This window comes from Collinsella sp. AF15-51, assembly GCF_003462845.1.
Lineage (GTDB): Bacteria > Actinomycetota > Coriobacteriia > Coriobacteriales > Coriobacteriaceae > Collinsella.
In genome coordinates this window covers 1-46713 of the sequence record NZ_QRYG01000018.1, presented here as the reverse complement: position 1 = coordinate 46713, position 46713 = coordinate 1, and the positions used below count along the sequence as shown (strand labels likewise).

Genomic DNA, 46713 nt, shown 5'->3' with positions numbered 1-46713 from the left:
CGCCGAATGCTCGCCATCGAAATTTATCGATGGCCTATTTCAGACTGTAATGGGTCTTCGACGCCGCATTAGCAAGGTTGCCGGACCTTATGCGTTCTGGAGCGTTATCTATCTTGCGGCGTTTCCCCGCCCTTCATGGGCGTCTGGGTTTCTGGCGTTCGCCGTGGGCTCCGTATCGGCTCAGATGTACTATCTATTGGTCTATTCACAGCTTGTGCTGCTTACTCCGGTACTGTTCAGGCTCCTTTCACGGTATAGGTTCTTTGTCTATTGTGTGACACCGGCTTGCTTGCTTCTAAGGGAGCTCGCTGCCGTTGCCGGTATCGCATTGCCTCTAATACAGGTTTTCTGCCCCATGTGGCTCATCTTTTATGTTTTCGGTCTCGACTGGAGGCGTTGGGCTGCGCTCATTGAAGGACGAACCACTCAGCTTGTTGCAGTGCTCTTTATATTTTTAATAATTCAGGAGGTCGCAGGCTTCTGGTGGTATTTGACTGGCGATTTCAATATGGCCACAACTCAGCTTAAGCTCGGTTTTGCCGCGACCTCTTTAGCTGTGATCGCGCTTCTTATGGCGGTTCCGGGATCATTCAAGTCGCGATTATCTTCTACTTTGCTTGTTGACCTTGGGAACGCCTCTTTTGGAATCTACCTCTGCCATATACTTGTTCTCAAGGCCGTTTGGAAACTGCTTGGATTATTCGTCATTCCACTTGGTGTTTCGACATTTGCTGTTTGGGCGCTAACTCTTGCCGGATCTTATTCGCTTGTATCACTTTGCGGTCGTTATTTGCCCGAACGAATTCACATCATTGTGGGATTATAAATTGATTTTCGATACTGGCGCTTTTCATAGCGTTGAAGCAAAGTGAGTCCATTACCAACATTTGGCACGCGATCATCGGTGAAGATACCGGACTTCCTGTTTTCGAACGAGAAGATGACTTTTTACTCAAAATGGCTGATTGGATTAACCAACCTGAAATAACCGGAATCAATCTCCCTTGGTCGAGCATTGAAAAATGGAAGGGGCAATTCAGGTAGCCATATTCCGCAGTCATTACCTTGCCTATTTCGTTAAGAATGAGGGGGTTTAGCAAAATAGGATACCCAAGTCTTATTTATCACTCGATCTAAAGCGCATTTCGATTGTAGAGGACAGATTAAATGAAAGGCATCATTCTCGCGGGCGGGTCCGGAACACGCCTGTACCCGCTCACGCTCGTGACCTCCAAGCAGCTGCTGCCGGTCTACGACAAGCCCATGATCTACTACCCGCTGTCCACCCTCATGCTGGCGGGCATCCGGGACATCCTGGTCATCTCCACGCCGACCGACCTGCCCAACTTCGAGCGCCTGCTCGGGGACGGCTCGCGCTACGGCGTGAACCTGTCCTACGCCGAGCAGCCGAGCCCGGACGGCCTGGCGCAGGCCTTCACCATCGGCGAGGACTTCATCGCCGGCGAGCCGTGCGCGCTGGTGCTCGGCGACAACATCTTCTACGGCAACGGCCTTTCCCGCCACCTGACGCGCGCCGTCCAGAACGCCGAGTCGGGCCGCGCCACGGTCTTCGGCTACCACGTGGACGACCCCGAGCGCTTCGGCGTCGTGGAGTTCGACGCGCTGGGGAGGGCCGTCTCCATCGAGGAGAAGCCCGCCGAGCCCAAGAGCTCCTACGCCGTCACCGGCCTGTACTTCTACCCGGGCGACGTGGCCGCCAAGGCTCATGAGGTCAGGCCCTCGGCCCGCGGCGAGCTGGAGATCACCACGCTCAACCAGATGTACCTGGAGGAGGGGACGCTGTCCGTCGTCACCCTGGGCCGCGGCTACGCATGGCTGGAAACCGGCACCATGGAGAGCCTCCACGAGGCCGCGGAGTTCGTCCGCGCCGTGGAACACTCACAGGACCTGCCCGTGTCCGTGCCCGAGGAGATCGCCTGGGAGAACGGCTGGATCACGACCGAGGGGCTCACGGAGGCCGCGAAGGCCTACGGCAAGTCGGTCTACGGCCAGCACCTGAAGAAGGTCGCCGCCGGCGAGATCGTCAACAGCCCGCGCGAGTACTAAACGATTCAATGGGAGATACAGATATGTCTGAAGAGCTCTTAGAGCCCAGGAACATCATCGTCACGGGCGGCTGCGGCTTCATCGGCAGCAACTTCGTGCACCACGTCGTGAACAACCACCCCGACGTGCACGTCACCGTCCTGGACAAGCTGACCTACGCCGGCAACCCCGAGAACATCGCGGGCCTTCCCGCCGACCGCGTCGAGCTCGTGGTGGGCGACATCTGCGACTCCGAGCTGCTGGATAGGCTCGTCCCCGGCCACGACGCGATCGTGCACTACGCCGCCGAGAGCCACAACGACAACTCCATCGCCGACCCGGAGCCCTTCCTGCGCACCAACGTCGAGGGCACCTTCCGCCTGCTGGAGGCCGTGAGGAAATACGGCGTCCGCTACCACCACGTCTCCACCGACGAGGTCTTACGGCGACCTGGCGCTCGACGACCCCGCGAAGTTCACCGAGGAGACGCCCTACAGGCCGAGCTCGCCGTACTCGAGCACCAAGGCGTCCTCCGACATGCTCGTGCGCGCCTGGACCCGCACCTACGGCCTGCGCACCACGATCTCCAACTGCTCCAACAACTACGGCCCCTACCAGCACGTGGAGAAGTTCATCCCCAGGCAGATCACCAACATCATCGACGGCGTGCGCCCCAAGCTCTACGGCCGCGGCGAGAACGTCCGCGACTGGATCCACACCGAGGACCACAGCTCGGCCGTCTGGGACATCCTCACCAGGGGACGCATGGGGGAGACCTACTTCATCGGCGCCGACGGGGAGAGGGACAACATCACCGTGCTGCGCATGATCCTTGCGGCCATGGGGCGCGACCCCGAGGACTTCGACTGGGTCGCCGACCGCCCCGGCCACGACCGCCGCTACGCCATCGACAGCTCCAAGCTCCAGCGGGAGCTGGGCTGGAGGCCGGCGCACACCGACTTCGCCGAGGGCCTCAGGGCCACCATCGACTGGTACGTCGCCAACGAGGCCTGGTGCCGCCCGGCCAAGGAGGCCACCGAGGCCCGCTACCGCGCGCAGGGGCAGTAGGGAGAGCAGAGACATGGCAGACATCGCATTCGAGAAGGACCTCTCCGTCACCGAGACGGGCATCGGGGGCCTGAAGGTCGTCGACCTGGCCGTCCACGGCGACAACCGCGGCTGGTTCAAGGAGAACTGGCAGCGCGCCAAGATGTGCGCGCTGGGCATCCCCGACTTCCGCATCGTCCAGAACAACATCTCCTACAACGACAGCCGCGGCGTCACCCGCGGCATCCACGCGGAGCCCTGGGACAAGTTCATCTCCGTGGCCCGCGGCTCGGTCTTCGGTGCCTGGGTGGACCTGCGCGAGGGCAGCGCCACCTACGGGAAGGTGTTCACCTGCACGCTCGACCCGTCCAGGGCCATCTACGTCCCGCGCGGCGTGGGCAACTCCTTCCAGGCGCTGGAGGACGGCACCGCCTACACCTACCTGGTGGACGCCCACTGGTCCCTCGAGCTGAAGAAGACCTACACCTTCGTGAACCTCGCCGACCCCGAGCTCGCCATCGAGTGGCCGATCCCGCTCGACCGGGCCACCGTCTCCGAGGCCGACCTCAGCCACCCGATGCTGAAGGACGTCGTCCCGATGGCGCCGAAGCGCACCCTCGTCACCGGCTGCAACGGCCAGCTGGGGCATGCGGTGCGCAAACTCGCCGAGGAGCGCGGCGTGGCGAAGGACTTCGACTTCTGCGACATCGACACCTTCGACATGTCCGACCCGGACGCCTACGCACAGTACGACTGGTCGCTCTACGGCACCGTCATCAACTGCGGCGCCTACACGGCGGTGGACAGGGCCGAGACCCCCGAGGGCCGCGCGACCGCATGGAAGGCCAACGCAACCGGCCCGGCGCTTCTCGCCCGCACCTGCGCCGGGCACGGCATCACCCTGGTCCACGTGTCCTCCGACTACGTCTTCGACGGCACGGCCGAGGTCCACACCGAGGAGGAGCCCTTCAGCCCGCTGTCCGTCTACGGCCAGACCAAGGCCGCCGGAGACATCGCCGTGGCCGGCTGCCCGCGCCACTACATCATGCGCAGCTCCTGGGTCATCGGCGAGGGGCACAACTTCGTCAAGACGATGAAGGCGCTGTCCGACCGAGTCGCCGACCCCGAAGACGGGCTCGAGCAGGTCACCGTGGTCGACGACCAGCTGGGCCGCCTGACCTTCACGCGCGACATGGCAGCGGCCATCTTCCACGTGCTGGACGCGAAGGCCCCCTACGGCACCTACGGCTGCACCGGCTCCGGCGCCGTCAAGTCCTGGGCCGACATCGCCCGCGCCGTCTTCGAGGCCGCCAACGGCAACGGGGACAAGGTGGTCCCCGTCAGCACCACCGACTACTACGCAAATGCCGCCGGCCCCATCGCCCCGCGCCCGGTCCACTCCGCGCTCGACCGGTCCAGGCTCGAGTCGGTCGGCTTCCGCATGCCCGACTGGGAGGAGGAGCTGGGGGAGTACCTCAAGACACTCTAGCCGCTCTTAAATATGCGAGAGTCAAAGCCGCCGTTTCTTAACGGCGGCTTTTCTTTTGCCTGGCATAAAGTCCAGCCGCGACAAAAACGGCGGCGGTCGCCAAGCTTATTGCGAGCCCTGCAGATCACTGCGGGCGGCAGAGTTGGCGTAGAGCTCGGTTCTCGAGGGTGGCTGCAGGCTGCCCGAGAAACCGAGATTCACCTGGAATGCCGTCATTCTGATCAATGTCAAGCCGCCTTCTTGCCGAGAATCGGGTTTTCGGCCACGCCGAGCGCGATGATTCCGACCGCGTGCTCCGCGGCGGTGCCCTCGCAGGCGGGCTCGGGCGCGTTGGCCTTGGCGCCCTCTTCGGCCCTGCCGATGGAGTCGTCGACGGACCGGCGGCGGCCGGCCCATTCCTCGTTCGTCTCGGCGTACACGGCGCCTATCATCCCGATGGGCGACTTCCCCCGCCAAGGAACGCCTGCACCGCGCGGCTGCGGCGCTTGAGCCCGCGGTTGGCGCGCTCCTGCAGGTTCGAGCGGAAGGAGGTGGAGTGAAGGGGAAGACGCGAAATGGGCGTTGGGCATTGCGGTCACGACGCTTGCACTTGCGGCGTTCCTGCCGCTCGTGTCGGTCGTCCTGGTGCTGAGGCCGTTGAAGACTAGTGGCGCGTCCGAGACAGAAGTCACCGCTGGAGGGGCCGTCCGTTTATTGTCCGGACGAGCTGAGATGCTTTTATCACGATAAGCGCAGATAGGAAGTAAATCACTGGTATGATTTGAAAAAGGAGGAAACAGATGAAAGTCCAAATTGGGACAGTGTACAGCGCGATGGAAATCGCCGAGTATGCTGTCAACAGGCGATATCGCCACGGCACGCCCATCAGCAATCTTCAGCTCCAGAAGATCCTCTACTTCCTGCAAGTCATATACGCGAGCGAGACCGGTGAGCTGCTATTCGCCGACCAGTTTGAGGCATGGCCCTACGGCCCTGTCATCAGAGATGTCTACGTTGAGTTCTCTGACTGCGGCGGCTTCCCGATAAAACGCGAGTTCGACACCGAGATAAATGATTCCATCCGCCCGTTCCTGGATGCGGGGGTGGACACGCTCGCCGAGAAATCCCCATGGGAGCTCGTCAGGATCTCACACGCCGAGGGGTCCCCGTGGGACATCATCTTCAATCGGAAGCGCCTACACAAAGGAATCATCCCAAATGAGCTGATCATGCAGTGCGCTAGCGAGGTCTCTGAGTGACCGAGCAAGACTATGCAAAGGCGGCCGAAAACTTCGGAAGGGTCCTCTCTCTGCTCACCAGCAAAATTGGGACTCTTTCGAAGCCGCCCCTGAAAGTTCCCCCAATAAACGCAGGCAGCGACGACGTAGAGAAACGCAAGGCTCTGCGCGACATGCTCGAATCCCTCGCCAGCACGGATGATGCCGCGGTGCTCTCTCAAGAGGACATCCGCCGAGCCTCGAACTTCTTCGCAAAGCTATATGGGGGGAGCGAGCCCTATCGCCATAGATATGCCGGCATCTGCGACCTGGTGTTCAACGCACTCGGGCATTCCTCTGGGGACCTGGACGAAGGGGTCCCCTATTCGGTCAATTGCCTCGCCGAGAACATTCGCATTATCCATGGGCACCTGACGAAGCAGGGACTTTGTAACCAGGCAAAAAGTGTCCTCAAACTCGCCGACCACATCGACCTGGAAAAGACGAGGCTGAGCCACGATATCGAACAGCAGCAGGCCATGCGCGCATTCAAAGCGGCAATCGCCGAAGTGAAAGCGGAAAGGGACGTGGCGGACCAGAAACGCGCGGAGCTGGAAAGGGAGTTCGACGAGCGCCTCGACAAGACGAGGATGGAGTACATCGCGATTCTCGGCGTCTTCGCCGCGGTCGTACTCGCGTTCAACGGCGGCGTCGGCTTCTCCACGTCTGCGATGGCCGCGTCGGCATCGACAGCGGCATGAAGGCCCTCGTGTTCCTGACCGCGCTGGTCGGATTCGTCCTCATCAACACAGTGTGCATCCTCCTCGTGTTCATCTGGAAGATGTCCTTCAACCATCGGAATGTCGAGCTGGGAAAATGGCCGAGGAACTGCCTGATCGCCGCAGACGTCATCCTCGTGGCCATCATGGCTGCGATGATGGCGCTCTCTCACCCTGGACTCAGGGCATTCATCGGGTTGTAGCCCAAACGTAGCGCCAAGGGCCGTCTCGGAGGACGGCCCTTCTCATGGCGACACATCTAGGAACATAGCCGTGCGGTCATCCTTCGCCGCATGGGGCACTGGGGAGCCGTCCTTCGAGGCGGCTTCCCGCTTTTCGCGGCGGGGCGCGATTGATTGAAGGTGGGCGCCTGTACGCTGACGAGCCACTGGCGAACCCGCACCACGAGAGATACTGCTCAGGAAGTTCGGCAGGTACGGCCTGCTCGTGATCGACGAGTGGCTGCTGAACAAGCCAGACAGCCTGTTCAGGGCGATGTTCCTCGAGCTCATGGAGCTGAGCTACGGTTCGTCCTCGACCGTCTTTTGTACACAGTACAGGCCGAAGAACAGGCACGCCAGGCTGGGCGGCGGGCTTCACGCCGAGGCGATCATGGACAGGATCGTGCACGGCACCGTCTGGCTGGAGACGGGGGACGTCAACATGCGCGACATATACGGCTGACGGTACTGAACGGACACCGGCGGTACCGATTCACGATACCGCCGGTACTGTCCCGCAATATTCACGGTACGGAAACGCGCAAATACTCATTACACTATTTTTCTCCCAGCAATCGCATTTTCACACGAGGAGAACAAGTCATGGAATTGAACGCCAGCAACCCCTCTAATACGATGGATAGACCATTAATTACATATTATTCTGAACTAGGAACAGTATCAAAAGGGACTTTGGACGATGAACCTGATGGCTTCTATGTGTACAGCCTGCCGTCGCAAGATCTTTTATACGATTCCTTTGACAGCATTCAGGAGCAAATCCATTCGAGATTGATCGACCTCGACAATCTCATCATCGAAAGATTGTTCGGAAACCAATCGACGTACTATTCCATCATCCACTTCTGTCCGATTGCAATATCAGAGGGCGGCTTCAGTCCCGAAATGACTTTCGATAGAGATTCGTTCGCTGGTTACGCCAAACGCTTCTCATTCGAGGAGGCGCGAAGGCTCATCTATTTAGACGATCTAAGGTATTTATCCGAAAGCTTTGGCAAAACGTACGATCAGGCCGTGGGCTCACTGAGGATGGCATTCTGCGCACTAGGGGAAATCGAGCCCATTGGAAACATCTCGGACGGAGTATTCAAGGTATCCTCTCCAAAGTCTCATTCAATGATGAGAGAAGTGGAGTCGTTCATAATTTGGCTGAATTCTTCATTGGATATTCTCAGCCATCTGCTATTTGAGCTGGACCGGATTCCCAATCGATTCGAATCCTTCAAGAAAATCCGATCAGACAAGTCGGCCCTATATTCCAAATTCAGGTCAAAGAGTCCGCACTCTGGCGACGAAGGCCATATATGCAACGACTTTCCCGAAGCCGTGTACTTAGAAGAACTGAGAAACGAGATCGTCCATAACAGAGCTTTCGAAAATTCAGCGACCTGCTACATTAGCCTCGAGAATGGCATCGTAAAAGAGCGCTTCTTCCTCCTGCCGGATTCAAATGAAAACGGCAGGTTGCCAAGGTGGAATGGAAGATGCCGATTCTACTCGCAAGAAAATAAAGGAACGGAGCGCCTTTCCTCGCTTTACCGAGAGATATCGATTCGAATATCGAATTCCCTGGATTACGCTATTGATGATCTTTCGGAAGAGATCAGCGAGATGCGCTCCAGCGGCGAGCTCAAGGTGATGAACCCCAATGCAATAGAGGAGGCCATCGAATCATTTCGTGTCGCAGCCATGCCAGCCACCAGCAAGTAATGGAAACCGCCGCATTGGGGTTCATCAGAGGAGGTTCATCTCGGCACATTCTGATATCAACGAAGACGATATCAGAAGCGTCTCGGAGAAATCGTAGAGGATGCTGGAGACTTCTCCCGTATCTATCCGTGCCAAAGATTGAAGAGATGTTCAACGCGGGATTCGGCTTCGCTGCCTGTGCATGCGCTGCCCCGCGTGGGATATCCGCCGCGCGACCGCCACGACTTCGACCCCGAGGTGCTTGGCCAGGTCAAGCGCGGGCACCGCGACGGCGCTCAGGAGGGGGTCGGATATTGTTAGTATACGCGGCTTGCCGACGTTTATGCGAGCAATATCAACCCGAAGAAGTCGGAGGGCTCTCTCCGGCAAATTTACTTGTTTGAGGCGCGGGACAGTGGCGCCCCGAGCTGCTGAAGCCATGCTTGATCCTTGTCCCCCTAGGGTCTTTTCAGGGGTTGTTCCTTTTTAACGGGAGCGTTGGAGGTAGCCGCTTTCATCAAGTACTTGTTCGTGGCACGCGAATTGCTGTGCGCTAGTCACTTCATACCGTCGTTCTTTTTTCGTTATTCGTACCGCTTGATGAACCGGTCGGTCTCGTCGTACGAGAGGTAATCGGGTTCGCCCGTTCCGATTCTCCAAGCGATCTCTCGGGCTTTCGCTATCATGGCCGCTGTTGCGGCATCGGCACCTTTCGGCATCTTTGCATGTTTGATTTCTATGCAGCCGCCCGTGACCTCGGGGACGCTCCTGTACATCCAAGTTTCGCCTATGGGTACATGGACGTCGAAGAAGTTCCACTCGAACTCGGTGTCCTCAACCGTCCTTGAGGGGAAGTTCGGATGCAAATCCCAATGCTCGGAGAGAGCCTTCTTGGCACGATTGAGGACGACACCCATTGCCCAATTGCCTGTTCTTTTGTAGGCAGGACCCTCCTCTGCGTGCTTTTCGGCAGTCGCCATCGCGTTCCAGATGAGCGAGGTGATCTGTGCGGGCGAGTATTCTAGGAGCATGGTGTCGAGCAGAGTTTCAAACTCTTCGCGCTTCGGCCCCTCATACTCGTAGCACGCATCGTCAAGCTGGACATCGAGGTAGGCTAGAACGAGACCTTTTGCGGTTCGCAGCCAGTACTCGCGCTCACCCTGACCAAGCGCGACGTATTCGCGATCACCTTCGACGATGATGGGGTTTCTCTCGTGGGCAGTGTAGCCTTTCAACTTGATTGCAAAGGGCACCTTGTACCAATAGAAGCTGAAGCCGTCTTCCTCTTCCTCAAACCCGCTCAACCATTTGTCGAATGCTGCGGTTGGTTGAATGTACCCCTCGCCCCTGAGCGCCTTACAGGCGTCGATGAAGCCAAACAAGAGCGGTTGGTCTGCGATGGGCCCAAGGTAGGTATTGCCACCCCCGCCTCTTACTTCGATCAGGACCTCGAATACTGTGCTCGTGAGGCTATCAGGATTGCGCTTGGCCCATTCGAACTCTTTCGGCTCAATTGAGAAAGCACGACGCAGCCTGTGCTTCCGCTCAAACTCTTCGAGCTCTCGCATTGCTTGCTGTCTAGTTTTACCGCAATTTGGGCAGAAGACCTGATCCTTATAGTACGAGTCCGCCGAGACGTCCTTGATGCCCCTGCTGATTCTAGGCGCAAAGAGCGCACCGCCGCAAAGGGGGCAGCCATCGTCCAGCTCGATCATAGGGAACAGCTCAACGATCTTCTTGTCTGTGAAGCTCTTCGGGAGGTCATAGAGCTCCCTCAGATCATTCAGTGAGAGGCCAGAGGTGTAGTAGGCGTCCATAAGCTCGTTGACGTTGTCCTCGCCCAGCTCTGCTCTAACTTCGTCAACTCTTGACATATGCTCGACTTTCTTTCGATCAACGGAGGTTTATACGTGCCATTTTATGATATAGCCATGCGTCTTACGGTGGCGCTTTGATAAGAGGAAGGTCTCGGGCAGCGTTAGATCGTCCGAGACCGGGATGTCGCCGCTAGGCTGTGGGCAGCTGCTCTGTATTTGTTGACACTAAGGCCTCAAGCATCTGATGCCAATGTAAGTTTCGATAACTCTCTTTCAGGTAGGCTATATTTCTGATCTGATGCGATCGCGTGATTCAAGATAGCATTTCGGGTACAAATAAATTGCTTTACGCATTGGCGTAAAGGTGCGTTATCGCCGTCAATAGCGCAAACGACGAAATTCCGACGTTCGCACTATTGATGCCGACGTTGCCTGCGCATAGCTGGGCAAGGGCGCTGATGATCATATCGGTTATCTCCGCATCTCCATCTAGTATGCCATAGGCAAGCATTGGAATGGGCGGCCGCATTGCGTTGGTGAACTCGCTTCACCTCATGTTAGCCTGCTCGGTTTGGGTGAGCCGCTCCTATATACCGAGCAGGTTGATTAAAGGCGGTGAGCCCGTGAACGATTTCGACCCGTCTCGTATTCCAGGGTATGCGACAAAGAAGAGCTACGCGCATTTCGATTACCGTGTTGCATTCAAGGATGTCGAGGCGAGGGTTTGTGATGCAGATTTTATTCAGCGTCACGCATTTCTTCCCTTAATTGCGAATAAGCTTTGCCATGTGAGATTCTGGGACGGCAAGAAAACCCTGAAGACGAGAGATATCGCATATGCATCTCACTTGGATCACAGGATTTTTCAGTATTATGCGCTGCAATGGGGCAAGTTATATGACCGTCGTGCCTTAGAAACGGGCATCGGCGGCGTTGCTGCAGCTTATCGAAGCGGATTTCACCTCACTAATTACTCTGTTGCTGCAGATGCAATCGATGCCATTCGCAGGCAGGGGGATTCGCTAGTTATCACGGGAGACTTCACCCATTTTTTCGATAACCTCGATCATAGTTACATACGCAAGGCCGTTAGAGGGTTCTTTAACGAGGGCATGCTTCCACCGGACCATTACCAAGTCCTGAAAAACAGTATTGCATTACTGCTATTGGCCTGTTGGCGATTTGGCGAGAAGGAACGGGCTTTGCTGGATTGATCTTCAGCCAGACGACCCGTTCACGTTTGGCAATTCTGCGTCCAAAGTTCGATTCAAGGCGTTAAGGAGCCTTAACAGGCTACCGCGCATCTTGACACCTGCGGAGTTTTCGGCTTGCAAGGATTCTTCGATTGTTGTGCCCTGGAAAGAAAGGCATGATGCGAGGGGCATTCCCCAAGGACTGGCAACAAGTGGCGTGTTGGCGAATATGTATATGTTTGATATCGATGCCCAGATTAACGCGTGTGTTGCCAGCGTAAATGGCAGGTATATACGATATTGCGATGATTTAATCATTGTCGTCCCAGCCAAGGATCTCAAAACAGCAAGCAAAGCTCTTGCTTTGGCACAGGGAGTTCCTGCAGTTGAACTACAAGATGAAAAAACCAAAATCCACCGTGTAAACGATGGGAAGGTCGAGCAACTTTCATTTGATGCATTGCTCGCAGGAGAAATGGAAGTTGTGCGAACCGCGCATCATGCTGGAAATCATGTTTCGTTTTTGGGATTTGATTTTGACGGTAAAGATGTCCGAATTCGCCAATCTACGGTCGGCAGGTTTTACAGCAGGTTTTATCGTGCTGCTAAATCAATCGGCAGGCTGGCTGACAATCCGGACAAGCATCCGAGTAAGAAACGCGTAAGCGCATTGTATGAGCATTACTCTCCGAAGGGGAGCAGATCGAGTGACAAGCGAGGTGCTTCGGACCCAAGCTGCTACGGAAACTATCTTTCATATGTGGCAAGAGCTCAGAAGGCATTTCCGAATGACCCCATTAGCGGCCATGTTTCCAAGATGTATAGGAAAATTAACAAGGCAACGGGTAGGGGCTGATGCTAGCTTAGGTGCCGTAAGTGACAGTAAAGCTGTAGCTAAATCAAGGACTTCGAAGCTGTCTTTGGAGTGGGCTGCATCTGATTTCATTTTATTGGATAGATTTAAGGATGAGCCAGTCGCGTCTTCTTCGCTGTGCTCACGGTCTTCAGTCCGTCTCGGCTGCATGGTGAGGCTCGACGGTGTAGAAGCGCGTGAACGAGATCCTGACCTTCACGCGCGACATGGCCGCGGCCATCTTCCACGTGCTGGACGCGAAGGCCCCCTACGGCACCTACGGCTGCACCGGCTCCGGCGCCGTCAAGTCCTGGGCCGACATCGCCCGCGCCGTCTTCGAGGCCGCCAACGGCAACGGGGACAAGGTGGTCCCCGTCAGCACCACCGACTACTACGCAAATGCCGCCGGCCCCATCGCCCCGCGTCCGGCCCACTCCGCGCTCGACCTGTCCAAGCTGAGTCCGTCGGCTTCCTCATGCCCGACTGGGAGGAAGAGCTGGGGGAGTACCTCAAGACGCTCTAGTCGCTCTTAAATATGCGAGAGTCAAAGCCGCCGTTCTTTAACGGCGGCTTTTCTTTTGCCTGGCATAAAGTCCAGCCGCGACAAAAGCGGCGGCGGTCGCCAAGCTTTTTGCGAGCCATGCAGATACTGTCGAGGGCAGCCTCACGTGGTGCTCGTGGGGGAAGTCGAGGTAGGCAGGGGGTCGGAATTCGACAACGCGACGCTCGACGAGCCCTTTAAGGTCTTCGGCAGAACCAGGCCGCGCTCGAAGATGGGCTGCCCTTTCGACAGCGCCGTCGACGAGTCTGCCAACAAGACGTTGAAAGCTGAGTTCCTGTGCCGGGAGCAGTTCGCGAGCCTGCGCGATCTCCAGTTGAAGTTGAACGACTACGTGTGGTGGCACAACAAGGAGCGGATGCACTCGACGCCGGGATACATGAGCCCGGTCGAGTTCCGGAAGGCAGGCCTTAGTCTCTGAGAAAAATGTCCTAAAAATGGTCGCCAATCCACCCTTTCACCTCGCGAGACATGGTGGAGACGTCGCGCGAGATCGTTCGCGCTATCTCGCGGAGCAAATCCGCCCGGTCGAGCCCCTCCTCGATCCTCTGCCTGTCCAAAAACGTCAATTGCCTGTATGGTTGCGCCATGGCCTTCCTTCCTTTCTTTTGCGGCTTGCAGGTGTGGCAATCGGCAACCATGGGGGAAGGAAGGCCGTTCGTGCAATCGTGCCGCATGCTCAAGCCAGAAGGCTTTCAAGTACGGCATTGGACGTACGAGGGACTTCAAGACCAAGCGCAACTGTTGCAGCAAGTCTTGTTGGTTGCAGTTAGTATTGCGGCTAGAATAAAAATTTAGGTTCAAGAAATGGGGTGCGGTTCACTCTTGGCTTCTGTGTGGTTTTCGGCGGGATTCGGAGTTTGTTGCATTTAATGCGACACCGGTGTATCGCGCCGACGTGGTATTTCAATGCAACGACAATGGCATAACATTTAGCAAGGAGGGCATGGTGGATTTAGCTGAGAAGCTCATGTATGTTACGGTGCAGGTGCGGTGCGAGCTTGAAGGCGGAGGTTTATCCCAGGGAACCGGTTTCATCTTTACGTATTCCAAAGGGAATCGTTCGCTTCCGGTACTTATTACCAACAAGCACGTTGTTTGCGGTGCCTCGAAGACGCGCCTTGCGATTCCTTACGTTCATACCGAGAACGGTATCGACGAGAGGCGATCGTTCTGCATCACCGTTGATGGTGGCGAAGCGGTCTGGGTCAAGCACCCGGATGACTCTATCGACTTATGCGCTCTTCCGCTCCAAAGCGTTTTCGACCTTATGTTGCGGCACGATTCTGAAGCGCACCATGTTGCGCTCGACGAAAGCATCATCCCGTCGCAGGCGCAGCTTGATAAGCTGAGTCCTTTTGAAAACGTAATTATGATTGGTTATCCAATCGGGTTGATTGACGAGGTTCACAATGCCCCACTTATGCGAAAAGGCATGACCGCAACGCATCCACGATACGATTACAATGGGCAGTCGATTTTTCTGATTGACTGTGCCTGCTTTCCGGGTTCGAGTGGCTCGCCTGTTTTTCTGCTTGACAATGGGCCTTATGTCGAGGATGGAGTCCTTACCTTCGGGATGCAAAGGTTCAAGTTCCTTGGTGTGATGTTCTCTGGGCCCGTGCAGCGTGCCACCGGTGAGGTTGACGTGATTGCTATTCCGACGACACAGCGCTTGATTGCAACTACGGGCATTCCCACAAATCTCGGAAACGTTATCAAGGCCAGAAAGCTCACCGAGCTTGGCGATGTTTTTTGGAAGATGGCCGAATCGGAGCTTGCGGAATGAGGTGTGGCCGGGAATATCCGGCCCTTGTTATCTCCGGTTTAACCTTCATCCTCCCATGGTTCTGGCGAGATTAGTGATTGTTTCGCAAAATGCTTCACCGCACGCCTTGGGAGACAATGAGCGAGTAGTTCCTTACTGTAACATCTCCCGTGTCGTGCCCATGCGCGTGCTGGTGGGTCGTACTGAACGTATTCGTGCAAGGCGCTGTTTAATTGTCTATTTCCGCGATAACGTTCTCGGGGAATGTCAAGGTTCGCAGCGTCTTCTTGTCGAGCGAACCCCATATACTAAGTATCTCTCTGCTTCGTTTAAGCCTCGGGTCATCATAGTTGTCGAGGAAGATTTCCGCGCATAAGTCTTCGATGTATGATTTTCGAATGCCATCAGTCGGCTCAGCACCTTTCTCGATGTATTTGCGCTCTCCTTGTATGGCGCGGTCTAGATACTCCATGAATTTGTCGTTCTCTTTTGCGAACTCAAATACACGATCGAAGCATTTTCCGGTTTTGACCTGCTCCCATTGTTCGGGCGCGTATTCCGCCATTGCTAGGAAGGTCGGCAAAAGCGCATTCCTTGAGAACGCGATTGGCCAGTCCCCTTGGCAGTCGGCGTCGTTCCTTATGTAGGTCGCACCTTGTTTGAGCTTGTCGATGAATCGGTTGCAATCGCGAAGGCTTCCTCTGTTTTGCTCAATAAACCGTCGGGATATTTTCGTGAAACAGTATCCGCTATGGATGTCGACTCGCTTCGCTTCGAGGTACGTAATTGGATTGATTCGGGGCAAATCGAATCGGTAGTCACAGAAGCGTTGAAGGTATCGCTGACAGTCGTAATTCTGGCCATAGACCCCTTGGAGTGAGTAGGCAAGTTGCGTTCTGTCCGTTGAATAAACGACCACGATGTTATCTTGAAGGAAAAGAGACTTTGTTTGCTCGAGTAGCTGCATGGCGAATTCCGGCCGACACCTGTCGAGCTCGTCTATGAAGAGCACAGCCTTGTTGGCGACTTCCGGCAGAAGCGCTGACACGAGTTCCTCGGTTTTTGCCCTCAGCTCCTGCCTCTTTCTGAACGCTTCAAGGAAATCGCTCCCGCTGATTGCCTCGAGGAGCTTTCCTGCATTCAGGCCCTTTAAAGACAAAGCGCACTCTATTGCCCCTGCTGCGATATCGGAAACGTTTCTCTCCTGATTAACCTTTGTCTTGTCGGCCATAGTTGCTATGGTTGCCAATAATGGGGCAATCGGGTCGTTGAAATGGTCGTTTTCCCAGGCATTGAAGTATATTGGCAGAAAAGGATCTTCATTCATCTTGGTTATGAGATTGCTGTCGAAAATCGATGTGTCCGATGGGGCATTTGCGTCGATGTGCGGGTTTCCGAAGCGCAAGGTTTCGATGATTTGCTTGACGAAGAAGGTTTTGCCTGTTCCCCAAGGGGCGTCTATGAAAATAGAATAGGGCCCGTTCACGCTGTAAAGTAGATGGATAAATTGGGCGACAATTTCGCGGCGACCGAGTTGGTCGTTTTTTAGCAATTCCCTGGCGAGCTCGCATGTGGGCTCTTCGTCTAATCGTTTCATATGTGCTCTCTTTTCCGTGGTGTTGCTGGAGGAGGTGCTCATTTCATTGCTAGTATTATCGCACAAGCGTTCGTTACGATTGTAAGCGGCTTTATTAATAAACGAGGCGGCGATGGCTCTTGACCTTAGTTTGCATTGGCGGGGACCGTGGAGGCTGTCTCTCGTTGCCGAGACCGTTGGGACGATTCCTTCCGCAATCATTACGGCGGCGGCCGAAGGTGCTACGAACTCGTTTCTCAAACAATACGGTATGCAATAGGCTCGGCTCTTGCCCTTGTGTAAGAAGTGGCATGTCAGAGGTTTCTCAAGTCCTTTGAACAATCGCGTGGCACAAGCGTTTCAGAGCTCCGGAGTATCATCTTCGGAGCCCCTTTGTTTTTCTGAGCTTGGCTCGTTCGAATGTCGTGTGTTAGGAGCTAACTTTGTCTGATGAACAACAGAGCGGTGTTTGCTCAGAGTCTAGCGATTACAAGCTTGCCAAAGCCGCCGCCCGCCCTGGCGCCATCGTGAAGCTTCCTCTTGGCACGCCGGATGCCATCTGGGTCGCGAGCGCCCCGCACCTCGAATTGCTCGCGCAGATCCAGGAATCCGTGCGCGCCATGACCGAGCAGTTCACCAAAAACCTCGAAGGCCTCTTTAGCCATGCCGCCCAGATTAGCTCGCTACTGAGCTCCCAGCTCGGCGTCCTTGACGAGTTCCGGGAGTCCGTGTGCTCGAACCTAGTCCCCTTGATGGAGCGGCTAGCGGAGATAGGCGCTTCGCTCGACTGGGAGGCCATCCTTGAGGATTCGCGGCGTTGGGGCTCGTATGGCTGGGCAATCACGAACGACCAGTTCACCTACAACGCCCCGCCGCGCTGTCCCTCGTCGCTGGAGGAGGCCGATGCCGTCTACCTCTCATTTCTCGATGTTGATGCCCTTATTGCTGGCCTTGAGGGCAGCGTTGCCAAGAAAGTCGACTTTCGCGAGGCCGTCGAGCTCTTCCGCGAAAGGCACTATAAGCCCTGTGCAATGATGCTTTGCTCGCTCATAGACCGAGAGCTATTTCGCGCATGCTGTGGGCCAAGACGAGATGAGGGGGGCAAGCATAAACAAAGGTCTTGGTCTCGCGAGCTGAAAAAGCTGAAAGGTTCGCTTTCAGATGGAAGTGACGCTGAGCTCTCCGCCATGGCCATTTCGATAATCGACTTCGCCAACATATGCGAGGCCGTGGACTACTTCTTCAGGGCGGGAGATGACTTCAACCGCGAGCGAGAGGGCGAGCTTAACCGAAACTTCCTCCAGCACGGCATGATGTACAAGCCGGTCCGACGCAAGACTTGCATCAAACTCTTCGTACTGCTGGATGCCGTGAGCTCGTCGCTTCCTGACGCGTTGGGATATGTCTCTGACTTGGCCAAGGGTTAGACCGGCAATTTCATGAGGCTTGGACGCCTCGGCTCTCTTACCGATGAGTATCCATCAAGCTCAACGGACCAATGACGTTTGAAATAAGCGGCGCTACTATTAGGCTCCGCCTGCGCGGCGGCCATCGCCTTCGTCAGTGTCTCGGCTGTCTCGCGCTTGGAGTCAATGTTCACGTGGGTGTAGATATCCATGGTGTCGGCGGAGGTGGGGTGATGCTCGGCGAGATCTTAAGTCTAGATTAAACATGGCTAAGGAGGGGGCTCGATTGATCATCAGTGGAGTCCAATGGGTGGCTGCAACTCTCATCGGGCAAATGGATAACCGTGAATATGCATCAATTATATTGATAGGTCTTCTTGCGATTTATCTTCTGGCTAAGGGTAAGTTATTAAGTGTTATTAAATCGCTTACTGTTGTTATCAAGCTTGCGCTAAATCCCAAAATACTGATTCCTGCGCTCATTCTTATGACGTACTCTGCTTTTTTGATATACATCGCGTTTGAATGCGGGTTTTGGAATACAGGCATCTTGCTGGATACGATTCTTGAGGTTGTATTTGTTGGGTTTCCCTCCATATATATATTGCTTCTAAGGCAACATCGGTCACTTCAATTAAAAACGAATTGATTGTGCCCGAGGTCAGCTTTGGCGCACTAATGTCTTTCTATATCAACTTGGTCTGTTTCCCGATTCTATTTGAAGTTGCTCTTCAAACAGTCTTTTTGTTTTTTGGTATTGGCTATGCCCTATTTTCATCCAGACGTGATGTATCCAATCTACGCTTATTTGAAAACATGAGGGCTTTTTTGGGCATCATTGTTTTTGTCGCAGCAACGGTACTGCTCTCAAATGCTTGGTCCTCTATGGACTGGGGCGATGAATTAAGCTCGCTATTTCTTTCAATCTGGTACCCAATATTCATCGTGCCCTATGTTCTCGCGCTTGCCTATTATGCCTCGCTTGAATCGATGCGCATGCGTATTAACGTTTTGGAAGAAAACCTGCCTACAAAGGAGTTTATTAATATCGCAATAGCGTTGTTTCCAAACTTTCGATACATCAGACATTTCAACGGATGGAATGCCCATGAGTATCTTGAATGTTTAAAACCGTCTGAAAAAGCTTCCTACTTGGCTGATTTTAAGCATGAGGTCGACACGGTCGCAGCCAACGCTGACGCTAAAGTTAAACGGTTTGAATCGGGTAAAGGGAGGAGCGGGTTCGATGAAGATGGGATATGGTTTGACTGGACATATCTGGAAGAGATGAAGTCCTTTCTTTGGACAATTGCAAGTTTGGAGAATCAGCGCTGGATGGAATCCGGTGCCTATTCGTCCTTGGACGAGGCGTTTAACCGCTTCCTGCCTAACGGTTGCAACGGATCGTTGTTGCTTTCCCGTGGAAAGGATGCATACGTCTGTTGGGCAATCAATCCATCAGGTTTTGTGTTTGCTACCGGTTCCAGAGATGGTGCTTTTCCTTCCATGAAATACGAGGGCGATCGCTGCCCAATTACTGAGGGTGCGGATATACTCTCCGAGTTTGTTGATGACAACGGGGATGCTGATTCGCAACTTAAAAACTGGCACTTCAGCTTTTATATCGATAGATCGTACTTGTGATTACGCTTGAGGATGGATTATTTAACGATGCTATTCTCTGAGCTAACAAATTTTTTTTTCGCAAATTGACAACCCTATGACGGAACACGATCTGCGCTCCGCCATAGGGTTTTTGCTGCTAAACATCAAATCATTGACGAGGGGGTGTTCCTATAGTTTTGTCAACGGTTTTCTCCGTTGAGCTACCTAGATTCTCTCCATGCTGGCGCCAGCCCATCGGCGCGGCAGCTCTCTTTCATTTTTGCGGGGCTAGGCCGCGTAGGGGGCCTTGTCTCGCATGACCGCGTAGATCACCTTCAGCCTCTTCCTCGCGACCGCCTTCAGCGCCTCGCCGTGGCACATCCCGCGGCCCCTGCACGCGCGGTAGTACTCGCCGAACCTGTTCGCGCTTCTCGTCAGCGAGTTGCATGAGAATATGAGCAGGTTCTTCAGCCTCCTGTTCCCCCGCCTCGATGCAGCCACCGACGCTATCGAGGTCCCGGACCTGCGGTTCCTCGGGGCGATGCCGCAGTACGAAGCCAGGTGGTCGTGGTCGGGGAACGACGATATGTCGATCGCTATCGTCAGCTCCGACGCCGTCCTCGGCCCGATGCCCGGGAACGTCAGCAGGCACGCGTAGGTGTCGTCCGACTCGAGCAGGGACGCGATCTCGGCGTCGAGGCGCGACGCCTCCTCCATCGCCTCCGATATGCGCCTCGCAAGCATCCTCACCTGCGGATTCTCGGCCCTCACCATGACCTCGGAGGGCCTGGTCGACGAGGCTATCGCGGTCCAGGCGTCCGCGCGCGCCGATCCGCCCGCGCCCCGCATGAGCGCGGAGAGCGACGCCCTCCCCGCGTCCGCCACGCCCCAGGCGCCGCCGAGGCGGGCGAGGACGCGCAGCCACCTCGGGTCCGAGGGGTCCACCAGGGCCTCGAACGCCGGGCAGGATTCCAAGAGGATGGAGCGCAGCCGGCCGTACGCGGGCGCCCGATCGGCGGCCCTTTCGGGCTTGCTTGAATCGTATCCGACACCGGGGAAATACATCAACGGGGTATCGAATAGCTCATTTCTGACTGTAATGGGGCACAGGCCGATATTAACGTCGACCTAATTTAGCCCCTACTATTGAACGGACAATTTTAATTACTAAAGATATGACTGGACTACAGAATCGGTTGGACAGGTCCGGTGCACATCGCGTACTTCCGTAGTTTTTCTTCGGAATACCCGTAGTAAAATTACGGGCAAATTGACCGATTTGCTCAGCTGCTTTATCCTGTGTTTCAAATAGCCTTAGAAAGCAGAGGAGCTGTGCCATGCTCAAGAAGTTTTCGGTTTCAAATTTCAAGTGCTTCGATAAGCGAATTACATTTGATCTATCCGATCCCGCTAACTATTCATTCAATCAACAGGTGATTCAGGATGGCGTTAAGGCAAAGGGCATCATTTATGGCGCGAATGGCAGCGGAAAGTCCAATTTCGCCCTCGCGATATTCGACATCGTTCTGCATCTGACCGACAAGGAAAAGCTGCTCAAAAAATACTCGCCATACCGGTGCCTTGATTCAAAGAGCTCAATCACAGAGTTTCAATACGATTTTGTCTTCGACAATATCGAGGTCGTATACCGTTACGGGAAAACCGATCCACAGACGCTTGTATACGAGAGCCTGTGTATTGCTGGCGTGGAGGTCTTGAGCTACAGGTTCGACGCTCAAACGGGCCATGTTGACCTGCCGGGCGCCGAGTCCCTCTCGCTTTCTACAGATCTCCCCGCTGAGTCCGACAGGCTGTCGCGTGTCAAATACGTCAAGAGCAATGCAATGCTGCGAGATGAGCCGTCTGCCAGGGCGTTTAGAGCCTTCACCTCCTTTGTCGACAACATGCTGATGTTCTACTCGCTCGATGAGCGTGGATATCAGGGGCTTTCGGTTGGCTCGGATATCTTTACCCAGGGCATTATTCGCGAGGGAAAGATGGAGGACTTCCAAGAATTCTTGCGCCAGCAGGGAATCTCCCTGAACCTCGTATCCGTGGACGTGAATGGAGTTCCCGAGCTTTATTGCAGGTTCGAAGGCGGCACCGTTCCGTTTGCGTCGGTTGCCTCGACGGGCACCATGTCACTTGCTCTGTACTACTACTGGTATATCAAGATGAGCAAGGCTTCCTTGGTCTTTATCGATGAATTCGATGCCTTTTATCACTTTGAATTGTCCCGGTCGATCGTGGAAATGCTGCGGGACCTCGAGGGTGTCCAGGTTTTCATTACGACGCACAACACGGACCTTTTGACGAACGACCTCATGCGGCCCGATGTCTATTTCATTCTCAAGGAGGGGGAGATTCGCTCGCTGGAGAAGCTAACGCCCAAGGAGCTCAGATTGGCCCATAACCTCCAGAAGATGTTTAAAGCCGGTGCTTTCGATGGCTAGCCCGGTCACGCTTTTCATCGTTGAAGGGGAGTCGCGCGACCTGCGCTTTGCGGAGAAGATGAAAGAGCTTTTTCTGAAAGGGAGAGATGACCTGAGGGTGATCTGTCTGCCAGCGGCGCAGAACATCTATATGCTCTACGAACGGCTTGCAGAGGAGGACTTCGATCTGGATGTTGTGGAGGTGCTGAGGGAAACGGTGCCTTCTGCTGCAAAATGTCTAGAGGGCGTGGAGCGGGATTCTGTTGATGAGGTCTTTCTCTTCTTTGACTACGACTCCCATCAAAACAATGCGCCTGGATGCGAGTCCGATGCCCTTGTGGAGGCAATGCTCCTCGCATTCGATAACGAACACGAGAGCGGAAAGCTCTATATAAGCTACCCGATGGTCGAGGCGCTGTACGATTATCGCGCGGGGCAGTGCCAGGCGCATTCAGGCTGTTTTGTTGACAACTCTGAAATCGCTCAATATAAAAAGATCTCGGGGGAGGGAAACGTTAACGTGGGGAAGCACATGGAGCTTCTCCAATGGAAAGACGCAATCGCTGCCTTCGTATTGAGATGCAAATGCCTGCTTGATCTCGATGAGGTTTCATTTGGGACTTATCGGGAGCTGGTTACGGTCGATGCGATTTTTCGAGAGGAGAAAAGGATGCGGAGCGAGGACGGTTCGGTGTTTGTGTTGTCGGCTTTTCCAGAGTTTCTACTCGACTACTTTGACGATAAGTTCTTTAATTCCATGGCCCCGATGCGCCACCTTAAGTTCGATGATTGCCCCCGAGAAAAAGGATGAGGCGCAATTAATCTCGCGCGCAACCGATTAAAAGCAAGTTTTATGTTTCCCAAAGCAGGGGAAGTGGTCGCGGCTCGCTTTTGTTATGCCCGCCCGGACGGAACGCAAAGTGGGCAATTGCCTCAGAGACACATCGTTACGCCAATTCGTATCGCAATGTGCGACCCCGCTGTGCGTTGCGATTTGCCCCCTATCCACCATCTCTTTCAGTATGCGGCCGGCCGTGGACTGGCCGATCCCGAGCAACGCCCGCGCTTCCCTTCGGGTAATTGAGGGGTGCTCTGCCAAGAACCGCAGGATCTCGTCCTCTCGGGAATGGGAAGCAGCGGGCGCCTGCTTGCTGTTTGACGCGGGCGTTTCCGCTGCCGTTGCTGCGAAGTTCATGTTGGGCAGAACGATTTTGAATGCGTTGTTCGTGGCCATGATTTGCGGCTGAGAGGCCGCATCCGCGTAGGCCCCCATGATCTTCCTCATCCCCGTGCCGTATGCCTCGATGAGCTGCAGGCGATAGAAGACGTTGGCGAGATGCGAGTTCCGGCAGGCAGAGATGCCCATCATCAAATCCTCCAGCTCCAAGCCGGGCAGAAGGCCGCCGACTGACACGAACTCGATCCTGTCGTCGTAGACGCTGATCAGCGTGCTGGCGCGGAAGGAGTAGTCCCTGTGCACGAGCGAGTTCAGCAAGGCCTCGCGCACGGCGACCTCCGGGTAGTCCCTGGTGTCGACGCGCAGCAGCTTTTGGAAAGTGGCATGGGTCCGGTTGTGGAAGTCGATGTAGTCGTAGGCCTCGTCGAGCTGCCGCATGAGGGACCCGGAGAACTCCCGGCGATCCTTGAACACACTCTGGTCCGTCCCCTCGAAAACGGCCGCTTTGACGGTGTGCAGGCACTGGTCGGACAGGAGCAGGCCGAGGTTTGTGTAGAGACCGTCCGATGAGGTTATCTTCAGGGTCTGTATCTGCGGCGCGCCGAAGGGGATCTTTCGTGTCTCCTACCCATATTCTGACCATTTTTCTAACCATGGTGGTTAGTAAAATGGTCAGAAATGACGACTTTACCGCGCCGCTCGTTGGGATTGTGCCAAGGATGTTCGCCATACCGGACAAAAGCGCGTCCAGTTCTCTGGCCGAACGAGACGAGCTCAAGGAGAACCTACTTCTTGCAATGTAGATTTTGAGCGTTGCACCCTGTTGCATGGTGCCCGAGGGCACCTCAGATCGCTGCTAAAATGCCTATATTCCGGAAGTGCGGGGGTAGACCAGACCGCGCCGTCCAACCTGCCGCTGGTGTTCGACGACGACCGTTGCCTGTTCAACACCGGCCTGTATACGCGCCGTTACGAGACCATCTACGGCCTGTTTGAGCCCAACACCAGGCCCGACGCGCGCCAGCGCTGGTTTTTGAAGGGCTTTTTAAGGAAAGCGACCCCATGCTGGTCTCGTTTGAGTACCTGCCGTGCCGCGTGCGCTTTGCCGAGGACCCCTCCGAGCTGGTCTTTGACTACCGCTTGCCGATCCGCTCCAACATCGACCACATCCTGGGCGACGAGGAAAACCTCACGCGTATCCCCGCCAGCCTGATGGGGGAGGGTAACTCACTGCTGCTGCGCCGCGCCTTTGAGGGCGCCGTCGTCGAGGCCGCCCGCCGCGCCGCCGCAAACTACACGCTCGCCGTGCCGCAGTTCTACGGTGGACGGATTCAACTGCTGCTTCCACTGTGCACAACCGGCGACAAGCCCGAACTGGCGCTGACCATCCAACGCGAGGACGGCTTCTACGCCGCGCGCACCTGCCTCACGCTCGATATGGCCTACAACAAAGCACGACTCATCTGCCGCCCCGAGACCTCGTGGATCAAGCGGTAAGGGCTCGTTAAGCTGCGGGTTTGCTGTTTATTTGGACTCCGCCAGAGCAGCCAGCGCCCACGAATTTAAAATCGGGGGCAAAAAGTTCTTGGTAAACCACGCGCGGCTATGATAGTATCTCTTTTGCCGAAAGGCGACGGGCGATTGGCTCAGGGGTAGAGCATATCCTTCACACGGATGGGGTCACAAGTTCGAATCTTGTATCGCCCACCATCTAAAGCACAGGTTAGAGGTGTTAAGCCTCTGGCCTTTTTCTTTTTAACACCAAGGGTGACACCAAAAGTGACACCAAATTTTGTAACTTTATTAAACTGGGGTCTCCTTTTTTATTGAATATGACCCCTTCACAATTCCTACAAATGTATATAATCGCCTAATGTCTTCGGCCGATCTTTGCCTTGCTATGTATATGTCAATGACTTAACGCCGCTTACCGCAGCTGCGAAAACCATAGCGGGGCAAAAGGTCTGCTACGGGGATATCGTGATTGTGAATCCGGTCATAATGAAGGTGGGCGGTATCGCCGCGGGAAGTTTTTCCAAAATTGTCCTTGCATCGCCGTCCGAGTTCCCGTATAGTACTTGTTCGCACGGGGGCGTAGCTCAGCTGGGAGAGCGCTTGACTGGCAGTCAAGAGGTCAGGGGTTCGATCCCCCTCGTCTCCACCCGAGCATTGAATGAGGCTCCAACGCAAGTTGGGGCCTTTTTTCATATAGGCACACAAGGTCAAAGGCGGCGCCATGATCCTCCTGGTCGACAAGATCGTGCGTTGAACGACCGTCGCGTGCATGGTAGTATTCTTCCTCGTGGTGTGAAACTAATGCAAATGGATAGCCGCCATTACTATCACAGCCACTAACTAAAAGGGCTCTTGGCGCAACGGTTAGCGCAGGGGACTCATAATCCCTGGGTTCTGGGTTCGAATCCCGGAGGGCCCACCAGCATCTACCAGCGGTTTCTCTGATTTCCAGTCAATCGGGGAAACCGCTTTCGTATTTGTTTTTCCTTCTCGAATCCTCGTGTTTCTTCTGTCTATCCACAACTATCCACAACTATCCACAACTGCAAAATGCAAAAAAACTTCATTGCTAGGAACTGCACAGCATCATATTGGATAGCCGGATTCAACTTAAATGGAAAGGTATTGATTTAACGTTAAGATAATTCTAATACATACACATTTTGGGACTGTACCCGAAACGAACGGGTATAATTGACGTATTACATCGTATTACGTTGATTGGAGTAACCATGGCCATGAGTGCGACCGCCATTAGGTTCGACGAGGGAGAGAAGGACTGGATCCAGTCCTATGCGAGCGTCCTCGGCATGTCCTTTTCTGAATTCGTGAGGAGTGCCGCCCTCGAGAAGGTCGAAGAGGCAGCTGATATCAAGGCATACAACGAGGCGTTGGTAGAAGATGACGGCACCCGCTACTCGATGGATGACGTCATGCGCATGGCCATGGAGGCCGAATGAGCTTCAGTGTCGAGTGGTCCAAGGCTGCGGCCAAGCAACTTGTCAAGATCCCGAAAAAGCAAAGGCTCATCGTCCTGTCCTGGGTCCAAGAACATCTTAATGGATGCGAAGACCCACGTCTCGCACCGAACGGAAAACAGCTTCAGGGCACCGACTCCGGTTGGCGCTGGCGCGTCGGGGTCTACCGTATCCTGGGGAGGATCGAGGATGGGAAGGCCGTCGTCGAGGTCGTGAGGGTCGGCCACCGCCAGGGCGTCTACAAAAACATGCCGCGGATATAGCCTTCGCAGAGTCTGGCTGCCCGTCACGGCGTGGGCCGGTTTCGTGGCGGACGGCCCATGGGACGCGCCCGCGGGGCGCCGCCGCCCGCAAAATATTTTCCAAAATTGTCCTTGCATCGCCGTCCGAGTTCCCGTATAGTACCTCTTCGCACGGGGGCGTAGCTCAGCTGGGAGAGCGCTTGACTGGCAGTCAAGAGGTCAGGGGTTCGATCCCCCTCGTCTCCACCCGAGCATTGAATGAGGCTCCAACGCAAGTTGGGGCCTTTTTTCATATAGGCACACAAGGTCAAAGGCGGCACCATGATCCTCCTGGTCGACAAGATCGAAAAAAGCTTCGGCGCGCGCGTCCTCTTTAGCGGCGCGTCCTTCCAGATCAACCCCGGCGAGCGCTTCGCGCTCGTGGGACCCAACGGCGCCGGCAAAACCACCATGCTCAAAATCATCATGGGCATCGACAGCCCCGACGCCGGCCAGGTCCAGTACGCAAAGGACTGCCAGGTGGGCTACCTAGAGCAGGAAACCAACCTGGAGCAAAAGGACACCACCATCCTCGCCGAGGTCATGGCCGCCGCTAAAGAAATCCGCCGCATGGGCGAGCGTGCCAACGAACTGCAGGCCCAGATCACCGAGCTATCCGAGCAGGGCAAGGACGTCGACGCGCTCCTTAACGAGTACGGCCAGGTCCAAGACCGCTTTGAGCACCTGGGCGGCTACGAGCTCGAGAGCAACGCCCGCAAGATCCTGTCCGGCCTGGGCTTTAAGGTCACCGACTTTGAGCGCCCGTGTTCTGAGTTCTCGGGCGGCTGGCAGATGCGCATCGCGCTCGCCAAGCTCTTCCTGCGCCATCCCGACTTGCTGCTTCTGGACGAGCCCACCAACCACCTGGACCTCGAAAGCGTCCAGTGGCTGCGCGGCTTTATCGCCAACTACGACGGCGCCGTCCTCATCGTCAGTCACGACCGCGCCTTCATGGACGCCTGCGTCGACCACGTCGCCGCGCTCGAGAACCGCCGTGTAACCACCTACACCGGCAACTACAGCAGCTACCTCAAGCAGCGTGAGGACAACCTGGAGCAGATGCGCGCCAAGCGCGCCGCGCAGGAGCGCGACATCGCCCACATGCAGGTCTTCGTTGACAAGTTCCGCTACAAGCCCACCAAGGCCGCCCAGGCGCAGGAGCGCATCCGCAAGATCGAGCAAATCAAAAAGGAGCTCGTCATCCTGCCCGAGGGCCACAAGCACATTGACTTTAAGTTCCCCGACCCGCCGCGCTCCGGCGACATGGTCGTGGGCCTGGAGGGCGTCTCCAAATCCTACGGCAATAAGCACATCTACAGCGATATCGACCTCAAGCTCTACCGCGGTGAGCATGTGGCGCTCGTCGGCCCCAACGGTGCCGGCAAGTCCACCCTCATGAAGATCCTCGCCGGCCTGGAGCCGCCCACCACCGGCACCCGCGATCTGGGCACCAACGTGGGCGTGGCCTACTATGCCCAGCACGCGCTCGAAGGCATGACCGAGTCCAACACCGTCCTGCAAGAGATCGACACCGTCACGCCCAAGTGGACGGTGCCGCAGCAGCGTAGCCTGCTGGGCGCCTTCCTGTTTAGCGACAACGATGCAATCGAAAAGCAGGTCCGTGTCCTCTCCGGCGGCGAAAAGGCGCGCCTGGCCCTGGCCAAAATGCTCGTGGCGCCCGAGGCGCTCCTGTGCCTGGACGAGCCCACCAACCACCTGGACATCGACTCGGTGGATATGCTCGAGAGCGCCCTGCAAAACTTCCCCGGCACCATCGTGCTGATCAGCCATGACGAGCACCTGGTGCGCGCCGTTGCCAACCGCGTCATCGACATCCGCGACGGCAAGGTCACGGTCTACGACGGCGACTATGACTACTACCTCTACAAGCGCGAGGACCTCGCAGCCCGCGCCGCCGCCGAGGCAGCAGGGGAGAGCACACCGGCCGCGACCAAGGCAGCCAAGTCGACTAGTTCCACCCAGCCCAGCGCCGCCGCCCCCAAGCCCGCCGAAGGTAAAAAGAGCAAGGAGCAAAAGCGCGCCGAGGCCCAGGCCCGCGCCGCGCTCAACAAAAAGCTCAAGGGCGTGCGCAATCAGCTCAAGAAGATCGAGGCGGAGCTCGATAAAAAGCGTGCCCGCTATGACGAGCTTATGGAATTGATGGCAAGCGAAGAGCTTTACGCCGATCAGGACAAGTTCAACGCCGCGCTGGGGGAATATAACGGGCTTAAGCAAGAGCTGCCCAAGATCGAGGACGAATGGCTGGAGCTTTCCACCCAGATCGAAGAGGAGACCGCGCGTGAACTCTCGTAAAGCCACCGCCGTGGCGATGAGCATCATCGCCATCGCCTGTCGCATCTGCGGCATCTTTATGAGCGCGATGACCGTGCTGCTGTGCTTTAGCGGCCTCACCGCCAAGCTGCAGATCGTGGGCTTTGTCGTCGAGCTTTCGCGCGCGCTGCCGAGCGCCATCGCCGGCTACGGCGTCATCACGTCGCCCTTTGGCGGCGTGTTCCGCCTGGATTACGCCATCGTGGCCGTCATTCTGTTTGTGGCCGACTACCTGCTCACGCGCGCCTCGCGCCGCGTCCGCTAGGGGAGCGCCATGTCCAGCAGCTACCTCATGAACCTGCTCGCCAGCGCTGTCGCCGTCATCGTGGGCATCGTCATCCACGAGAGTGCACACGCCGCCGCGGCCTGGGCGCTCGGCGACAAAACGGCGCGCTCGCGCGGCCGCGTCTCGCTCAACCCGCTCAACCACATCGACCCGTTCGGCACCGTCATCTTGCCGCTGCTGATGCTTGCCGCCGGCGGTCCGGTGTTCGCCTTCGCCAAGCCCGTGCCCGTCTACCTCAACAACCTCAAGCACCCCAAGCGCGACGAGGTCCTGGTGAGCGCGGCCGGTCCTGTATCGAACATCGCGCTCGCGTGTCTTGCAGCCGCCCTCATGCACGCGACATACGGCAACCTCTACACCAGCATGTCCTTTGCCGTAGCCTCCCAAATCATGAACTTCGGTGCCACGTTTATCGTGGTCAACTTGTCGCTCGCGTTCTTTAACCTCATCCCGATTCCGCCGCTCGATGGCTCGTCGATCATCGTGCCCTTCCTCAAGGGCAAGGCACTCAACAACTATTACCGTCTGCAGCAATACGCTATGCCCATCCTCATCCTGGTTCTGTACCTGTTGCCCATGTGGACCGGCATCGATGTGATCGGCCGCTATTTCGACGTTACCGTGTATCCGCTTGCTGAGCAGATGCTCAACTTCGCAATCGCCGGCATCTAAGGTAAACTTACAGGTCGCCGTGTAAAACGGTCGCAACATGCACCCAAACCGCGCCGCGAAGGCGCCGTCAAAGGAGGTCGAAGATGTCGTATCGCGTGTCGACGCAGGTCTACAGCGGACCGTTCGACCTGCTGCTGCAGCTGGTAACCCGCCAAAAAGTTGATATCGGCGCCATCTCGATCAGCGAGGTGGCCGAGCAATACCTTGCCGAGGCCGAGCGCATCGAGGCGTTGGACCTGGACGTGGCGAGCGACTTTTTGCTAGTCGCGGCAACCCTTTTGGACATCAAGGCCGCCTCGCTGGTGCCCCAGGAGGCCCCGCGCAAGTCAGACGACGATGACGAGGACGACGAAGACCTTGAGGAACTCAGCGCGCTCGACGGAGACGCCCTGCGCGAAGTCCTGATTCAGCGCCTGATCGCCTACAAGCAGTTTAAGGGCGCGGCGGCGGCTCTCGGCGCGCGTATGCAGGCCGAGAGCCGCATGCATCCGCGCGTGGCCGGCCCCGACCCCGAGTTTCTGGGCCTTATGCCCGACTACCTGGCCGGCATTACCCTGCGCGGCCTCGCCGTCATCTGCGCCGACCTGGACGGTAAGCGCCAGACCTTCCTGCTGGAGGCCGAGCATGTGGCACCGCATCGTGTGCCGCTCGACCTGACGGTGGCATCGGTCGACCGCTTTACCATGGCGCACCAAACCTGCACCTTCCGCGAGCTGTTGGACGGCGGCGCCACCACCGAGCAGTTCGTCGTTACCTTCCTGGCCATGCTCGAGCTCGCCAAGCGCGGCTCTCTTACGCTGAGCCAGGACGAGATCTTTGGAACCATTCAAATCAACCGCGTCGAGGGCGCCGAGGCATACGTGCCCGGCGAGGGCCCCGAGCTCACCGAATAGGAGCGACCAACCATGTCAACCCTTTCCACGCTGGAGGCAAACAGCCTCAAAGGCGCCCTCGAGGCGCTGCTGCTGGTGTCGAGCGACCCCGTGAGCGCACCAGCGCTGGCAGGTGCGCTGGATATCGCCCCGGGCGAATGCGCGTCGCTTTTGGCCGAGCTCAAGGTTGAGTATGAGGAGGCCAACCGCGGCTTTCAGCTGCGCGAGGTCGCCGGAGGCTGGCGCCTGTTTACGCACCCAGCCTACCACGACGTGGTCGAGGCCTACGTGCTGAGCTGGGACACGCAAAAGCTGTCGCAGGCGGCGCTTGAGACCCTGGCCGTCATCGCCTACCACCAGCCCGTTACGCGCGAGGTTGTTAAGGGCATCCGCGGCGTCAACTCCGACGGCGTCATCGCGTCGCTCGTGGATAAGGGCCTGGTGCGCGAGCTCGGCCGCGACCCCGAGCGCGGTCAGGCCATCATCTACGGCACGACCAACGCCTTCTTGGAAAAGTTCGGCCTGCGTTCCACCCGAGACCTGCCCGATCTGGAGCAGTTTGCCCCCGACGAGCAGTCGCGCCAGTTTATCCGCGAGCGCCTGAGCGGCCGCAGCATTCAGTCCACGCTCGAGGAACAGGCCGAGGATCTGGACGAAGAGCGCGAACTGATCGATACCGATGTTGAGGACACCGCCGACGAGGAGCTGCTGGCCACCGTCGATACCTCGGAGGATATACATGACGAGGACTAACGGAGCAGGGGAGACGCGCATCGCAAGCGCCGAGGGCGCCACAACGCCCACAGGCGGCGCCCAGCCCGTCTACCCGCACACCATGCGCCTGCAGCGCTTTTTGGCGCGCGCGGGCGTGGCGAGCCGCCGCGGCTCGGAGGACCTGATGACCGCCGGCCGCGTGACCGTCAACGGCCAGATCGCGACCGAGCTGGGCACCAAGGTCGATGTCGACCGCGACCATATCGAGGTCGACGGCATGCCCGTCAAGCTCAACCAGGGCGCCGTGTACCTGATGCTCTACAAGCCGACCGGCTACCTCACCACCATGAGCGACCCGCAGGAACGCCCCTGCGTGGCCGATCTGGTCCCGCGTGACCGCTTTCCAGGGCTCTTCCCGGTGGGTCGTCTGGACCGTGACACCACGGGCCTTTTGCTTTTTACCACCGACGGCGACCTATCGCAGGACCTGCTGCACCCCAGCAAGCACGTCTACAAGACCTACCAGGCGCTCGTGGACGGCCACCTGACCGACCGCGACTTGGAACCACTCCGCCGCGGCATCGAGCTCGACGACGGCCTGTGCCAGCCGGCTATCTGCCGCGTCATTAACGCGCGCGAGGCCGAGGCCGTGGCTCCGCAAGGTGTTAAACCCGGCACCACCGCCGTGGAGGTCATCATCCGCGAAGGCCGCAAGAACCAGGTCAAGCGCATGCTGAGCAAGATTCACCACCCGGTGATTCGCCTGCACCGCTGCAACTTTGCTGGCCTGGAGCTCAAGGACGTGGCCAAGGGCTCGTGGCGCGAGCTCACCGATCGCGAGGTGCAGATCCTCAATGCCGGCGGTATTCCGCCCAAGCAGGCCAGCTCCAAGCGCGGCGCCGCGCCGGCGACCAACACCGCGACCCGCACGCGTCACCACGGCAGCCACGGCTCCGCGCCCAGGCGCAACACCTACCGCGAGCGCTACACGAGCTAGGCAACCCGCCGAGCCGCAGCGTCCGCGTCCCATACCAGCACGTCAACCACCGAAAGGAAGCATTGCATGATCGTCGCCATCGACGGCCCCGCCGGTTCCGGCAAGTCCACCATCGCCAAGGAGATTGCCCGCCAGCTGGGCTTTAACAAGCTCGACACGGGTGCCATGTATCGCGCCGTCACCTTCGCCGCACTCGACCGCGGCATCGATCTGGACGACGAGGCTGCCATTGATGCCCTCGCCGAGCAGATCGAGATTCGCTTTACTAACGGCACCGGCGAGGACACGCGTCTGACCATCGACGGCCAGGACGCCTCGGCTGCCATTCGCACCCCGCAGGTGGACGCCAACGTCTCCAAGGTCTCGGCCTACCCGGGCGTGCGCGCCGCCATGCTCATCCACCAGCGTCGTGCCGCCGAGGACCGCGATATCGTGGCCGAGGGTCGCGACATCGGCACCGTCGTGTTCCCCAACGCGCAGGTCAAGGTCTTCCTGACCGCCGACCCGCGCGAGCGCGCCCGTCGCCGCGTGCTGCAGCGCCACCAAAACGACGCCCAGCCGCTCAGCGACGCACAGCTCGAGACCGAGATCGACGAGACCCTCGACGCCCTCAAGCAGCGCGATAAGCTCGATAGCAGCCGCGAGGTCGCGCCGCTCGTGCCCGCCGAGGACGCGGTGCACGTCGACTCCACCGCCCACACCATCGATGAGGTCGTCCGCATTATCGAGGACCTCATCAACCAAAGGAGGTAGCCCATGCGCCTGTTTAAGCAGACGCCCGAGGATTACTACAACGCCCCCTACGCCGAGTTCCCCGCGCTCATCCGCGGCACCGTCGCCGTGGTCATGGGCATCCTGTGGGTCTTCTCCAAGCTCATGTGGCGCTGGAAGGTAGAGGACGCCGATCTGCTGTTTGAGCGCCAGGAAGGCCGCGGCAGCGTGGTCATCTGCAACCACACCTCGATGGCCGAGCTCCTGGCTGTAGAGACGGCGCTGTTCTTTGGCGGCCGCCGCATTCGCCCCATCTTTAAGTACGAGTTTGCCAAGAGCAAAATCGTACGCTGGGCCTTTAGCCGCGTGGGCGGTATTCCCGTCGAGCGCGGCACCGCTGACATGAAGTGCCTGCGCGCCGCCCAGCATGCGCTGCAGCGCGGCGAGGACGTTCTGATCTTCCCCGAGGGCACGCGCATCCGCTCGCGCGAGATCAAACCCGAGGTCCACGGCGGTTTTGCGCTCATCGCCCAGATGGGTAAGGCGCCCGTCAACCCGCTCGCCATCTGCGGCTGGTCCGATATCACGCCTGCGGGCAAAAAGCTCATGCGCCCCAAAAAGTGCTGGATCCGCGCTGGCAAGGCCATTTCGCTTTCCGATGCACCAGCCGAGCTCAAGCGCAAGGAGCGCCTGGCATGGTTTGAGTCCGAGGCCATGAATCGTGTGTACGCCATGCGCGATGAACTGTGCGCCGAGCATCCGGGTAGGTTCTAGCCATGGGCGAGGATGTCATGAATACTGCCAAGGCTGTGTCCGGCAAGGCAGACGCCCCAACCATCGAAATCGCTGCCTACGCCGGCACCTGCTACGGCGTGCAGCGCGCGCTCGATATGGCCCTGGCGGCCGCCCCGCAGGCGGGGGAGACCGCTCAGGTCCACACCCTGGGTCCGCTCATCCATAACCCCATCGTGGTGCGCGAGCTTGCCGAGGCAGGCGTCGGTCTGGCCGACACCCTGGACGATGCCGCATCGGGCACCGTGATCATTCGCGCGCACGGTGTGGTGCCGCAGGTGATTGAGGCAGCTCGCGAGCGCGGCCTCGACGTGGTCGATGCCACCTGCCCCTACGTCAAGAAGGTCCATGTGGCGGCCGAGCGCCTGGTTCGCGAGGGCTATCGCGTGCTCGTCGTGGGCGAGCCGGGCCACCCCGAGGTGGAGGGCATCCTGGGCCACGCCGGCGATGACGCACAGGTCGTGAGTTGCGCTGCCGATGCGGACGCGCTGCCGCTCAAGGGCAAGGTGGGGCTCGTCGTGCAGACCACCCAAACCGCGCAGAACCTGGCCGAGGTCGTTGCTGCCATCACCCCGCGCGTGCAGGAACTGCGCGTGATCAACACCATCTGCGCCGCTACGAGCGAGCGACAGCAGGCAGCAGCCGCACTTGCCAACCGCTGCGACTGCATGGTCGTGGTGGGCGGCAAGAACTCGGGCAACACCCGCCGCCTGGCGCAGATTTGCGCAAACGCCTGCGAGCGTACGTATCACATCGAGGAAGCTTCCGAGCTTCAGGCCGCGTGGTTTACCGACGCTCACCACATCGGCATCACCGCCGGAGCCTCCACCCCGCAAGAACACATCGAACGCGCCGTCGAGCGCATCAAGGAGCTTTGCCGCTAATCATGGACCAGACCGTACCCGCATATGCCGCTGAGGTGGCCGATTACGGGCGCAGCCGCGACCCCGAGCCGGGTGAGGGCGCGCTCGTTAAAAACGTGCGCCCCGAATCGCCCGCATGGGATGTGGGTATCGAGCCGGGCATGCGCGTGCTCACGGTCAACGGCGAGCAACTGACCGATATGATCGTGTGGCTCTGGGAGGCCGACGACGACACCGTCGAGTTGGAGGTTTTCGATCCACGCGACGGCACCGTCACACCCGTTGAGCTCGATCGCTTTCCCGGCGAGGACTGGGGCTTGGAGTTCGATGGCCCCATCTTCGACGGCATGCGCACCTGTGTAAACGCCTGCGTGTTCTGCTTTATGACGATGCTGCCCAAGGGCGGCCGCTCCACGCTCTATATTCGCGATGACGACTACCGCCTGAGCTTTTTGCAGGGCAACTTTGTCACGCTCACGAACCTCACCGACGATGATGTTCAAAACGTCATCGCCCGCAACATGAGCCCCATGAACGTGTCGGTCCATGCCGTAAGCCCCGACGTCCGCCGCCGCATGATGGGCCGCAACGCCCAGCGCGGCATGGACGTGCTCGAGACCATCATGGCCGCCGGCATCGAGATCCACGCCCAGATTGTGTTGTGCCCCGGCATGAACGACGGCGAGGAGCTGCAAAAGACTCTGCGCTTTTGCGAGGAGCACGAGCAGATCACGAGCCTGGGCATCGTGCCGCTGGGCTTTACCAAGCACCAGAATCGCTTTACCTGGTCCTACAGCGACAAGCCCGAGCTCGCACGCGAGACCATTGCTATGATCCGGCCCTACCAGGACCGCGCCTTCGAGCGCTTTGGCCGCCACACGTTCCAGATGAGCGACGAGTTCTACCTGGATGCCGGCATCGAGCCACCCGAGGCCGACTTTTACGACGGCTACCCGCAGTACTACGACGGCATCGGCATGATCCGATCCTATCTGGACGAGACCGACAACGTGCTCGCCGCCGATACCGAGCGTCTGCGCCGCGTTCGCGAGGTCATCGCCGCCCGTAGCCAGCACCTGCTGTGCCTCTCGGGCGCCAGCGCGCGCGATACGGTGGCGCGTTTTGTGGAATCGCCGCACGGCCTTGCAGGCTCCGTCATGGCCATCAAAAACCGCTACTTTGGCGGCAACGTGGATGTGACCGGCCTCATCGTCGCCTGCGACATCTTGGAGCAGCTGCCGCAGGACCTATCGGGGGTTATGCTCTTTGTGCCTAAGCTCATGTTCAACGCCGACGGTATGACGCTTGACGAGTATCATCGTGACGAATTACTCGCAAGCCTTACCGGTCGCGGCGCCGAGGTTCATGTGGTATCGACCATGCCGCATGAGCTGCTCGATACCCTGGAGCACATCCTTGGCATAACGCCCGCCAATTCAACTATTCCCGCTGACCCTACCCATTAAAGGAGAGCAGATGAAACCTATCGTCGCCGTCGTCGGACGCCCCAACGTGGGCAAGTCCACGCTCGTTAACCGCCTGGCCCAGACCTCGGACGCCATCGTCCACGAGTCCCGCGGCGTCACGCGCGACCGCTCGTATCACACAGCCGATTGGAACGGCCGCGAGTTCACCATCGTCGACACGGGCGGTATCGAGCCGCTCAAGAGCGATGACGTCTTTGCCACGTCCATCCGTGACCAGGCTCTTGCCGCCGCCGAGGAAGCGGCCGTCATCCTGTTTGTGGTCGACGGCCGTACCGGCGTCACCGAGGAGGACGAGTCGGTCGCCCGCATGCTCAAGCGCTGCGACAAGCCTGTCTTTTTGCTGGTGAACAAGCTCGACAACCCCGATCGCGAGAATGACAACATCTGGGAGTTCTATTCCCTCGGCATCGGTGAGCCCACGCCGCTCTCGGCCCTGCACGGCCACGGCACGGGCGACCTGCTCGACGACATCGTGGCCCTGTTGCCCGAGGAGGAGGACGAGGTCGCCGACGAGTTCCCCGATGCGCTCAACGTGGCCATCATCGGCCGCCCCAACGCCGGTAAGTCCTCGCTGTTCAACCGCATCCTGGGCGCCGACCGTTCCATCGTGTCTAACATCGCCGGCACCACGCGCGATGCCATCGACACCGTCGTCGAGCGCAACGGCAAGCACTACCGCATGGTCGACACCGCGGGCATTCGCAAGAAGAGCACCGTGTACGAGAACATCGAGTACTACTCCATGGTCCGCGGCCTGCGCGCCATCGACCGTGCCGACGTGGCACTGCTCGTCGTCGACGCCTCCGTGGGCGTCACCGAGCAGGATCAGAAGGTCATGGGCCTTGCCATCGAGCGCGGCTGCGCCATCGTGGTGCTGCTCAACAAGTGGGATCTGCTCGACGACGACCGCAAGCGCGAGGCCTGCATGGAGACCATCGACCGCCGTCTGGGCGTTATGGCTCCCTGGGCCCAATACCTGCGCATTTCGGCCCTGACCGGCCGCAGCGTCGAGAAGATCTGGGCGATGGTCGACGCCGCCGAGAAGACGCGCTCGCAAAAGATTACCACCTCGCGTCTCAACACCTTCCTCACCGACCTGCGCGAGTTCGGCCACACCGTGGTGGACGGCAAGCGTCGTCTGCGCATGCACTACGTGACCCAGACGGGCGTCAACCCGCCGACGTTTACGTTCTTCGTCAACCACAGCGACCTGGTCAACGACACCTACCAGCGCTACGTGGAGAACCGTATGCGCTCGACCTTCGATTTTTCCGGCACGCCCATTCGACTCTTCTTTAGGAAGAAGGAGCAAAAGGATGCATAATCCGATCCTGCTGACCGCCATCTGCGCCGTAGTCTCGTTCTTTATCGGAGCGATTCCGTTTGGCTTGATCCTGGGCCGCGTGTTCAACCACACGGACATTCGCAAGGCGGGCTCCGGCAACATCGGTACCACCAACGCCCTGCGCGTGGCCGGCCCCAAGGTGGCCGCGCTCACGCTGCTGCTCGACTGTCTTAAGGGCGCCATCTGCGTCCTTATCTCGCGTCCGCTTATCGCGGGCGTGGGCTATGGCTTTCCTCCGAGCATTATGGCTCCCGGAGCCCCCGGCGACTGGATGCTCGGCGTCATCTGCCTGGCAGCGGTGTGGGGCCACATCTTCTCGCCGTACCTCAACTTCCATGGCGGCAAGGGCATCGCCGTGGGCTTGGGCGTCATCCTCGCCTGGTACTGGCCCATCGGACTTTCGCTGCTGGGCATGTTTATCGTGGCCGTCGCCATCACCAAGTTTGTATCGGTGGGCTCGCTTGCCGCGGCCATCGGTCTTCCCATCGCCGCCTGCGCGGTCTTTCCGTACAGCAGCCTAGGACTTAAGTTTTGCATGGCGATGATCGGCATCACCGTGGTTTGGGCCCATCGCGCGAACATCAAAAAGCTCATGTGCGGTAAGGAGTCCAAGCTCTCGTTTACCAAGCGCGTCACCGAACCCGACGATAAGTAGGAGAGAGTCATGAATGTTGCGCTGATTGGCTCCGGCTCCTGGGGAACCGCCGTCGCCGGCCTTGCCGCCGCTCGAGCCGAGCGCGTGAACATGTGGGCCCATAGCGAGCAGACGGCCGCTGGCATTAACGGGGGGCATCGCAATCCCCGGTATCTGGTGGACTACGAGCTGCCCGGCAACGTCGTCGCCACGACGGATCTGACGCAGGCGCTCGACGGCGCCGACGCCATCATCTTTGCGGTGCCTTCAACGCACCTGCGCGACGTCTGCCACCAAGCGGCGCCGTTCATCGCGGACGAGACGCCGGTTCTGTGCCTCACCAAGGGCATCGAGCCCGAGTCCGGCCTGCTCATGAGCGAGGTCATTGCCAGCGAGATCGGCAACGAGGCACGCGTGGCGGCGCTCTCCGGCCCCAACCATGCCGAAGAGATCTGCCGCGGCGGACTTTCTGCCGCCGTCATCGCCAGCAAAGATCCTCAGATAGGGGAGACCTTTAAGGACCTGCTCCTATCCACGGGCTTCCGCATCTATCTGTCGCAGGACATGACCGGCGTCGAGGTATGCGGCGCCATGAAGAACGTTATCGCCATCGTGTGCGGCATCTCCGCCGGTACCGGTGCGGGCGACAACACACTCGCCCTTATCATGACGCGCGGCCTGGCCGAGATCAGCCGACTGGTGCATGCCCGCGGCGGGCAGGCCATGACTTGCATGGGCCTTGCCGGCATGGGCGACCTCATCGCCACCTGTACCTCGGAGCATTCGCGCAACCGCACCTTTGGCTACGAGTTTGCCCACGGCGTTTCGCTCGACGAGTACCAGGCACGCACGCACATGGTGGTCGAGGGCGCCGTTGCGGCCCGCAGTGTCAGCGAGCTCGCCCATTCACTGGGTGTAGACATTCCGCTCACCTTTGCCGTAGAGCAAACGCTCTACAACGGTGTTACTTTGGATAGGGCGCTCGAGATTCTCACCGACCGCATCCCATCGCAGGAGTTCTACGGACTCACCGATTAGCGCAGAAAGGCTACTAACATGGGTTCCATTAAAATCGCTCCGTCCGTCCTTTCGGCCGATATGGCCAACCTCAAGGGCGACCTCGACAAGATCGCCGGTGCCGACTTTGTGCACTTCGACGTCATGGACGGCCACTTTACCGGCAACCTCACTTTTGGCGTTGACATCCTCAAGGCCGTCAAGCGCTCCACCGACGTGCCGGTCGACGCACACCTCATGGTGTCGAACCCCGACGAGACGGTCGATTGGTACGCCGACGCCGGCGCCGATATGATCACCGTGCACTACGAGGCCTCCACGCACCTGCACCGCACGCTCACTCATCTGCAGCAGCGCGGGGTCAAGGCCGGCGTGGTGCTCAATCCATCTACGCCCGTGTGCGTGCTCGAGAGCATCATTGATGTCGTCGATATGGTGCTGCTGATGAGCGTGAACCCCGGCTTTGGCGGCCAGAGCTTTATCCCCGGTACCATCGCCAAACTGCACGAGCTCAAGGCCATGTGCGAGCGTCACGACGTTTCGCCCCTCATCGAGGTCGACGGCGGTATCTCTTCCAAGAATATCGCCGAGGTCGTCAAGGCTGGCGCCAATGTCCTGGTGGCAGGTTCCGCCGTATTTAAGTCCGAAGATCCCGCTGCCGAGGTTGCGCTGCTGCAGAAGCTGGGCAACGAGGCCGCACAGGAGGCATAAACCCTTATGACCGCAGGTCAAAACCGCATACCCGTGAATCTTGACTATGCCGCCTCGACGCCCATGCGCGCCGAGGCGCTCCTTGCGCAGCGCGAGTACGACGATAGCGAGCTTGCCGGCGTCAACCCCAACTCGCTGCATTCGCTCGGCCGCAAGGCAGCTGCGCGTCTGGAGGTTGCTCGCCGCGAGATTGCCCGCAGCTTTGGCGCGCGCGTCCGACCGTCCGAGATTATCTTGACCAACGGCGGTACCGAGGCAAACCAGCTGGCGCTCCTCGGACTTGCCGAGGGCGCTCGTCAGCGCGATCGCAAGCGCGATCGTGTCATCGTTTCGGCCATCGAGCACGATTCGATTCTGGACAACCTGCCGCTGCTGCGTGCCGCCGGTTTTACCGTCGACCTGGTGCAGCCCTGCCGCGCGGGCTACATTGAGCCCGCAGCGCTCACGGAGCTTCTCGGCAACGATGTTGCGCTCGTGAGCATTATGGTCGCCAACAACGAGACCGGCGTGGTGCAGCCCATCCGCGAGCTGGCCGCGGCCGCACATGCCGCCGGCGCCCTGTTCCACACCGATGCCATTCAGGGCTACTTGCATATTCCCCTCGATGTCACCGAGTTGGGCGTCGACGCCATGACCGTTGCCGCACACAAGATTGGCGGCCCCGTGGCCTCCGGCGCGCTCTACCTTAAGAACCGCGCGCCGTTGCGCCCCCGCATCTTCGGCGGCGGACAGGAGGCCGGCCGTCGCGCCGGCACGCAGGACCTGCGCACGCAGCTGGCTTTTGCCGCTGCCGCCTCAGCGCTGTTGCCGACCGTGGCCCAAGAGCGTGCGACGCTGCGGGCCTTGTCCGACAAACTCTACGCCACGCTCACGGCCCATCCGCGCATTCACGCCACCATGGGCGACTACGCGCAGGCCAATCGCCTGCCCGGCATTGTTTCGATCTACGTTGACGGCATGGACTCCGAAGAGCTCATCATCAAGCTCGACGCCGCCGGTTTTGAGGTTTCGGCCGGCTCTGCCTGCTCGAGCGGCAGCATGGACCCGAGCCACGTTTTGAGCGCCATGGGTATTGGCCGCGAGCAGGCTCTCGGCGCCCTTCGCATCTCGTTCGATGACCGCGTAAACCCGGGCGATCTGGACGACTTTGCCCGGGCGCTGCTGTCGATCGTGGGTGCCGCATGATCGTCGCCGAGCTCGAGCGCGCCCTGCTGGCGCGCTATCCCAAGACGGACGCCGAACCTTGGGACCATGTAGGCTTATCCGTAGGCGACCCCGATGACGAGATCCGCGGCGTGGCCTGCGCACTCGACGCCACCAGGGCCAACGTGCACCTCGCCTTGGAGGCCGGTGCTAACGTGTTGCTCACGCATCATCCCGTCTACATCAAGGCGCCCGAGGCGTTTTGCCCGCCCAGTGCGATGCGTCCCCAGTGCAGCGCGGCGCTCTACGGGGCGGCCCGCTGCGGGATGAGCATTATTTCGCTCCATACCAATCTGGACCGCTCGCACGAGGCGCGCGTCTGCCTGAGCGAGTTGCTGGGCGCCGCGCCCGTGAGCTCGCTAGAGCACGTGGACGACCCCGAGGCCACCGGCCTGGGCGCGCTTGCGACGCTCAACGACCCGTGCACGCTGCGCGATCTTGCCGCCCGTGCTGCTACGGCCTTCGGCAGCGACCCGCGTGTGTGGGGCAAAGCCGAGCACGCATGCCGTACCGTCGCTATTTTGGGCGGCTCCCTGGGAGACTTTGGAGAGCTCGCCATCGCCGCGGGCGCAGATGTCATCGTAACCGGCGAGGCGGGCTACCACGTGGCGCAAGACCTTGCCTTGCGCGGGCTGCCGGTGATCTTGCTCGGCCACGACCGCTCCGAAGAGCCGTTCGTTGATATATTGATGAACTCTGCAGTTGACGCCGGGGTCGACCCCCGTCATGCGATTAAAATACTGAACCCTTGCCAATGGTGGACTGTGACAAAAGGAGAGAACTTATGAGCGCCGGCGCTACGCTACTCAAGCTGCAACAGATCGATTTGGAGCTCGCCCGCAACAAGAGCGAACTTGCCAATATGCCGGAGCTCAAGGAGCTCGCTTCCAAGCGCAAGACCTATGTGAAGCTCAAGTCCGAGATGACCAAGCTCTACGCCCAGCGCAAGGATCTGGACATTGAGCTCGACGATCTCAACACCACCGAGATTCAGACCAACAACGCCATCGAGGCCGCCAAGAAGCGCCACGTGGACGGCTCCGACTACCGCGAGGTTCAGGACCTGGAGAACGAGCTCGCCACCCTGGCCAAGCGCTTGGACAAGATCGAGCACACCCGCAAGGACGTCGTCGTCGCCCATAAGGAAGCGCTTGACCGAGAGGCTCGCGCGCAGGCCATCATCGCCAAGTTCGAGGAGGGCGTGAAGGCCGATACCAAGGCTGCCCGCGCCAAGGCTGCCAATCTGCAGGCTCAGATCGATGCCGCCACCAAGGAGCGCACCGCGCTTGCCGCCACGCTGCCGACCGACGTGCTCACCGATTACGAACGTCTGCTCAAGCAGTTCCGCGGCCTAGCCGTCGAGACCATCAAGGGCAACATCCCCACGGTCTGCCACACCGCGCTGCAAGCATCGTCCATGAGCGACCTCAACCACGACGGTAGCGAGATTACGCACTGCCCGTACTGCCACCGCCTGCTGGTGCTCCCGAACAAGGAAGCTTAAACGATGGCGGCACCCAACAATTCAATGCAACTTGAGGGAAAAACGATCCTGCTGGGCATTACCGGCGGGATCGCCGCCTATAAGTCGTGCAATATCGTGCGCCTGCTCCAAAAGCGCGGCGCGTACGTCAAGGTCGTCATGAGCGAGCATGCCACTGAGTTTGTGGGGCCGCTCACCTTCCGCGCGCTCACCAATGAGCCGGTCGCGGTTGGGCTATTCGACGACCCGTCTGACCCCATCCACCATATCTCGCTGGCGCAGGAGCCCGACTTGGTGGTCGTGGCGCCCGCGACGGCCAATATCATCGCCAAGATGGCCAACGGCATCGCCGATGACCTCATCTCCACAACGTTGCTTGCGACACCGCGGCCCGTCGTTATCGCGCCGGCCATGAACAATGGCATGTGGAAGGCGTCGGCCACGCAGGCCAATATGGCCACGCTGTGCGAGCGCGGCGTCCACGTGGTGGGACCCGGCAGTGGCTACCTTGCCTGCGGCGACGTGGACACGGGGCGCATGAGCGAACCCGAGGACATCGTCGAGGCCGTCTGCGAGGTGCTCAATCCCGTGCAACAAGACCTGGCGGGCAAGCGCATCGTCATTACCGCCGGCCCCACGCATGAGCCGATTGACCCCGTGCGCTTCATTGGCAACCGTTCTTCGGGCAAGATGGGTATCGCCCTGGCGGGGGAGGCCGCACGTCGCGGTGCCGCCGTCACGCTCGTGCTGGGACCGACATCGCTCGACGTTCCCCACGGCGTGGAGTGCGTGCGCGTGCAGACCGCCGCTGAAATGCTGAAGGCAGCGCTCAGCGCCTTTCAGACGGCCGATGTGGCCATTTGTGCGGCCGCTGTCGCCGACTACACCCCCGTATCCCCTGCGGACCATAAGCTCAAAAAGGCCAACGAGCGCTTGGATCGCATCAAACTGGTCGAGACGGTCGATATTTTGGCTGAGCTTTCGCGCCAGAAGGGGGAGCGGTGCGTGATCGGCTTTGCGGCCGAGACCGATAACGTCCTGGAGTACGCACAGCGAAAGCTCGACCGCAAGGGTTGCGATGCCATTATCGCCAACGATGTCTCACGCGCCGATTCGGGCTTTGGAACCGATACCAACAAGGCCTGGATTGTGAGCACAACGGGTACGCAAGAACTTCCCGTTCTAACAAAACCCCAGCTCGCAGATACAATTTTGGACTTGCTTCAAAATTTGTAAAAAAGTTCTTGCACAAGTCTAAAGTTTCGGGTTAATATACTCCCTGTTGCGAGCGAGAGCAGAGCAACAAACAAAAGCTTCGGGACGTGGCGCAGCTTGGTAGCGCACTTGACTGGGGGTCAAGGGGTCGCTGGTTCGAATCCAGTCGTCCCGACCAGAAGTTTGCAGGTCAGGCATCTAGTGCCTGACCTTTTTTGTTTTAAGCAATTGCTTAATTTTGATTAAGCAACGGGGTGCCAAAAATCTACCTGAGCGATAATCGCCTTTTGCGGTTACTTGCGCGTTTTGCACACGCTTGAGTCGATTTATTAACGCGATATGAATCTACATACGCGTAGTTGGTATACAGCCGAGTACAGGCTGTATTTATCGCGGCGATTTACACAGATATAGCGACTGTAACGGACAAGCGTGTCGCTGTATTTATTCCAGTAGTTCACTTGACCGGTGGACAAGTGGGCGATTGCAACGATATGCCAAACGGTATGGGCTCTATACGAGGACGCCGCAGAGGTAATGGCGGGGGAGTGCGGCAAGCGCTCTGAGAGCTGCTGTATGACCCCATTTCTCCTTAACTCGATAATTTGTGTTTCAAGCCACGAATCGGTCGAGCAATTGCCAAAAGTAAGGCCCATGCAGGATTGCACGGGCCTTACATCAGATCAAATTTGAGCTAGAAGCACCAAACGGGGCAGACGCAACACCATCTCGTCGCGGCCTCGGCGAGCGACATATCGCAGTCGAGGTAGACATCGAGGAAATCGTCAGATCCCGCACAGGGGGACCGCGATGGTGGCCACCGCACCGCCCGAGGGGCCGTTGGCGAGCGAGACGGATCCCCCGTGGGCGCTCGCGGCCTCGGAGGCGACGTGGAGGCCGAGCCCGTAGTGGCGGCCTTCGTCACGCGAGGAGCGGGAGGAGTCGTCTGTGAAGAGGCGCTCGCAGCCGCGTTCGAGGGCGGCGGGAGAAAAGCCCGGTCCGTCGTCGGCAACCTCGATGACGAGGTGCCCGCCCGCGACGTCGCAGGAGACAGCCACGCGCGAGCGTGCGTGCTCGGCGGCGTTGGCCACGAGGTTCGCGGCGGCTCGCGCCAGGGCGGTTCGGTCGAGCGCGGCCTCGGGCGCGCCCGCGACAGCGGGGCCCGTGGCCGCGTCGAGCGTCACGCCTCGCGCCCGGGCGATCTGGGCGGCCTCGGCGAGGACCTGCTCGCAAAGCTCGGCCGGCCGCATGGGGGCCCTCTCCGCCCCGCCGGACCCGCGCGAGGCCTCGATGAGCAGGCGCACGTAGCCGTCGAGCCTTTCGACACTGCCGGCTATGTCGCGCGCGGCGGCCGCGAGGTCGGCGTCTTTCTCGTCTTCCAGCTCCTCCGCTACGAAGTCGGCGTTGGCGCGCAGCACGGTGAGCGGCGTCTTGAGGTCGTGGGCGAGCGACGTCATCTGCTCGCGCTGCCCCCGCTCCGCGGCCCAGCGGGCCTCGAGCGACTCGGCGAGGGAGGCCCGCATGGCGTCCATCGCGGCGAGGACGTCGTTCACCTCGCGCACGTTGGTGCTGCCGACCGCGAAGTCGAGCTCCCCCGCGCCGACGCGCCCCGCCGCCTCCGCGAGCGGCGCCATCTTACGCGAGATCACGCGGCTCGCGCGGCGCGCGACGAGCGCAAGCGCAAGTGCGCTTCCCGCCGTGGCGCCGACGAGCATGAGGTTCTGCGGGTTGGGAAGCAGGCCGGCGAGGTCGCGCGAGACCCACTGCGGCAGATACTCGCTGACGAGCGCGCAGGCCCCGCCACCTTTGAGCGGGAACGCGGCGTAGGTAACGCCCGAACCCCCGCCCTCGATCTCCACTGTGCCCGGATCCGCGGCGAGTGCCGTACGAGCCATTTCCTTCGCGTCCTCGAGCCGCGTGCTCTCGAGGTCTGTCATCAGCACGTTTCCGTCCTTGTTCAGGATGAGGTAGCGGTACGCCGTCGGCACGTCCTGCTGCCCGCAGACGCCGTCGCGTGCCAGGCCCTCCGCGACCTCGCGCGCATTGGCCGGCCCCCAGCTTGCCTCGTAGACGAAGCCCGCGTTGATCGCCACAGAGAGCATCATGAACGAGGCGAGCCACGCCGTGGCGACTGCCGCGAACGCGTAGGCGAAGTAGCGCGCGATGACGAAGGAGAGCGGCATGCCCCCGCGACCTCGCGCCCCGATCCTCAGAGCTGCCACTTGTACCCCATCCCCCAGACGGTCGCGATCGGATCGGCGCCGGCCTCGGAGAGTTTCCTCCGGGCGCGACTGACCTGCATGGATATGGCCGCGTCGTCGGCGTCGCTCTCCCAGCCGAGCACCGCCTCGCGTATCTGCGCGCGGCTCATGACCTGCCCGGGGTGGCGGGCGAGGTACTCGCAGATGGCGTACTCGGTGGGCGTGAGCGGCACGGCCTCGCCGCCCACGGCGAGGCCGCGCGCCCTGAGGTCGATCCGCACCTCCCCGAAGGAGAGGGCGTGCGAGCGCGGCCGGCGCTCACGGCGTAGATGGGCCGCGACCTTGGCGCGCAGCTCCGCGGCCCCGAAGGGCTTGCGGACGTAGTCGTCGGCGCCCAGGCCGTAGGCGGCCACGGCATCCTCCTCGGCCACGCGAGCGGTCAGGAAGACGATGGGGCCGTCGAAGTCCGGGCGGATCTGCCGCACGAGCTCGAAGCCGTCGAGCCCCGGCATCATGACGTCGCAGAGCACGAGGTCGAAGCGCGAGAGGTCCATCCCCGGGACCGCCGTCGGGTCCTCCGCCTTGACGATCTCATGGCCGTCGCGGCCGAGGACGCGCGCAAGCGCGTCGAGGATCGCCCGTTCATCATCCACTGCCAGTATCCTCGCCATGTTCGACCTCCTGAAACTCTCGTCGGAATTGTACTAACGCCGCGCTCAGCGGTCCAGAGCCCTGCGCGCAGCCACGGGTGTCTCGGCCGCGTCGCACGCGCGGTAGCGCACGCCCGAGCCGCCGCGCGCCTCGATCTCGAGCCAGCCCTCGCCGTCCGACTCCCGCCCGAAGAAGATGAGCTGGAGCTCTCGGACATTGCCTCTGTCGTCCGCCGCGTCCACCAGGTAGACGTAGTTTGCCCCCGCCCCGGTGGCGTCGGCGTAGGAGCTCGCGTGGCTGCCGGGCTCGGGCGCGGGCGCCCACATGTGTTAGCGCTACTGTAAAAACAACCATTTTGACCAACGCTCAACAACCAATCA

General features: G+C 59.1%; 47 protein-coding genes, 5 tRNA genes and 2 pseudogenes. 45 read left to right on the top strand and 9 right to left on the bottom strand.

Annotation, left to right across the window (positions count from 1 at the left end):
* The 4 genes and pseudogenes from DWW51_RS08530 to DWW51_RS08515 form a co-directional block, all read left to right on the top strand.
* On the top strand, nucleotides 1-826 hold an 826-nt coding region (locus DWW51_RS08530; protein WP_147344073.1), incomplete at its 5' end, for an acyltransferase family protein.
* 341 nt (nucleotides 827-1167) lie between these two features.
* Nucleotides 1168-2067 carry a glucose-1-phosphate thymidylyltransferase RfbA gene (gene rfbA / locus DWW51_RS08525; RefSeq protein WP_117774207.1) on the top strand — a complete coding sequence of 300 codons (900 nt, stop codon included), beginning with the start codon at nucleotides 1168-1170 and terminating at the stop codon, nucleotides 2065-2067.
* A 23-nt stretch (nucleotides 2068-2090) separates the two neighbouring features.
* Nucleotides 2091-3114, top strand: a pseudogene (gene rfbB / locus DWW51_RS08520) (dTDP-glucose 4,6-dehydratase).
* A gap of 13 nt (nucleotides 3115-3127) precedes the next feature.
* The gene (locus DWW51_RS08515) at nucleotides 3128-4582 is read left to right on the top strand and encodes a sugar nucleotide-binding protein (protein WP_117774206.1); all 1455 of its coding nucleotides are present in this window, start codon (nucleotides 3128-3130) and stop codon (nucleotides 4580-4582) included.
* A gap of 227 nt (nucleotides 4583-4809) precedes the next feature.
* Here DWW51_RS08515 and DWW51_RS08510 read toward each other — a convergent pair whose 3' ends face one another.
* On the bottom strand, nucleotides 4810-5001 hold the full coding sequence (locus DWW51_RS08510) for a hypothetical protein (protein ID WP_147344071.1): 192 nt from the start codon (nucleotides 4999-5001) through the stop codon (nucleotides 4810-4812).
* A gap of 360 nt (nucleotides 5002-5361) precedes the next feature.
* Between DWW51_RS08510 and DWW51_RS08505 the strand changes: the two genes are divergently transcribed.
* From DWW51_RS08505 to DWW51_RS08485, 5 genes are all read left to right on the top strand, one after another.
* On the top strand, nucleotides 5362-5820 hold the full coding sequence (locus tag DWW51_RS08505; RefSeq protein WP_117774204.1) for a Panacea domain-containing protein: 459 nt from the start codon (nucleotides 5362-5364) through the stop codon (nucleotides 5818-5820).
* Nucleotides 5817-6539, top strand: a complete 723-nt coding sequence (locus DWW51_RS08500) for a hypothetical protein (RefSeq protein ID WP_117774203.1) — start codon at nucleotides 5817-5819, stop codon at nucleotides 6537-6539. Before DWW51_RS08505 ends, DWW51_RS08500 begins: the two co-directional genes overlap by 4 nt.
* Nucleotides 6536-6760, top strand: coding sequence for a hypothetical protein (locus DWW51_RS08495; RefSeq protein WP_117774202.1), 225 nt, complete (start codon nucleotides 6536-6538; stop codon nucleotides 6758-6760). Before DWW51_RS08500 ends, DWW51_RS08495 begins: the two co-directional genes overlap by 4 nt.
* Before the next feature lie 208 nt (nucleotides 6761-6968).
* Complete coding sequence (locus DWW51_RS08490) at nucleotides 6969-7241, top strand: ATP-binding protein (RefSeq protein ID WP_117774201.1); 273 nt, start codon at nucleotides 6969-6971, stop codon at nucleotides 7239-7241.
* Nucleotides 7242-7381: 140 nt separating this feature from the next.
* Complete coding sequence (locus DWW51_RS08485; RefSeq protein ID WP_117774200.1) at nucleotides 7382-8509, top strand: hypothetical protein; 1128 nt, start codon at nucleotides 7382-7384, stop codon at nucleotides 8507-8509.
* 563 nt (nucleotides 8510-9072) lie between these two features.
* On the opposite strand, the gene DWW51_RS08475 is transcribed toward DWW51_RS08485, so the two are convergent.
* A complete protein-coding gene (locus DWW51_RS08475; protein WP_117774198.1) occupies nucleotides 9073-10362 on the bottom strand; it encodes a hypothetical protein in 1290 nt (429 codons plus the stop codon).
* Between the two features lie 566 nt (nucleotides 10363-10928).
* Between DWW51_RS08475 and DWW51_RS08470 the strand changes: the two genes are divergently transcribed.
* From DWW51_RS08470 to DWW51_RS08455, 4 genes are all read left to right on the top strand, one after another.
* Complete coding sequence (locus DWW51_RS08470) at nucleotides 10929-11519, top strand: hypothetical protein (RefSeq protein WP_147344069.1); 591 nt, start codon at nucleotides 10929-10931, stop codon at nucleotides 11517-11519.
* A gap of 136 nt (nucleotides 11520-11655) precedes the next feature.
* Complete coding sequence (locus tag DWW51_RS08465) at nucleotides 11656-12354, top strand: RNA-directed DNA polymerase (RefSeq protein WP_158566204.1); 699 nt, start codon at nucleotides 11656-11658, stop codon at nucleotides 12352-12354.
* A 194-nt stretch (nucleotides 12355-12548) separates the two neighbouring features.
* On the top strand, nucleotides 12549-12884 hold the full coding sequence (locus tag DWW51_RS08460) for a sugar nucleotide-binding protein (RefSeq protein WP_231501621.1): 336 nt from the start codon (nucleotides 12549-12551) through the stop codon (nucleotides 12882-12884).
* A 135-nt stretch (nucleotides 12885-13019) separates the two neighbouring features.
* Nucleotides 13020-13331: an IS3 family transposase gene (locus DWW51_RS08455; RefSeq protein WP_117774195.1), complete on the top strand. Its 312-nt coding sequence runs from the start codon at nucleotides 13020-13022 to the stop codon at nucleotides 13329-13331.
* 10 nt (nucleotides 13332-13341) lie between these two features.
* Here the strand turns inward: DWW51_RS08455 and DWW51_RS10495 are convergent, their stop codons facing one another.
* Complete coding sequence (locus tag DWW51_RS10495) at nucleotides 13342-13500, bottom strand: helix-turn-helix domain-containing protein (RefSeq protein WP_158566205.1); 159 nt, start codon at nucleotides 13498-13500, stop codon at nucleotides 13342-13344.
* Nucleotides 13501-13859: 359 nt separating this feature from the next.
* On the opposite strand from DWW51_RS10495, the gene DWW51_RS08445 reads away from it, so the two are divergent.
* Entirely contained in the window at nucleotides 13860-14699 is an 840-nt protein-coding gene (locus DWW51_RS08445; RefSeq protein ID WP_197032231.1) for a serine protease, read from the top strand.
* A gap of 208 nt (nucleotides 14700-14907) precedes the next feature.
* Here DWW51_RS08445 and DWW51_RS08440 read toward each other — a convergent pair whose 3' ends face one another.
* Nucleotides 14908-16275 (bottom strand): P-loop NTPase fold protein, encoded by a 1368-nt coding sequence (locus DWW51_RS08440; protein WP_197032230.1) that lies wholly within the window; start codon nucleotides 16273-16275, stop codon nucleotides 14908-14910.
* A gap of 422 nt (nucleotides 16276-16697) precedes the next feature.
* On the opposite strand from DWW51_RS08440, the gene DWW51_RS08435 reads away from it, so the two are divergent.
* The 3 genes from DWW51_RS08435 to DWW51_RS08420 all read left to right on the top strand — a co-directional run bounded on the left by DWW51_RS08435 (nucleotide 16698) and on the right by DWW51_RS08420 (nucleotide 19304).
* Nucleotides 16698-17681, top strand: a complete 984-nt coding sequence (locus DWW51_RS08435) for a hypothetical protein (protein WP_117774191.1) — start codon at nucleotides 16698-16700, stop codon at nucleotides 17679-17681.
* Between the two features lie 265 nt (nucleotides 17682-17946).
* Entirely contained in the window at nucleotides 17947-18309 is a 363-nt protein-coding gene (locus DWW51_RS08425; RefSeq protein WP_117774189.1) for a hypothetical protein, read from the top strand.
* A 2-nt stretch (nucleotides 18310-18311) separates the two neighbouring features.
* Nucleotides 18312-19304, top strand: a complete 993-nt coding sequence (locus tag DWW51_RS08420; protein WP_117774188.1) for a hypothetical protein — start codon at nucleotides 18312-18314, stop codon at nucleotides 19302-19304.
* Nucleotides 19305-19553: 249 nt separating this feature from the next.
* Here the strand turns inward: DWW51_RS08420 and DWW51_RS08415 are convergent, their stop codons facing one another.
* The gene (locus DWW51_RS08415) at nucleotides 19554-20330 is read right to left on the bottom strand and encodes a transposase (RefSeq protein ID WP_197032229.1); all 777 of its coding nucleotides are present in this window, start codon (nucleotides 20328-20330) and stop codon (nucleotides 19554-19556) included.
* A 272-nt stretch (nucleotides 20331-20602) separates the two neighbouring features.
* On the opposite strand from DWW51_RS08415, the gene DWW51_RS08410 reads away from it, so the two are divergent.
* Complete coding sequence (locus tag DWW51_RS08410; RefSeq protein WP_117774187.1) at nucleotides 20603-21718, top strand: ATP/GTP-binding protein; 1116 nt, start codon at nucleotides 20603-20605, stop codon at nucleotides 21716-21718.
* Nucleotides 21711-22508 carry a hypothetical protein gene (locus tag DWW51_RS08405; protein ID WP_117774186.1) on the top strand — a complete coding sequence of 266 codons (798 nt, stop codon included), beginning with the start codon at nucleotides 21711-21713 and terminating at the stop codon, nucleotides 22506-22508. The genes DWW51_RS08410 and DWW51_RS08405 overlap by 8 nt, the downstream gene beginning before the upstream one ends.
* Nucleotides 22509-22535: 27 nt before the next feature.
* Here the strand turns inward: DWW51_RS08405 and DWW51_RS08400 are convergent, their stop codons facing one another.
* Nucleotides 22536-23348: an ATP-binding protein gene (locus DWW51_RS08400; protein WP_197032228.1), complete on the bottom strand. Its 813-nt coding sequence runs from the start codon at nucleotides 23346-23348 to the stop codon at nucleotides 22536-22538.
* A gap of 445 nt (nucleotides 23349-23793) precedes the next feature.
* On the opposite strand from DWW51_RS08400, the pseudogene DWW51_RS08385 reads away from it, so the two are divergent.
* The 26 genes and pseudogenes from DWW51_RS08385 to DWW51_RS08260 all read left to right on the top strand — a co-directional run bounded on the left by DWW51_RS08385 (nucleotide 23794) and on the right by DWW51_RS08260 (nucleotide 43659).
* A pseudogene (locus DWW51_RS08385) lies at nucleotides 23794-24371 on the top strand (DUF3825 domain-containing protein).
* Nucleotides 24372-24509: 138 nt separating this feature from the next.
* Nucleotides 24510-24584: transfer RNA gene (locus DWW51_RS08380), tRNA-Val, on the top strand.
* 378 nt (nucleotides 24585-24962) lie between these two features.
* Nucleotides 24963-25035 (top strand) — tRNA-Ala (locus DWW51_RS08375).
* A 200-nt stretch (nucleotides 25036-25235) separates the two neighbouring features.
* A tRNA-Ile gene (locus DWW51_RS08370) sits at nucleotides 25236-25311 on the top strand.
* 310 nt (nucleotides 25312-25621) lie between these two features.
* A complete protein-coding gene (relB, locus tag DWW51_RS08365) occupies nucleotides 25622-25849 on the top strand; it encodes a type II toxin-antitoxin system RelB family antitoxin (protein WP_117774181.1) in 228 nt (75 codons plus the stop codon).
* Nucleotides 25846-26130 carry a type II toxin-antitoxin system RelE/ParE family toxin gene (locus DWW51_RS08360; protein ID WP_117774180.1) on the top strand — a complete coding sequence of 95 codons (285 nt, stop codon included), beginning with the start codon at nucleotides 25846-25848 and terminating at the stop codon, nucleotides 26128-26130. Before relB ends, DWW51_RS08360 begins: the two co-directional genes overlap by 4 nt.
* Nucleotides 26131-26282: 152 nt before the next feature.
* Nucleotides 26283-26355: transfer RNA gene (locus DWW51_RS08355), tRNA-Ala, on the top strand.
* Nucleotides 26356-26430: 75 nt separating this feature from the next.
* Nucleotides 26431-28461 carry an ABC-F family ATP-binding cassette domain-containing protein gene (locus DWW51_RS08350; RefSeq protein ID WP_117774179.1) on the top strand — a complete coding sequence of 677 codons (2031 nt, stop codon included), beginning with the start codon at nucleotides 26431-26433 and terminating at the stop codon, nucleotides 28459-28461.
* On the top strand, nucleotides 28448-28744 hold the full coding sequence (locus DWW51_RS08345) for a hypothetical protein (protein ID WP_055250169.1): 297 nt from the start codon (nucleotides 28448-28450) through the stop codon (nucleotides 28742-28744). Before DWW51_RS08350 ends, DWW51_RS08345 begins: the two co-directional genes overlap by 14 nt.
* A 9-nt stretch (nucleotides 28745-28753) precedes the next feature.
* Entirely contained in the window at nucleotides 28754-29437 is a 684-nt protein-coding gene (locus DWW51_RS08340) for a site-2 protease family protein (RefSeq protein WP_117774178.1), read from the top strand.
* An 83-nt stretch (nucleotides 29438-29520) separates the two neighbouring features.
* On the top strand, nucleotides 29521-30330 hold the full coding sequence (locus DWW51_RS08335) for a ScpA family protein (protein ID WP_117774177.1): 810 nt from the start codon (nucleotides 29521-29523) through the stop codon (nucleotides 30328-30330).
* A gap of 12 nt (nucleotides 30331-30342) precedes the next feature.
* Nucleotides 30343-31062 (top strand): SMC-Scp complex subunit ScpB, encoded by a 720-nt coding sequence (scpB, locus tag DWW51_RS08330; protein ID WP_117774176.1) that lies wholly within the window; start codon nucleotides 30343-30345, stop codon nucleotides 31060-31062.
* Nucleotides 31049-32020: a pseudouridine synthase gene (locus tag DWW51_RS08325; RefSeq protein WP_117774175.1), complete on the top strand. Its 972-nt coding sequence runs from the start codon at nucleotides 31049-31051 to the stop codon at nucleotides 32018-32020. Before scpB ends, DWW51_RS08325 begins: the two co-directional genes overlap by 14 nt.
* 66 nt (nucleotides 32021-32086) lie before the next feature.
* Entirely contained in the window at nucleotides 32087-32773 is a 687-nt protein-coding gene (gene cmk / locus DWW51_RS08320; RefSeq protein WP_117774174.1) for a (d)CMP kinase, read from the top strand.
* A gap of 3 nt (nucleotides 32774-32776) precedes the next feature.
* A complete protein-coding gene (locus DWW51_RS08315; RefSeq protein ID WP_117774173.1) occupies nucleotides 32777-33505 on the top strand; it encodes a lysophospholipid acyltransferase family protein in 729 nt (242 codons plus the stop codon).
* 17 nt (nucleotides 33506-33522) lie between these two features.
* On the top strand, nucleotides 33523-34407 hold the full coding sequence (locus tag DWW51_RS08310; protein ID WP_231501620.1) for a 4-hydroxy-3-methylbut-2-enyl diphosphate reductase: 885 nt from the start codon (nucleotides 33523-33525) through the stop codon (nucleotides 34405-34407).
* Nucleotides 34408-34409: 2 nt separating this feature from the next.
* On the top strand, nucleotides 34410-35852 hold the full coding sequence (locus tag DWW51_RS08305; protein WP_117774171.1) for a DUF512 domain-containing protein: 1443 nt from the start codon (nucleotides 34410-34412) through the stop codon (nucleotides 35850-35852).
* Nucleotides 35853-35862: 10 nt separating this feature from the next.
* Entirely contained in the window at nucleotides 35863-37197 is a 1335-nt protein-coding gene (gene der / locus DWW51_RS08300; protein WP_117774170.1) for a ribosome biogenesis GTPase Der, read from the top strand.
* Nucleotides 37190-37873: a glycerol-3-phosphate 1-O-acyltransferase PlsY gene (plsY, locus tag DWW51_RS08295; protein WP_117774169.1), complete on the top strand. Its 684-nt coding sequence runs from the start codon at nucleotides 37190-37192 to the stop codon at nucleotides 37871-37873. Before der ends, plsY begins: the two co-directional genes overlap by 8 nt.
* Nucleotides 37874-37882: 9 nt before the next feature.
* Nucleotides 37883-38890 carry an NAD(P)H-dependent glycerol-3-phosphate dehydrogenase gene (locus DWW51_RS08290; protein ID WP_117774168.1) on the top strand — a complete coding sequence of 336 codons (1008 nt, stop codon included), beginning with the start codon at nucleotides 37883-37885 and terminating at the stop codon, nucleotides 38888-38890.
* 18 nt (nucleotides 38891-38908) lie between these two features.
* Nucleotides 38909-39580 carry a ribulose-phosphate 3-epimerase gene (rpe, locus tag DWW51_RS08285; protein WP_117774167.1) on the top strand — a complete coding sequence of 224 codons (672 nt, stop codon included), beginning with the start codon at nucleotides 38909-38911 and terminating at the stop codon, nucleotides 39578-39580.
* A gap of 6 nt (nucleotides 39581-39586) precedes the next feature.
* A complete protein-coding gene (locus DWW51_RS08280) occupies nucleotides 39587-40765 on the top strand; it encodes a cysteine desulfurase family protein (RefSeq protein WP_117774166.1) in 1179 nt (392 codons plus the stop codon).
* A complete protein-coding gene (locus DWW51_RS08275; protein ID WP_117774165.1) occupies nucleotides 40762-41571 on the top strand; it encodes a Nif3-like dinuclear metal center hexameric protein in 810 nt (269 codons plus the stop codon). The genes DWW51_RS08280 and DWW51_RS08275 overlap by 4 nt, the downstream gene beginning before the upstream one ends.
* Nucleotides 41568-42287, top strand: a complete 720-nt coding sequence (locus tag DWW51_RS08270) for a zinc ribbon domain-containing protein (RefSeq protein WP_117774164.1) — start codon at nucleotides 41568-41570, stop codon at nucleotides 42285-42287. The genes DWW51_RS08275 and DWW51_RS08270 overlap by 4 nt, the downstream gene beginning before the upstream one ends.
* Before the next feature lie 3 nt (nucleotides 42288-42290).
* Nucleotides 42291-43502 carry a bifunctional phosphopantothenoylcysteine decarboxylase/phosphopantothenate--cysteine ligase CoaBC gene (coaBC, locus tag DWW51_RS08265; protein ID WP_231501619.1) on the top strand — a complete coding sequence of 404 codons (1212 nt, stop codon included), beginning with the start codon at nucleotides 42291-42293 and terminating at the stop codon, nucleotides 43500-43502.
* Nucleotides 43503-43582: 80 nt separating this feature from the next.
* A tRNA-Pro gene (locus DWW51_RS08260) sits at nucleotides 43583-43659 on the top strand.
* A gap of 607 nt (nucleotides 43660-44266) precedes the next feature.
* On the opposite strand, the gene DWW51_RS08255 is transcribed toward DWW51_RS08260, so the two are convergent.
* The 3 genes from DWW51_RS08255 to DWW51_RS08245 are packed head-to-tail and all read right to left on the bottom strand — an operon-like array spanning nucleotide 44267 to nucleotide 46659.
* Complete coding sequence (locus DWW51_RS08255) at nucleotides 44267-45664, bottom strand: sensor histidine kinase KdpD (RefSeq protein ID WP_055250131.1); 1398 nt, start codon at nucleotides 45662-45664, stop codon at nucleotides 44267-44269.
* 26 nt (nucleotides 45665-45690) lie between these two features.
* Nucleotides 45691-46353, bottom strand: a complete 663-nt coding sequence (locus tag DWW51_RS08250; protein ID WP_117774163.1) for a response regulator transcription factor — start codon at nucleotides 46351-46353, stop codon at nucleotides 45691-45693.
* Between the two features lie 45 nt (nucleotides 46354-46398).
* The gene (locus tag DWW51_RS08245) at nucleotides 46399-46659 is read right to left on the bottom strand and encodes a hypothetical protein (RefSeq protein ID WP_117774162.1); all 261 of its coding nucleotides are present in this window, start codon (nucleotides 46657-46659) and stop codon (nucleotides 46399-46401) included.
* Nucleotides 46660-46713 lie beyond the last annotated feature (54 nt).

Coding starts and splice junctions, on each gene's coding strand:
- rfbA (WP_117774207.1), top strand. CDS start 1,168: ATGAAAGGCATCATTCTCGCGGGCGGGTCCGGAACACGCCTGTACCCG.
- DWW51_RS08515 (WP_117774206.1), top strand. CDS start 3,128: ATGGCAGACATCGCATTCGAGAAGGACCTCTCCGTCACCGAGACGGGC.
- DWW51_RS08505 (WP_117774204.1), top strand. CDS start 5,362: ATGAAAGTCCAAATTGGGACAGTGTACAGCGCGATGGAAATCGCCGAG.
- DWW51_RS08495 (WP_117774202.1), top strand. CDS start 6,536: ATGAAGGCCCTCGTGTTCCTGACCGCGCTGGTCGGATTCGTCCTCATC.
- DWW51_RS08485 (WP_117774200.1), top strand. CDS start 7,382: ATGGAATTGAACGCCAGCAACCCCTCTAATACGATGGATAGACCATTA.
- DWW51_RS08475 (WP_117774198.1), bottom strand. CDS start 10,362: ATGTCAAGAGTTGACGAAGTTAGAGCAGAGCTGGGCGAGGACAACGTC.
- DWW51_RS10495 (WP_158566205.1), bottom strand. CDS start 13,500: ATGGCGCAACCATACAGGCAATTGACGTTTTTGGACAGGCAGAGGATC.
- DWW51_RS08440 (WP_197032230.1), bottom strand. CDS start 16,275: ATGAAACGATTAGACGAAGAGCCCACATGCGAGCTCGCCAGGGAATTG.
- DWW51_RS08415 (WP_197032229.1), bottom strand. CDS start 20,330: ATGTATTTCCCCGGTGTCGGATACGATTCAAGCAAGCCCGAAAGGGCC.
- DWW51_RS08410 (WP_117774187.1), top strand. CDS start 20,603: ATGCTCAAGAAGTTTTCGGTTTCAAATTTCAAGTGCTTCGATAAGCGA.
- DWW51_RS08405 (WP_117774186.1), top strand. CDS start 21,711: ATGGCTAGCCCGGTCACGCTTTTCATCGTTGAAGGGGAGTCGCGCGAC.
- relB (WP_117774181.1), top strand. CDS start 25,622: ATGGCCATGAGTGCGACCGCCATTAGGTTCGACGAGGGAGAGAAGGAC.
- DWW51_RS08360 (WP_117774180.1), top strand. CDS start 25,846: ATGAGCTTCAGTGTCGAGTGGTCCAAGGCTGCGGCCAAGCAACTTGTC.
- DWW51_RS08350 (WP_117774179.1), top strand. CDS start 26,431: ATGATCCTCCTGGTCGACAAGATCGAAAAAAGCTTCGGCGCGCGCGTC.
- DWW51_RS08340 (WP_117774178.1), top strand. CDS start 28,754: ATGTCCAGCAGCTACCTCATGAACCTGCTCGCCAGCGCTGTCGCCGTC.
- DWW51_RS08335 (WP_117774177.1), top strand. CDS start 29,521: ATGTCGTATCGCGTGTCGACGCAGGTCTACAGCGGACCGTTCGACCTG.
- scpB (WP_117774176.1), top strand. CDS start 30,343: ATGTCAACCCTTTCCACGCTGGAGGCAAACAGCCTCAAAGGCGCCCTC.
- DWW51_RS08325 (WP_117774175.1), top strand. CDS start 31,049: ATGACGAGGACTAACGGAGCAGGGGAGACGCGCATCGCAAGCGCCGAG.
- cmk (WP_117774174.1), top strand. CDS start 32,087: ATGATCGTCGCCATCGACGGCCCCGCCGGTTCCGGCAAGTCCACCATC.
- DWW51_RS08315 (WP_117774173.1), top strand. CDS start 32,777: ATGCGCCTGTTTAAGCAGACGCCCGAGGATTACTACAACGCCCCCTAC.
- DWW51_RS08310 (WP_231501620.1), top strand. CDS start 33,523: ATGAATACTGCCAAGGCTGTGTCCGGCAAGGCAGACGCCCCAACCATC.
- DWW51_RS08305 (WP_117774171.1), top strand. CDS start 34,410: ATGGACCAGACCGTACCCGCATATGCCGCTGAGGTGGCCGATTACGGG.
- der (WP_117774170.1), top strand. CDS start 35,863: ATGAAACCTATCGTCGCCGTCGTCGGACGCCCCAACGTGGGCAAGTCC.
- plsY (WP_117774169.1), top strand. CDS start 37,190: ATGCATAATCCGATCCTGCTGACCGCCATCTGCGCCGTAGTCTCGTTC.
- DWW51_RS08290 (WP_117774168.1), top strand. CDS start 37,883: ATGAATGTTGCGCTGATTGGCTCCGGCTCCTGGGGAACCGCCGTCGCC.
- rpe (WP_117774167.1), top strand. CDS start 38,909: ATGGGTTCCATTAAAATCGCTCCGTCCGTCCTTTCGGCCGATATGGCC.
- DWW51_RS08280 (WP_117774166.1), top strand. CDS start 39,587: ATGACCGCAGGTCAAAACCGCATACCCGTGAATCTTGACTATGCCGCC.
- DWW51_RS08275 (WP_117774165.1), top strand. CDS start 40,762: ATGATCGTCGCCGAGCTCGAGCGCGCCCTGCTGGCGCGCTATCCCAAG.
- DWW51_RS08270 (WP_117774164.1), top strand. CDS start 41,568: ATGAGCGCCGGCGCTACGCTACTCAAGCTGCAACAGATCGATTTGGAG.
- coaBC (WP_231501619.1), top strand. CDS start 42,291: ATGGCGGCACCCAACAATTCAATGCAACTTGAGGGAAAAACGATCCTG.
- DWW51_RS08255 (WP_055250131.1), bottom strand. CDS start 45,664: ATGCCGCTCTCCTTCGTCATCGCGCGCTACTTCGCCTACGCGTTCGCG.
- DWW51_RS08250 (WP_117774163.1), bottom strand. CDS start 46,353: ATGGCGAGGATACTGGCAGTGGATGATGAACGGGCGATCCTCGACGCG.
- DWW51_RS08245 (WP_117774162.1), bottom strand. CDS start 46,659: ATGTGGGCGCCCGCGCCCGAGCCCGGCAGCCACGCGAGCTCCTACGCC.